Origin of the sequence: Novosphingobium sp. EMRT-2, from assembly GCF_005145025.1 — a bacterium.
In the GTDB taxonomy this organism is placed as follows: Bacteria; Pseudomonadota; Alphaproteobacteria; order Sphingomonadales; family Sphingomonadaceae; genus Novosphingobium.
On record NZ_CP039695.1, the window covers coordinates 3,457,954 to 3,515,170 of the forward strand.

General features: G+C 65.3%; 53 protein-coding genes, 2 tRNA genes, 1 pseudogene and 1 riboswitch (2 of these 57 running past the window's edge). Of the genes and pseudogenes, 25 read left to right on the top strand and 31 right to left on the bottom strand.

The features are described 5' to 3' along the window. Positions 1-2,436, top strand: the 3' portion of a protein-coding gene (topA, locus tag FA702_RS16780; RefSeq protein ID WP_136957023.1) for a type I DNA topoisomerase. Its footprint begins 156 nt before the window's first position; 2,436 of the gene's 2,592 nt are visible here — the last part of the coding sequence; the start codon falls outside the window, past its left edge; it ends in the stop codon at positions 2,434-2,436. 24 nt (positions 2,437-2,460) lie between these two features. Here topA and FA702_RS16785 read toward each other — a convergent pair whose 3' ends face one another. From FA702_RS16785 to lepB, 7 genes are all read right to left on the bottom strand, one after another. After that, on the bottom strand, positions 2,461-3,084 hold the full coding sequence (locus tag FA702_RS16785; protein ID WP_136957024.1) for a hypothetical protein: 624 nt from the start codon (positions 3,082-3,084) through the stop codon (positions 2,461-2,463). After that, positions 3,081-4,592, bottom strand: coding sequence for a mannosyltransferase (locus FA702_RS16790; protein WP_136957025.1), 1,512 nt, complete (start codon positions 4,590-4,592; stop codon positions 3,081-3,083). The genes FA702_RS16785 and FA702_RS16790 overlap by 4 nt, the downstream gene beginning before the upstream one ends. Before the next feature lie 52 nt (positions 4,593-4,644). Then, positions 4,645-6,243, bottom strand: a complete 1,599-nt coding sequence (locus FA702_RS16795) for a glycosyltransferase family 39 protein (RefSeq protein ID WP_136957026.1) — start codon at positions 6,241-6,243, stop codon at positions 4,645-4,647. Between the two features lie 204 nt (positions 6,244-6,447). Then, complete coding sequence (locus FA702_RS16800) at positions 6,448-7,332, bottom strand: SGNH/GDSL hydrolase family protein (protein WP_168196097.1); 885 nt, start codon at positions 7,330-7,332, stop codon at positions 6,448-6,450. A 5-nt stretch (positions 7,333-7,337) separates the two neighbouring features. Continuing rightward, positions 7,338-8,273, bottom strand: a complete 936-nt coding sequence (era, locus tag FA702_RS16805) for a GTPase Era (RefSeq protein ID WP_136957028.1) — start codon at positions 8,271-8,273, stop codon at positions 7,338-7,340. A gap of 125 nt (positions 8,274-8,398) precedes the next feature. Beyond that, on the bottom strand, positions 8,399-9,079 hold the full coding sequence (rnc, locus tag FA702_RS16810) for a ribonuclease III (RefSeq protein WP_255504630.1): 681 nt from the start codon (positions 9,077-9,079) through the stop codon (positions 8,399-8,401). A gap of 14 nt (positions 9,080-9,093) precedes the next feature. After that, positions 9,094-9,981, bottom strand: coding sequence for a signal peptidase I (gene lepB / locus FA702_RS16815; protein ID WP_136957029.1), 888 nt, complete (start codon positions 9,979-9,981; stop codon positions 9,094-9,096). A 171-nt stretch (positions 9,982-10,152) separates the two neighbouring features. Here lepB and pgi point away from each other — a divergent pair, with 171 nt between their 5' ends. From pgi to FA702_RS16840, 5 genes are all read left to right on the top strand, one after another. Continuing rightward, positions 10,153-11,673: a glucose-6-phosphate isomerase gene (pgi, locus tag FA702_RS16820; protein WP_136957030.1), complete on the top strand. Its 1,521-nt coding sequence runs from the start codon at positions 10,153-10,155 to the stop codon at positions 11,671-11,673. Between the two features lie 111 nt (positions 11,674-11,784). Beyond that, on the top strand, positions 11,785-13,140 hold the full coding sequence (gene gorA / locus FA702_RS16825; RefSeq protein WP_136957031.1) for a glutathione-disulfide reductase: 1,356 nt from the start codon (positions 11,785-11,787) through the stop codon (positions 13,138-13,140). 56 nt (positions 13,141-13,196) lie between these two features. After that, a complete protein-coding gene (locus FA702_RS16830; RefSeq protein WP_136957032.1) occupies positions 13,197-13,919 on the top strand; it encodes an SDR family oxidoreductase in 723 nt (240 codons plus the stop codon). Between the two features lie 25 nt (positions 13,920-13,944). Next, positions 13,945-14,961 (top strand): aldehyde reductase, encoded by a 1,017-nt coding sequence (locus FA702_RS16835; protein WP_136957033.1) that lies wholly within the window; start codon positions 13,945-13,947, stop codon positions 14,959-14,961. Positions 14,962-15,029: 68 nt separating this feature from the next. Next, positions 15,030-15,842, top strand: coding sequence for an APH(3')-I family aminoglycoside O-phosphotransferase (locus FA702_RS16840; protein ID WP_136957034.1), 813 nt, complete (start codon positions 15,030-15,032; stop codon positions 15,840-15,842). 125 nt (positions 15,843-15,967) lie between these two features. Here FA702_RS16840 and FA702_RS16845 read toward each other — a convergent pair whose 3' ends face one another. The 6 genes from FA702_RS16845 to crtY form a co-directional block, all read right to left on the bottom strand. Beyond that, positions 15,968-16,717, bottom strand: a complete 750-nt coding sequence (locus FA702_RS16845) for a molybdopterin-dependent oxidoreductase (protein WP_136957035.1) — start codon at positions 16,715-16,717, stop codon at positions 15,968-15,970. Then, positions 16,714-17,565 (bottom strand): cytochrome b/b6 domain-containing protein, encoded by an 852-nt coding sequence (locus FA702_RS16850; RefSeq protein WP_136957036.1) that lies wholly within the window; start codon positions 17,563-17,565, stop codon positions 16,714-16,716. The genes FA702_RS16845 and FA702_RS16850 overlap by 4 nt, the downstream gene beginning before the upstream one ends. 116 nt (positions 17,566-17,681) lie before the next feature. Beyond that, entirely contained in the window at positions 17,682-18,635 is a 954-nt protein-coding gene (locus FA702_RS16855; RefSeq protein WP_136957037.1) for a phytoene/squalene synthase family protein, read from the bottom strand. A gap of 38 nt (positions 18,636-18,673) precedes the next feature. Continuing rightward, positions 18,674-19,255 carry a TIGR00730 family Rossman fold protein gene (locus FA702_RS16860; RefSeq protein ID WP_136957038.1) on the bottom strand — a complete coding sequence of 194 codons (582 nt, stop codon included), beginning with the start codon at positions 19,253-19,255 and terminating at the stop codon, positions 18,674-18,676. Continuing rightward, positions 19,252-20,730, bottom strand: a complete 1,479-nt coding sequence (locus tag FA702_RS16865; protein WP_136957039.1) for a phytoene desaturase — start codon at positions 20,728-20,730, stop codon at positions 19,252-19,254. Before FA702_RS16865 ends, FA702_RS16860 begins: the two co-directional genes overlap by 4 nt. Beyond that, the gene (gene crtY / locus FA702_RS16870; protein ID WP_136957040.1) at positions 20,727-21,938 is read right to left on the bottom strand and encodes a lycopene beta-cyclase CrtY; all 1,212 of its coding nucleotides are present in this window, start codon (positions 21,936-21,938) and stop codon (positions 20,727-20,729) included. Before crtY ends, FA702_RS16865 begins: the two co-directional genes overlap by 4 nt. 91 nt (positions 21,939-22,029) lie before the next feature. Here crtY and FA702_RS16875 point away from each other — a divergent pair, with 91 nt between their 5' ends. From FA702_RS16875 to FA702_RS16910, 8 genes are all read left to right on the top strand, one after another. After that, positions 22,030-22,638 (top strand): DUF2585 domain-containing protein, encoded by a 609-nt coding sequence (locus FA702_RS16875; protein ID WP_136957041.1) that lies wholly within the window; start codon positions 22,030-22,032, stop codon positions 22,636-22,638. A gap of 384 nt (positions 22,639-23,022) precedes the next feature. Continuing rightward, on the top strand, positions 23,023-24,549 hold the full coding sequence (locus FA702_RS16880; RefSeq protein ID WP_136957042.1) for an NAD(P)/FAD-dependent oxidoreductase: 1,527 nt from the start codon (positions 23,023-23,025) through the stop codon (positions 24,547-24,549). 99 nt (positions 24,550-24,648) lie between these two features. Next, a riboswitch (TPP riboswitch) is annotated at positions 24,649-24,764 on the top strand. Positions 24,765-24,795: 31 nt separating this feature from the next. Further along, on the top strand, positions 24,796-26,658 hold the full coding sequence (thiC, locus tag FA702_RS16885) for a phosphomethylpyrimidine synthase ThiC (RefSeq protein ID WP_136957043.1): 1,863 nt from the start codon (positions 24,796-24,798) through the stop codon (positions 26,656-26,658). A 76-nt stretch (positions 26,659-26,734) separates the two neighbouring features. Beyond that, complete coding sequence (locus tag FA702_RS16890; RefSeq protein WP_136957044.1) at positions 26,735-27,688, top strand: endonuclease/exonuclease/phosphatase family protein; 954 nt, start codon at positions 26,735-26,737, stop codon at positions 27,686-27,688. 97 nt (positions 27,689-27,785) lie between these two features. Beyond that, positions 27,786-28,559, top strand: a complete 774-nt coding sequence (locus FA702_RS16895; protein ID WP_136957045.1) for a hypothetical protein — start codon at positions 27,786-27,788, stop codon at positions 28,557-28,559. Next, the gene (locus FA702_RS16900; RefSeq protein ID WP_136957046.1) at positions 28,442-29,575 is read left to right on the top strand and encodes a hypothetical protein; all 1,134 of its coding nucleotides are present in this window, start codon (positions 28,442-28,444) and stop codon (positions 29,573-29,575) included. The genes FA702_RS16895 and FA702_RS16900 overlap by 118 nt, the downstream gene beginning before the upstream one ends. Beyond that, complete coding sequence (locus tag FA702_RS16905) at positions 29,572-31,641, top strand: serine protease (protein WP_136957047.1); 2,070 nt, start codon at positions 29,572-29,574, stop codon at positions 31,639-31,641. The genes FA702_RS16900 and FA702_RS16905 overlap by 4 nt, the downstream gene beginning before the upstream one ends. Before the next feature lie 94 nt (positions 31,642-31,735). Beyond that, positions 31,736-32,305, top strand: a complete 570-nt coding sequence (locus FA702_RS16910; RefSeq protein WP_136957048.1) for a 2'-5' RNA ligase family protein — start codon at positions 31,736-31,738, stop codon at positions 32,303-32,305. Between the two features lie 102 nt (positions 32,306-32,407). On the opposite strand, the gene FA702_RS16915 is transcribed toward FA702_RS16910, so the two are convergent. Beyond that, the gene (locus FA702_RS16915; protein WP_136957049.1) at positions 32,408-32,695 is read right to left on the bottom strand and encodes a hypothetical protein; all 288 of its coding nucleotides are present in this window, start codon (positions 32,693-32,695) and stop codon (positions 32,408-32,410) included. A 268-nt stretch (positions 32,696-32,963) separates the two neighbouring features. After that, a complete protein-coding gene (locus FA702_RS16920) occupies positions 32,964-33,266 on the bottom strand; it encodes an alkylphosphonate utilization protein (RefSeq protein WP_136957050.1) in 303 nt (100 codons plus the stop codon). Positions 33,267-33,404: 138 nt separating this feature from the next. Between FA702_RS16920 and FA702_RS16925 the strand changes: the two genes are divergently transcribed. After that, positions 33,405-34,619 carry an MFS transporter gene (locus FA702_RS16925; protein WP_136957051.1) on the top strand — a complete coding sequence of 405 codons (1,215 nt, stop codon included), beginning with the start codon at positions 33,405-33,407 and terminating at the stop codon, positions 34,617-34,619. A 3-nt stretch (positions 34,620-34,622) separates the two neighbouring features. On the opposite strand, the gene FA702_RS16930 is transcribed toward FA702_RS16925, so the two are convergent. The 7 genes from FA702_RS16930 to FA702_RS16960 form a co-directional block, all read right to left on the bottom strand. Further along, a complete protein-coding gene (locus FA702_RS16930) occupies positions 34,623-35,375 on the bottom strand; it encodes a sulfite exporter TauE/SafE family protein (protein WP_136957052.1) in 753 nt (250 codons plus the stop codon). 8 nt (positions 35,376-35,383) lie between these two features. After that, positions 35,384-35,803, bottom strand: a complete 420-nt coding sequence (locus FA702_RS16935; protein ID WP_136957053.1) for a DoxX family protein — start codon at positions 35,801-35,803, stop codon at positions 35,384-35,386. After that, positions 35,800-36,240 carry a cupin domain-containing protein gene (locus FA702_RS16940; protein WP_136957054.1) on the bottom strand — a complete coding sequence of 147 codons (441 nt, stop codon included), beginning with the start codon at positions 36,238-36,240 and terminating at the stop codon, positions 35,800-35,802. Before FA702_RS16940 ends, FA702_RS16935 begins: the two co-directional genes overlap by 4 nt. A gap of 31 nt (positions 36,241-36,271) precedes the next feature. Continuing rightward, positions 36,272-36,631: a hypothetical protein gene (locus tag FA702_RS16945; protein WP_255504631.1), complete on the bottom strand. Its 360-nt coding sequence runs from the start codon at positions 36,629-36,631 to the stop codon at positions 36,272-36,274. 13 nt (positions 36,632-36,644) lie between these two features. After that, positions 36,645-37,481, bottom strand: a complete 837-nt coding sequence (dapD, locus tag FA702_RS16950; RefSeq protein WP_124809134.1) for a 2,3,4,5-tetrahydropyridine-2,6-dicarboxylate N-succinyltransferase — start codon at positions 37,479-37,481, stop codon at positions 36,645-36,647. A 77-nt stretch (positions 37,482-37,558) separates the two neighbouring features. After that, complete coding sequence (locus FA702_RS16955; protein ID WP_136957055.1) at positions 37,559-38,236, bottom strand: pyrimidine 5'-nucleotidase; 678 nt, start codon at positions 38,234-38,236, stop codon at positions 37,559-37,561. Positions 38,237-38,268: 32 nt separating this feature from the next. Continuing rightward, positions 38,269-39,432 carry a PQQ-dependent sugar dehydrogenase gene (locus FA702_RS16960; RefSeq protein ID WP_136957056.1) on the bottom strand — a complete coding sequence of 388 codons (1,164 nt, stop codon included), beginning with the start codon at positions 39,430-39,432 and terminating at the stop codon, positions 38,269-38,271. Between the two features lie 10 nt (positions 39,433-39,442). On the opposite strand from FA702_RS16960, the gene FA702_RS16965 reads away from it, so the two are divergent. From FA702_RS16965 to FA702_RS16980, 4 genes are all read left to right on the top strand, one after another. Beyond that, the gene (locus FA702_RS16965; RefSeq protein WP_136957057.1) at positions 39,443-40,063 is read left to right on the top strand and encodes a ribonuclease HII; all 621 of its coding nucleotides are present in this window, start codon (positions 39,443-39,445) and stop codon (positions 40,061-40,063) included. A gap of 220 nt (positions 40,064-40,283) precedes the next feature. After that, positions 40,284-41,405 carry a site-specific DNA-methyltransferase gene (locus FA702_RS16970; RefSeq protein WP_370385518.1) on the top strand — a complete coding sequence of 374 codons (1,122 nt, stop codon included), beginning with the start codon at positions 40,284-40,286 and terminating at the stop codon, positions 41,403-41,405. 32 nt (positions 41,406-41,437) lie between these two features. Continuing rightward, positions 41,438-42,547, top strand: a complete 1,110-nt coding sequence (gene folP / locus FA702_RS16975) for a dihydropteroate synthase (RefSeq protein ID WP_136957058.1) — start codon at positions 41,438-41,440, stop codon at positions 42,545-42,547. Positions 42,548-42,625: 78 nt separating this feature from the next. Continuing rightward, positions 42,626-43,186, top strand: a complete 561-nt coding sequence (locus FA702_RS16980) for a pseudouridine synthase (protein WP_210417658.1) — start codon at positions 42,626-42,628, stop codon at positions 43,184-43,186. A 52-nt stretch (positions 43,187-43,238) separates the two neighbouring features. Here the strand turns inward: FA702_RS16980 and FA702_RS16985 are convergent, their stop codons facing one another. From FA702_RS16985 to FA702_RS17000, 4 genes are all read right to left on the bottom strand, one after another. Then, positions 43,239-44,057 carry a GlxA family transcriptional regulator gene (locus FA702_RS16985; protein ID WP_255504632.1) on the bottom strand — a complete coding sequence of 273 codons (819 nt, stop codon included), beginning with the start codon at positions 44,055-44,057 and terminating at the stop codon, positions 43,239-43,241. Between the two features lie 120 nt (positions 44,058-44,177). Next, on the bottom strand, positions 44,178-44,957 hold the full coding sequence (gene istB, locus FA702_RS16990) for an IS21-like element ISRsp3 family helper ATPase IstB (RefSeq protein ID WP_006955904.1): 780 nt from the start codon (positions 44,955-44,957) through the stop codon (positions 44,178-44,180). Next, complete coding sequence (istA, locus tag FA702_RS16995; RefSeq protein WP_032490240.1) at positions 44,947-46,467, bottom strand: IS21-like element ISRsp3 family transposase; 1,521 nt, start codon at positions 46,465-46,467, stop codon at positions 44,947-44,949. The genes istB and istA overlap by 11 nt, the downstream gene beginning before the upstream one ends. Before the next feature lie 94 nt (positions 46,468-46,561). Then, positions 46,562-48,730 carry a two-component regulator propeller domain-containing protein gene (locus tag FA702_RS17000; RefSeq protein WP_136957060.1) on the bottom strand — a complete coding sequence of 723 codons (2,169 nt, stop codon included), beginning with the start codon at positions 48,728-48,730 and terminating at the stop codon, positions 46,562-46,564. Between the two features lie 193 nt (positions 48,731-48,923). Here FA702_RS17000 and FA702_RS17005 point away from each other — a divergent pair, with 193 nt between their 5' ends. Both FA702_RS17005 and FA702_RS23555 read left to right on the top strand, forming a co-directional pair. After that, positions 48,924-49,505, top strand: coding sequence for a helix-turn-helix domain-containing protein (locus FA702_RS17005; RefSeq protein ID WP_136957061.1), 582 nt, complete (start codon positions 48,924-48,926; stop codon positions 49,503-49,505). Between the two features lie 340 nt (positions 49,506-49,845). Then, positions 49,846-50,019, top strand: coding sequence for a hypothetical protein (locus FA702_RS23555; RefSeq protein ID WP_168196098.1), 174 nt, complete (start codon positions 49,846-49,848; stop codon positions 50,017-50,019). Positions 50,020-50,061: 42 nt separating this feature from the next. On the opposite strand, the gene FA702_RS17015 is transcribed toward FA702_RS23555, so the two are convergent. Next, complete coding sequence (locus tag FA702_RS17015) at positions 50,062-50,244, bottom strand: hypothetical protein (RefSeq protein WP_136957062.1); 183 nt, start codon at positions 50,242-50,244, stop codon at positions 50,062-50,064. Between FA702_RS17015 and FA702_RS17020 the strand changes: the two genes are divergently transcribed. Then, positions 50,234-50,893 (top strand): response regulator transcription factor, encoded by a 660-nt coding sequence (locus FA702_RS17020; protein ID WP_136957063.1) that lies wholly within the window; start codon positions 50,234-50,236, stop codon positions 50,891-50,893. The genes FA702_RS17015 and FA702_RS17020 overlap by 11 nt on opposite strands. A 159-nt stretch (positions 50,894-51,052) precedes the next feature. Here FA702_RS17020 and FA702_RS17025 read toward each other — a convergent pair whose 3' ends face one another. Then, a complete protein-coding gene (locus FA702_RS17025) occupies positions 51,053-51,592 on the bottom strand; it encodes a hypothetical protein (RefSeq protein ID WP_136957064.1) in 540 nt (179 codons plus the stop codon). A 398-nt stretch (positions 51,593-51,990) separates the two neighbouring features. Here FA702_RS17025 and fumC point away from each other — a divergent pair, with 398 nt between their 5' ends. Both fumC and FA702_RS17035 read left to right on the top strand, forming a co-directional pair. Beyond that, positions 51,991-53,391 carry a class II fumarate hydratase gene (fumC, locus tag FA702_RS17030; RefSeq protein ID WP_136957065.1) on the top strand — a complete coding sequence of 467 codons (1,401 nt, stop codon included), beginning with the start codon at positions 51,991-51,993 and terminating at the stop codon, positions 53,389-53,391. A 152-nt stretch (positions 53,392-53,543) separates the two neighbouring features. Further along, positions 53,544-54,012: pseudogene (locus tag FA702_RS17035) on the top strand (transposase); the annotation flags it as partial. 326 nt (positions 54,013-54,338) lie between these two features. Here the strand turns inward: FA702_RS17035 and FA702_RS17040 are convergent. The 3 genes from FA702_RS17040 to recJ form a co-directional block, all read right to left on the bottom strand. Then, a tRNA-Glu gene (locus tag FA702_RS17040) sits at positions 54,339-54,413 on the bottom strand. Between the two features lie 60 nt (positions 54,414-54,473). After that, positions 54,474-54,548 (bottom strand) — tRNA-Glu (locus tag FA702_RS17045). Positions 54,549-54,628: 80 nt separating this feature from the next. Continuing rightward, the gene (recJ, locus tag FA702_RS17050) at positions 54,629-56,404 is read right to left on the bottom strand and encodes a single-stranded-DNA-specific exonuclease RecJ (protein ID WP_136957067.1); all 1,776 of its coding nucleotides are present in this window, start codon (positions 56,402-56,404) and stop codon (positions 54,629-54,631) included. 180 nt (positions 56,405-56,584) lie between these two features. Between recJ and FA702_RS17055 the strand changes: the two genes are divergently transcribed. Beyond that, positions 56,585-57,217, top strand: the 5' portion of a protein-coding gene (locus tag FA702_RS17055; RefSeq protein ID WP_255504633.1) for a hypothetical protein. 627 nt of this gene lie beyond the right edge of the window; only the first 633 of its 1,260 coding nucleotides appear in the window; its start codon is at positions 56,585-56,587; its stop codon lies beyond the right edge, outside the window.

The following is a 57,217-nucleotide window of genomic DNA, read 5'->3' on the forward strand; positions in this document are numbered from 1 at the left end:
GAGCTTTACGGCGACAAGCAATCGCGCGTGAAGGCGATCACCGACGCCGCGAAGGAAGCCGACCGTCTGATTCTCGCCACCGACCCTGATCGCGAGGGCGAGGCGATTTCCTGGCACGTGCGCGAACTGCTGTCGAAGCGGCGCGCGCTGCCCAAGGAGGTGGAGCGAGTCACCTTCAACGCCATCACCAAGGCCACCGTGACCGAGGCGATGCAGCACCCGCGCGCGCTCGATCAGGACCTGATCGACGCCTATCTGGCCCGCCGCGCGCTGGATTACCTGTTCGGCTTCACGCTCTCGCCCGTGCTGTGGCGCAAACTGCCGGGCGCCAAATCCGCCGGCCGCGTGCAGTCCGTGGCGCTTCGCCTGATAGTGGAGCGCGAGCGCGAGATCGAATCGTTCCGCGCGCAGGAATACTGGTCGGTCGTCGCGCGGCTGGAGCAGGGCGGCACCGAGTTCCAGGCCCGTCTGGTGCGCTTCGACGGCGACAAGCTCGATCGGCTGAGCCTGGGTGACGAAGGCGTGGCGATGCGCGCCAAGGCGGCGGTGGAAGGCGCCACGTTCCGCGTCGAGGAGGTCGAGACCAAGCCGGCCCGCCGCAATCCCTATCCGCCGTTCACCACCTCCACGCTGCAGCAGGAAGCGGCGCGCAAGCTGGGCTTTTCGGCCAGCCACACCATGCGCGTGGCACAGACGCTCTACGAAGCCGGCGCGATCACCTATATGCGGACCGACGGCGTGCAGATGGATCCCAGCGCCATCAGCATGGCGCGCAAGGCGATCTCGGACCGCTATGACGGGCATTACCTGCCCGAAAAGCCCCGGCACTACGAAACCAAGGCCAAGAACGCGCAGGAAGCGCACGAGGCGATCCGCCCGACCGATTTCGCCAAGGACCGCCATGGTTCGGGGGACGAAGCGCGGCTCTACGACCTGATCTGGAAGCGCGCGATCGCCAGCCAGATGGCGTCGGCCAGTCTGGAACGCACCACGGTCACGCTGCGCGAGGGCACCGGGCGGCACGAATTGCGCGCCACCGGGCAGGTGGTGAAGTTCCCCGGCTTCCTGGCGGTGTACGAGGAAGGGCGCGACCAGAAGCAGGATGCGGAGGACGACGATTCCGGCTTGCTGCCTATGATGAACAAGGGGGATACCCCGGCGAAGCGCGGGGTGGACGCCACCCAGCACTTTACCCAGCCGCCACCGCGCTATTCGGAAGCCAGCCTGGTCAAGCGGCTGGAGGAACTCGGCATTGGCCGGCCTTCGACTTATGCCGCCACGTTGCAGGTGCTCAAGGACCGTAACTACGTCCGCACCGAGAAGAACCGTTTCTTCGCCGAGGAATCGGGGCGGATGCTGACGGCGTTCCTCGAACGCTTCTTCGATCGCTACGTCGCCTACGATTTCACCGCCGGCATGGAAGACGAACTGGACGACGTCTCCGGTGGCCGGGCGGCGTGGAAGCAGGTGCTGGCCGCGTTCTGGCGCGATTTCAAGCCGAAGTCCGACGAGGTGATGGAGAAGAAGCCGAGCGAGGTAACCGCCGCGCTCGACGTCTTCCTTGAGGACTATCTGTTCCCGCCCAAGGCGGACGGCAGCGATCCGCGCCTGTGCCCCAAGTGCGGGGAAGGGCGCCTCTCGCTGCGCGGCGGACGCTATGGCGCGTTCATCGCTTGCTCGAACTATCCGGAGTGCAAGTTCACCCGCAAGTTCGCCCAGCCCGGCGGGGCCGATGGCGAAGGTGGAGACGAGGACGGCGCGCTGGGCAAGGACCCGGCCACCGGTCTGGAGGTGGTGCGCCGGTCGGGCCGGTTCGGTCCCTACATCCAGCTGGGCGAAGGCAAGGAAGCCAAGCGCGCCTCGATCCCCAAGGACATTCCCGAACTCGATCTGGAATGGGCGCTGAAGCTGCTCAGCCTCCCGCGCGAGATCGGGGCGCATCCGGAAAGCGGCAAGCCGATCACGGCCAGCATCGGGCGCTATGGCCCCTATCTGGCGCATGACGGCAAGTACGCGCGGCTGCGCTCCACCGCCGAAGTGTTCGAGACCGGCATGAACGCCGCCGTGGTCAAGCTGGCCGAAGCGGCCAATGGCGCGGCCGCGCGGGGATCGCGCGCGCCGGCCGAACCGCTCAAGACCTTCGGGCCGCATCCGACCTCGGGCGGCGAGATCAAGCTGATGGCGGGCCGCTATGGGCCTTACGTTACCGACGGCACCACCAACGCCACGCTCCCGCGCGACAAGCAGCCCGAAGCGCTGACGCTGGAGGAAGCGATCGTCCTGATCGACGAGCGCGCCGCCAAGGGGCCTGCCAAGGGCAAGAAGAAGGCTCCTGCCAAGAAGGCGGCACCAAAGAAGGCCGCGCCGAAGAAGGCGGCTGGCGAGAAGAAAGCAGCGGCGAAGAAGCCTGCGGCAAAGAAGGCGGCTGCCGAGTAGGTACGGAAGATCCTTGCGCGCCGGTCAGTTGATGATCGGCGCGTGGTCCTCCTCAAGCACGGCGGCCACGTTCGCCTGGACGGTGCCGGGGCGGGCGTTCTGCGCCAGCCAGGCTCGGAAGCCGTGCAGCTTCGCGGGCTGGATGCGTCCCAGCTTGTAGGCACGGGCAATGGCCAGCGCGGCATCGCCATTTCCCTGCCGCGCGGCTTGGATGTACCAGTCGAGCAGGTTGTCGTGCAGCGGCATGTAAGGATGCCGATCGCCTTCGCTCGCGACAAGAAACTCGCCGCGTTCGGAACCGCGTTTGGCGGCTTCCCGATACCAATGCGTTTCGCGCCCGAAGGTATCGATCCGATCCCAGGCGGGGTTGGGGTGCGCGGAGGCGGCGCGGTAGAAGTCGCCCAGGAAAAGCGCCGCCTGAACGCTGCCACCGTCCGCTGCCTTGACCACACAGGCGCCCGCCGGCGTATCCTCTATCGGCTTGCCTTGCGTCAGCACGGTTTGCGAAAGGCCGGCGGTGGTGCAGGCGGCAAACGCGCGCTCGGCTTGCGCATCGAGGCCCGCCGCGGGGGCGTCACCATGCTGTGGTGCGCAGGAAGCCAGCGCGGCGCAGGCCATTGCCAATGGGGGAAGGAACCGGCCCGTCAATGCCCCAGCCTTCGCAGCACGGTGTTGTAGTCGAAGTCGCCCGGGCCGCCGGTGCAGATGCCCGGCCGCACAAACAGGCAGAACTTCTGCTTCTCAGGCGCCTTGTGCTGTTGCAGGCATTCCACCTGCCGATAGGATGGTGGCAATTCGGGCGCGGACAGGCGCGGCGCGATGATCACGTTGAAGGCCGGCTCCATGGCCTGCGCCGATGCCGCCGAGCGGCGCCCTTCCAGCAGCGCGACGGGAACGGAGCGGTTGAGGTAGGTGTAGTTGGCCATCGGCAGGTCCGGTTCCTGGAAAAGCGCCAGGCCGCAGATGCCCGGCACCCTGCCTGCCTTGGCCAGCATAGTGTTGGCCGCGCGCCCATTGCCCCAATAGGCGCTGAACGGCTTGGTCGCGCCGACAACGGCGGACAGCAGGAACCACAGCACACACAGGGTGATGGTCGGATTGAGCCGCCCCGCCGCCCTCCAGCGCCCCGCCAGCGCCTTCCACAGGTCGACAGACCCGATCGCCGCCAGAAACACGGCCAGCGCGATGGCGAGGATGACGAAGCGGTATTCCTTGTGGGGGATCAGCGAGTGGCTGGCGATGACGACCAGCGCGATGATCGCCACGAACGGAAAGCGGCGCGCCCCGGCTACGAGCGACGGCAGCAGGGCAAGCGCGGCGACGTGCCAGGTGGTGCCGATCTGCGTCACGAACCACCACGGTGGCTGGGTGCCGAACGACGCGCTGCGGTTTTCGCCCAGGTTGATCGCGAAATTACGCCACAGCCACAGCAAGGGCGGCGCGCCGGCCGCCATGTCGGCGAGCGCGCCAAGGGCGATCGCCGCAAGGCTGCCACCGGCGAGCGGCACGAGCGTGCGGCGCGGATCGCCGCTGACCGCGAGCAGACCGATCAGCGCCAGCGCGGGCGCGTACTGGAAGCGGACGATGAAGGTCAGGCCAAGGAGCAGGCCGAGTATGCCGGCCAGCCTGATCGACGGGCGCTCACGCAGCCGCATCGCCAGATAGAGCGCGGGCACGGCCAGCGACAGCGCGATCCCTTCGCCCGACGGGCGCGCGGCGAAGTAGAAGATTTCCACCCATACCGCGCCGACCCAGCCGGCGACGATCGCGTGCTGCCGGCTGATCCGTTCGCCCATGGCGAAGAAGCTGGCGACCACGCCCAGCGACAGCAGCCCCAGCAGACCCCGCGTCAGCCACAGGTGCAGCATCGTGTCCGGCGCGATCGCGTGCCCGAGCGCGAGCGAAGGGGTGAGCAGCATCGGCACCAGCCAACCGCGGATGCCTTCGTGAAACTCCCACGCCACGATCCAGTGACCGGTCAGGCGGCCCCAGGCGGGCTCCAGATACTGCCAGATTTCATCCGGCTGATGGACGATGGTCTGGCTCGCCATGGCGAGCCGGAACACCAGCGCCACGCCAAGGATGGGCACGAGCGCGCGCCAGGGCGTCTGTTCGGGGCGCCCGGTGGCTCGGACAGGATCGCGCGGGGCGGGCATGTACGGGCTGGTCGATGCTATCGGAGGAGCTAACGGCGACGATCGGCGCGCGTCAACGGTCGATGAGGGCGCGCGCGGGCACCGGAGGCAGGGCGGGCTTGAGGCGATACAGCCGGAACTGGCGGGTGCCGATGGCGACAGTGGCGTAAGTCTCGTAATCGCGATCGAGCAGCCGCATCAACAGCGCGCGCGAAGACTGGTTGGCCGGCCGCGACAAGGGCTTGACGCCCACCATCACCACACTGGGACGCCGCGCCATGATCCGCCGCATCTCGTCTTCCACGTCGATGCCCAGCGAACGGCTTTCCACCGCCCCGGCAAGGTGCGTCGGGAAAATGTAGCTCGTCGCAAGGCAGGCGTTCGTGGTCTGGTAAAGCACCGGATCGCCTTCGTTCATGTAGAAGCAGCCATCGCCCAGTTCGGCCCGGATCAGACTGGTGGCGTGCTCCACGTCACCCAGCGTGCCGTGGTGATAGAACTGGTAGGCCGGGACGACCACGCCGCCGATCGCGCCCAGCCCCAGCAGGAACCGCGCATACCACTTCTCGCTGCGGATCTGCCGCCCTAGCGCGGGCGCGGCCAGAATGCACAGGGGCGCCAGCAGAGGCCCGACGTAGTGATCGTACCAGGTGCCGAACGCCAGGAATCCGGCGAAGGCCGCCACGCCCCAGGCCCGCAGCACATGCCGCGCGCGGGGATAGGAACCGCCGGTCATCGCCAGATGGTGCGGGGCATTGAAGATCGCGAACCAGAACGGCGCGAGGACCAGCATTTCCTTGGTCAGCCGCCACCAGGCTTCGCCATCTGACTGGCGCGACATGATCGAGAAGAAATTGGCCTGCATGAATGCGCCGGCATGGCCCATCGCGCCATAGATGCCGAGCGCCAGCGCCGTCGGCGCCAAAGCGGCTCCTACCCACAGCAGCGCGGCGGCGCCGAGCTTCTTCCACGACCAGACATCGGCATAGGCGCGGCCGAGCAGCAGGGCGCCGAAAGCGACGCCTTCGAACACCACCGTGTACTTGATCTGCATGGCGATGCCGACCAGCGCCATGATGCCCGCGCCGCGCCAGAGCAGTTGCGGGTCTTCCAGGCGCTTGAGCGTATCGACCACGGCCCATGCGGCAAGCGCAACGGGCAGGTTGAAGAACACCGGCGCCTGTCCCAGCACGCAGTTGAACACCGGCATGAACAGGATGTAGGCGAACCCGGCCTGCCACGCCCCGGCCCGTGGCGCGATCTCGCGCGAGAGCCGTTCGATCACCATCGCCGTCGCCACCGTGCTGAGCACGCCCGCCAACTGATAGGTGACGACGCCATCGCCCGGGAACAGGTGAAACAGCTCGAACAGCAGGAACAGGCCGATCGGCTTGCGGTCCCAGATGTCCACATAGGGCACCGCGCCGTGCAGCATCCGGTCGCCGACGAGCAGATAGAACTGTTCGTCGATGTGGATCACCGGATTGCCGATCAGCAGCGCGCGCAGCAGCAGCGTCAGCGTAAGGTAGCTCAACGCCAGCGTCAGCCAGTCCGGCAGGTGCAGCTGTCGCCATGCGGCGGCGGCCCGGACCGGAAGCGTGGCCGAGAGCAGGGGCGGTGCATCCTGGGTTCGGACCGACGTCGTCCGGACGGCACCGACGCTTTCGACCATTCATTCGCTCCGTTGCTGCTGCACGCTAGACCTGTAACGGGCGAGCAAATCGATACCTTCGCGCTCGCGAACGCGATAATGGCCGACGCCCCTCATTTGGCGCCATAACCTGTATCGCCAGTGAACGACAATCGGAAACCGCAAGGCGGCGCGATGGCGCGAACCGCCCGTGCGCCGGGATCCTGCGGGATACCGCCGTGCCGGTTAGCGTGTTGGAGTCCGCGGGGTTACGATGAACACCGGCGGAGGCGGTGTCGTGCCTGGCTCCGGGGCCAGCCGCCGCACGATTTCGTCGGCAATGGCGGCGTGGCCCAGCGCGGTCGGGTGCCAGGCGGGGCCTGTTCCAAAACCCGGATAGCCGGAGGCCCAGGGGATGACGGAACAGGGCGTGTGCGACCGGGACATGCGGGCAGCCTCGATCAGCAGCGCTCCTTCCTGCCCGGCGACGCGCGCGATCACTTCCCGCAGCCGGTCACCCACCGCGCGCCGGTCGGCGGCTTCGGCGGGGGTCAGGGGCGTGCGATCGCACAAGACCAGACGGGGCAGGAGCGCCAGATAATCGACGAACACCAGCCGCGCGGCCGGCGCGCGTGTCCGCACTTGCGCGGCGATCAGCCGCAGGTTGGCTTCCAGCGCGGTCCACGTGGCCTGATCGGGCAGTGGAGGCGGCACGGCGCATTCGGGCTTGCTGCGAGTTTCCGTGGAAAGGCGGCACAGCCCCGCGAAGAAATCGCTGACATAGCGCACGTCGTTGGCGCCGATGGTCACGGTGACGAGCCGGGTGTCGGGCGTGACGGCATCGATCTGCGGCGGCAGTTCGTCCCACTTGCCCAGGACGTGCTCCGTCTTCGCCGAACTGCACGTCGCGTCCGCCAGCGCCAGTTTCAGGCGCTGGGCGACGAGATGGGCATAGCTGGGGGCCGTGCGCGAACAGCGCGGCGGCGTGCCGGGGTCGGGCGGGCCAAGCTGGAGGCCGGACGCAAAGGAATCGCCGATGGCGACATAGCGCGCACCGGCTGGCAGACCCTGCGCCAGCGCACCCGACGGGAGGGCGAGAGCGAGCGCAAGGGCAGGGAGAACCGCCCGCAAGGCCTTCACTTCACCCAGTCCAGCCCGATTTCCTCATAGATCTCGCGGCTGTCGGCCCAGCCTTCCTCCACCTTCACATGCAGGAACAGGTGGACTTTCACGCCCAGCAACGCCGCCAGTTCCTTGCGCGCGGCCTCGCCGATCGCCTTGATCCGGGCGCCGCCCTTGCCCAGCACGATGGATTTCTGGCTGTCGCGCGCGATCACGATCTGCTGGTGGATTTCCACCGATCCGTCGGCCTTGTGCTGGTAGCTTTCGGGGCGCACCGCGCTGTCATAGGGCAGTTCGTCATGCAACTGGCGGTAGAGCTGCTCGCGCGTGATCTCGGTCGCCAGCAGGCGTTCGCTGGCATCCGAAACCTGATCTTCGGGATAGTGCCACACGCCTTCGGGCATCAGCGTGGCCAGCCGCCGCTTGAGTTCGGGCACGCCATCGGCGGTGAGCGCGGAGACGAAGAACACCTCGTCGAACGCCCCTTGCGCGCTGAGTTCCTCCGCCATGACCAGCAGCGGTTCCTTGGGCGTGGAGTCCACCTTGTTGAGTACCAGGATCTTCCGTTCCTTGCGATCGGCCAGCGCGGCGAGGATCGGTTCGAGGTAGTCGCGCTTCTTCTTGCGCGCATCGACCACCAGCAGGATGGCATCGGCTTCGACCGCGCCTTCCCACGCGGCGCTGACCATCGCGCGGTCCAGCCGGCGGCGCGGTTCGAAGATGCCGGGTGTGTCGGCGAGGATGATCTGCACCCTGTCCACCCCGCCCGCATCGGTGGGCAGATCCTCCAGCGCGATCCCCATCAGCCGCGCGCGCGTGGTCTGCGCCTTGGACGATACGATGGCGACCTTCTGGCCCACCAGCGCGTTGACCAGCGTGGACTTGCCCGCGTTGGGCGCCCCGATCACCGCGACGAGGCCGCAGCGTTCCCTTGCGTTGGTTTCTGTCAAAATAACTCCAATCGCCCCAAGCCTGCCGGGGCTGTTTTCTGTTTAGCGTGAAGCGCCGGTTGCCGGAAGAAGGCAAGCTGCCCGGTGGGCATTCTTTCCGCAGGCAACTCTTTCCGGCGGGCCTTTCAGGCGAACCGGTTCATGAATTCGCGGGCGGCGGAGGTTTCCGCTTCCTGCTTGCTCGATCCGCGCGCTTCCATCACGCCCACGCCCTTCACTTCGACGCTGACGGTGAAGCTGGCGGCGTGATCGGGTCCATCGCGGCGGACCAGCGTATAGACCGGGGGCTTGCGGCGGTTGCCGGCCGCCCATTCCTGCAACGCAGCCTTGGGGTGCTTGCGCTGGCCCGCGCCGCCCGCCATCGGCTTGTCCCACGCGCGACGCACGAAGGCCTGCGCAACGTCGAAGCCACGGTCGACGAACAGCGCGCCGATCAGCGCCTCCATCACGTCGCCCAGGATGTTGTCGCTGTCCGCGCCGCCATCGTCGCGCGCCTGCTTGCCGAGGCGGATGTGCGCGGGCACGCCCAGCGTGCGCGCCACGTCGGCGCAGGTCTCGCGGCTGACCAGCGCGTTGAGCCGCTGCGAGAGCTTGCCTTCGGCGGCATCGCTCTTTTCGTGCAGCCAGTCGGCGATGGCGAGGCCGAGCACGCGATCGCCAAGGAATTCGAGCCGCTGGTAATCACGCGCCTCGCCCATTGACCCATGCGTCAGCGCCTCGCGCCACAGGTCGTCGCGCAAGGGCGCATGGCCGGTCAGGGCGGTCAGGAAGGCAATCGTATCATCGGCCAGCGGTGCGGCCGGCACGGGCTGGGGCTTGCTCAGAACAGCCCCCCAAGCCGGTTCCAGCGCGCGGCGGTGAACCAGGTCCAGGGCAGGAACCAGTTGGCCGAACCGTCGGTGGACCACATGACGATGGTCGCGCGGCCGATCAGGTTGTCCATCGGCACCAGCCCGATCCCTGCGCCCTCTACTGCCGGGAAGCGGCTATCCATCGAATTATCGCGGTTGTCGCCCATCAGGAACAGCCGGTTCTCGGGGATGACCACGGGCGGCGTATCGTCCTGCGGGCGATAGCCGAGGTCCAGCACGTTGTAGCTTTTGCCTTCGGGCAGCGTCTCGCGGTACTGCGGATAGTGGCAGCTCGGCGAACCGTCCTTCTCCACCGCCTCGAACTCGGGCGAGATGCAGTTGGTGTTGGCCGATACGTGGATCACGAAATCCTCGATCCTCTGCTTGGGCACCGGCTTGCCGTTGAGATGCAGCACGCCGCCCACCATCTGCACGGTATCGCCGGGAAGACCGATCACGCGCTTGATGTAGTCCACGTCGTTGCCCGGGGGCGCCTTGAAGATCACCACGTCGCCGCGCTTGGGCGTGCCGGCCAGGATGCGGTGGGGCAGCAGTGGCACGCCGAACGGCAGCGAATAGCTCGAAAAGCCATAGGGCCACTTGGCGGCGAGCAGGTAATCGCCGTTCTCCAGCCGCGGCAGCATCGATTCCGACGGGATGTTGAACGGCGAGAAGATGAAGCTGCGGAAAATCGCGACCACGAGCACCAGCTTGATGAGGAAGACGGCGAAGCTGTCCTCCTCCTTCTTCTCCTTTTTCGGCTTGCCCGCGATTGGTGGCAGGCCTCCCGAACCCGGCGTTCCGGCGGGGGAGGCGGCGCCTTCGGAGGCGGCTGGAGTCTCGGGTGTTTCGCTCATCGTCGCGGTCATGTGGAGGGGGCGCGCTTTCGTCAAGTGTGTTGTGCATGCAATACACTGTGCCGGAATACGTCTGCGCACCCGTACCGGAGATGAACGGGACGCTTGGCGGACGGCCCGCGAGCGGGCATGAGGGGTTTCGCAACTGCGAAGAAAAGGGATACCGGCGCGATGAGTGGACAGGATCTTGCGGGCTGGAACGCTCTGGAAGCGCTGGCGCGGCCTTCCCTGAAGGACCTGTTCGGCGATTCGGAGCGTATTGCGCGCTACAGTACTGAACTGGAACTGCCGGGCGGGCCGATCCGCTTCGACTGGTCGAAGACGCACCTTTCGCCGGACGTGGAACGGGTGCTGGGCGAGATCGCCGGCACGATGGACCTTGCGGGCAAGCGCGAGCAGCTTTTCGCCGGCGCACGGATCAACAACACCGAAGGGCGCGCCGCCGAACATGCCGCCCAGCGTGGCGTGGGCAGTGATGCCAGCGTCGAGGAAGCCGGCGCCCTGCACGCGCGGATGCGGGCGCTCGTCGACGCGATCCACGCGGGCGTGCTGGGTGAGGTCAAAAGCCTGATCCATATCGGCATCGGCGGCTCCGCGCTTGGACCGGCGCTGGCGATCGACGCGCTAGCGCGTGAAAGCGCGCTGGTCGACGTGCATGTCGTCTCGAACATCGATGGTTGCGCGCTGGAAGCCGCGATGGCGGCCTGCGATCCGGCGACGACGCTGATCGCGGTCGCCTCCAAGACCTTCACCACCACCGAGACCATGACCAACGCCGCCAGCGCGCTGGAATGGCTGCGCGAAGGCGGGCTGGACGATCCCTATGGCCGCGTGGTGGCGCTGACCGCCGCGCCGGAGAAGGCTGTCGAATGGGGCGTGGATGAAACCCGGGTCCTGCCGTTCGCCGAAACGGTGGGCGGGCGTTATTCGCTGTGGTCGTCGATCGGCTTTCCCGTGGCGTTGGCTCTGGGCACGCAGGCCTTCGGCGAGTTCCTGGAAGGCGCGGCGGCGATCGACCGGCATTTCATCGAAGCCCCGCTGGACCGGAACGTGGTCGTTCGCGCGGCCTTCGCCGATCTTTACTACACGCAGGCGCGCGGGTGCCAGACACGCGCCGTCTTCGCCTATGACGAACGGCTGCGCCTGCTGCCCGATTATCTCCAGCAGCTGGAGATGGAATCGAACGGCAAGCGGGTGACGGCCGACGGCCAGCCGCTCGCCCGGCCCAGCGCGCCGGTTACGTGGGGCGGGGTGGGCACCGACGCACAGCACGCGGTGTTCCAGCTGCTCCATCAGGGCACCCATCTGATCCCGGTGGATTTCCTCGCCGTGAAAGTGCCGGGCCACGATCTTGATCCCGCGCACCACCGCATCCTGCTGTCGAACTGTTTCGCGCAAGGCGCGGCGCTGATGGCGGGCAAGGCTTCCGACGACGGCGCGCGCGCCTATCCGGGCGACCGGCCTTCGGCCACGATCTTCTGCGACGATCTGAACCCGGCAACGCTGGGCGCGCTGATCGCGTTCCACGAACACCGCACCTTCGTTTCGGCGATGCTGCTGGGGATCAATCCCTTCGACCAGTTCGGCGTGGAACTGGGCAAGGCGATCGCGAAGCAGATCGAGTCCGGCGGCGGGGAGGGCTTCGATCCGTCCACCGAGGCGCTGCTGGCGGCGGCCGGTATCGGCGAATAGGGCAGGGTCGGTGCGCAAGAGTTTCGTTAGTCTGGCAAACAAAACTCTTGCGCGCCGCCATTGGCAATCCGTCACCGGCTCGCCATATGCATCGCTCGACAGGAGCAGATCATGGCTGAGCAGGAATACGACTACGATCTTTTCGTCATCGGCGCAGGCTCGGGCGGCGTGCGGGCCAGCCGGATCGCGGCATCGCACGGCGCGCGCGTGGCCGTGGCGGAGGAATACCGGGTCGGCGGCACTTGCGTGATCCGGGGCTGCGTGCCCAAGAAACTGCTCGTGTACGGTTCGCACTTCGCCGAGGAACTGCAGGACGCCGCCAATTACGGCTGGACGGTCGAGAAGATGCATTTCGACTGGCCAACCCTGCGCGACGCGGTGCTCAAGGATGTCGATCGCCTGAACACGGCCTACACGACCACGCTGGAAAACAACAAGGTCGAACGCTTCCTCGAACGCGCCACGATCACCGGGCCGCATGGCGTGCGGCTCGCTTCGGGGCGGGAAATTTCAGCGAAGTACATTCTCGTCGCCACCGGCGCCTGGCCGGTGATGCCCGAATTTGAAGGCAACGAACACTGCATCACCTCCAACGAGGTGTTCCATCTGCCCGAACTGCCGCGCCGCATCGTCATCCAGGGTGCGGGTTACATCGCGCTGGAGTTCGCCGGCATCTTCAACGCGCTGGGCAGCGCGGTGACCGTGGTGAATCGCAGCGACGCGATCCTGCGGGGTTATGACGAGACGCTGCGCGACCGCCTGCTGCAGATCACCATGGCGCGCGGCATCACCTATCGCTTCAACTGCCCGATCACCAAGGTGGAAAAGCAGGCGGACGGCTGTCTGCACGTGTGGGTGAAAGGCGCGCAGGACCCGATTCCGGCCGATGCCGTGCTGGTCGCCACCGGTCGCCGGCCGAACGTTGCCGGGCTGGGGCTGGAGACTGCCGGCGTCGAACGGGGCGAACGGGGCGAGATCCGGGTCGACGATACCGCGAAGACCACCTGCGACAGCATCTATGCCGTGGGCGACGTGACCGATCGCGTGCAGCTGACGCCCGTGGCCATTCGCGAAGGGCACGCGTTCGCCGACCGGGTGTTCGGCGGCAAGGATGTGCGGATCGATTACGCCTGCATCCCCAGCGCGGTGTTCTCGCAACCGCCGCTGGCGGGCGTCGGCCTGACCGAAGGGCAGGCGCGCAACGCCTATGGCAACGTGAAGGTCTATTCGTCCGATTTCCGGCCAATGAAGAACATCTTCGGCCAGCGTCCCGAGCGCGGGCTCTACAAGATGATCGTCGATGCCCAGACCGACCGCGTGCTGGGCATCCACATGATCGGCCCGGATTCGCCCGAGATCCTGCAGGCCGCGGCGGTCGCGGTGAAGGCGAGGCTGACCAAGGCCGATTTCGATGCCACCGTCGCGCTGCACCCGTCGATGGCGGAAGAACTCGTCCTCATGCGATAAAAGTTGCAAGTTGCAACTTATGTGATAGTTTTCCCACACCAACGGGGAGGCAGAACATGCGGTTGCAGGGCAAGGTTGCGCTGGTCACGGGTGGCACCGACGGGATAGGCGCCCGCCTGGTTCGCCAGTTGCGCGACAAGGGCGTTACCGTCATCACCACCGGGCGCACGGCGGACAGGATCGCCGCCGCCCGGGCCGATGGGTTCGAGGTGATCGAGGCCGACCTGTCCCTGCCCGAAGGCGTGGACGCGGTGCTCGCGGGTCTTGCCGGGCGTGAGATCGCCATTCTGGTCAACAACGCCGGGGCGGGGACCGACCATGATTTCCGCAATGGCGCGCCTGATCTCGCGTCCACCGACCGCACCATCTTCCTCAACCTTCATGCCCCGATCCACCTGATCGCGCGGTTGATGCCGGTGCTGCGCGCGCAACCCGAGGCGATGATCGTCAACGTCACCTCCGGCCTCGGCATCGCGCCCAACGGGGGCGGGGCGGTCTATTGCGCCACCAAGGCAGGCTTGCGCAGCTATACCATGGCGCTGCGCTACCAGTTAAAGGATACCGCGATCCACGTGCTGGAAGCGCTGCCGCCGGTGGTCGATACGCAGATGACGGCCGGACGCGCCAACCGCAAGATGCCGCCGGAAGAATGCGCGCGCCAGATCATCTCGGCGATGGAGCGCAACGCGGACGAGGCCAGCGTGGGCATGGTCAAGCTGCTGCAACTGGTGCATTCCATCTCGCCGGCGCTGGCGCGCAGGATCATGATCCGCTTCTGAAAGCGGGCAGGCGGGGAGAAGAGGAATGACGGGCAAGGTTCTGGTGACCGGCGCAAGCGGCTACATCGCCGGCTTCGTGGTGCGGCAGCTTCTCGAACAGGGCTGGACGGTCCATGCCACCGTCCGCAACCTGTCGCGCGAGGCGGAACTGCGCCCGCGTCTCGGCGGAACGCCCGAGACCCTGCGCTTCTTCGCGGCGGACCTGATGGCGGATGCGGGCTGGGCGGATGCGGTGATCGGCTGCACGCACGTGTGCCACGTTGCCTCGCCGTTCAGCACCAACGCGCCGAAGCACGAGGACGACCTGATCGTGCCCGCGCGCGAAGGCGTGCTGCGCGCCTTGCGGTTCGCGCGTGCGGCGGGCGTCACCCGCTTCGTGCAGACATCGTCCGTCGCCGCGATCGCCTATGGCCACGGCAAGGGCCAGCATCGCTTCACCGAAAGCGACTGGACCGACGTGGACGGGCCGGACGTCTATGCCTACGTCAAGTCCAAGACCATTGCCGAACGCGCCGCGCGCGATTGGGTGGCGGCCAACGGCGGCGCGATGGAGTTCGTGTCGGTCAACCCCGCCGCCGTGCTGGGGCCGGTGTGGAGCGATGATTTCTCGCCCTCGATCGAAGTCGTGCGCCAGTTGCTCGCCGGTGCCCTGCCGGGGTGCCCGGACCTTGGGTTCGGCATCGTCGACGTGCGCGATTGCGCGGACCTGCACGTCCGCGCGCTGACCGAACCGGGCCTGGCCGGCGAACGCTTCATCAGCGCGGGGCCGTTCCTGAAACTGGTGGACGTTGCCCGCGTGCTCAGGGACAACCTGGGCAATCAGGCGCGCAAGGTGCCCACGCGCCGGCTGCCGGACTGGCTGGTGCGCTTTTCCGCGCTGTTCAATCCGATGATCCGCCAGATCACCGGCGAACTCGGCAACGTGCGCGATGCGAGCGCCGCCCACGCGCTCGAACGGCTCGGCTGGCGCACGCGGCCCGTGGAGGAATCGATCCTCGATTGCGCGCGCAGCCTGATCGAGCGGGGCATCGTGAAGGCTTGAGGAGGCCCGCTTGGGGGCTGGACCCTTGGGCGCGTGAACGATCCGCTGTGGAGGGAGCCCACTAATCTATGAGTCTGGACCGAGAAGACCCTTGTGAAGCTGTGCCCGTGCCGGCGAGTTTGTCCGCATCCTTGGAAGGTTATGGATGGGCGCGCGATAATGTCGGGGGATCAGGCGGTGCCGTTTATCGGTTGCACGGTAAGACCGATGCGCCTGACCTGTTCCTCAAGCAAGGTGAAAGCTCTGTCGCTGACGACATAATCGATGAAATGGTCAGGCTGCGTTGGTTGGCGAGGTACATCCCTGTCCCGATCGTCAAAGGCTTCTTCGCGACGCAGGACGAGGCATGGCTTCTCATGACGGCGTTGCCGGGACACACCGCATATCAGCTTCTGGAAGCACAGTCCGATGATCGCGCCGGGATAGTTGATGCGCTTGCGACGTTCCTGCAGCGTCTTCATGCGATCCCGATCAGCGAATGTCCCTTCACCAGCGATCACGCCTACCGTCTCGCGAAGGCGCGCGAACGAATCGACGCGGGTCTTGTCGAGGAAGATGATTTCGACGATGAGCGCGAAGGTTGGACTGCAGAACAAGTGTGGGAAGCGATGCAGCGCCTGCTGCCTATGCCCTCCGATTCCGTCGTCACGCATGGCGACTTTTCGCTCGACAATATTCTGATGCTTGAAGGTGAGGTGGTCGGCTGCATTGATGCAGGACGAGTTGGCATCGCGGATCGCTATCAAGACCTTGCCATACTGTGGCGTTGCCTCGGCGAGTTTGACCCTGCGCTTCAAGAGAGACTTCTGACGCAATATGGCGTGACCGACTTAGACCGGCGCAAGCTGCAATTTCATCTGATGCTTGACGAGCTATTCTAGCTGCTTCGCCACAATCAGGTGTTTTCCTTCAACATCCGTCATCGCGTCGTGCCCGGTCAGGCCGCTCCCACGGGAAAACGACGGAGAGCTGCCACTCCAGCCGCGCGCGATCCCGTCCACGCGGCCTAAATCCCTGCATACCACTGGTAATCGTGGTGGTCCTCCCAGTAGCCGCCCTTGCCGCCGTAGATGTCGGCCAGGCTGCTCACGGCCTGGATGCGCATCACGTACTTGGCCTGCTTGTACCCCAGTTGCCGTTCCACACGCAGCCGCAGGGGCGCGCCGTGGCCGATCGAGAGCGATTGCCCGTTCAGGCTGTGCGCCAGGATAGTCTGCGGGTGGAAGGCATCGACCAGATCGATGCTCTCGTAATAGGGCGCGCCGTCATAAAGATCGGCGCAGTGGAACACGATGTACTTCGCGTTGCCGGATAGCCCGGCGCGGCGCAGCAGCAGACCCAAGGGTAGCCCGGTCCACTGGCCGATCGCGCTCCACCCCTCCACGCAATCGTGCCGCGTGATCTGCGTGCGCTGGGGCGCGGCGAGGATTTGCGGCAGGCCGATCGCCAGCGGCTGGGCGACCATGCCGTCCACCACCAGGCGCCAATTGGCGAAGCGTTCGGCCACGTGCGCCGCATAGTCCGGCGATCCGGGATTGCGCGTGCCGTTTTCGCGGAACACGGGCGAAAGATCGGCGCGGGTGAACTCGCGGGCGAGCGCGTTGCGATCGGTGACGAGCCGTTGCGCGGTGCGCGTGGCCTTTTCGCCCAGCGTCAGCACTTCGCGCACCGAGGGTGAAGCGGCGATGCGGTCGCAGCCCGAAAGCAGCAATCCGGCGCCGCCGATCAGCGCGTTGCGGCGGGTGATGATGGTCATGCCGCGTCCTCCGTCATCGTGGTTGCCGGCGCCTTTGGCTGCGGCAGGCGGTACCAGCCCGTAATCATCGAGCGCAGTTCGTTGACCGGCCCAGCCAGCAGCACCATCGCCAGATGGACCGCGATGAAGGCCGCGAACCCCAGCGCGCAGAGAAAGTGAATCGAGCGCGCCGATTGCCGCCCGCCGAACAGATCGAGCAGCCACGGCCATGCCGCGTTCATTGTGGGCGACATGGTGAGGCCCGACAGGATCACGGTGGGGATCAGGATCAGGATCACCGCCAGATAGGCGATTTTCTGCAAGGGATTGTAGCGCCGCGCGGCTTCTCCGGTGGGAAAGCGCAGGCGGGCGTGCTCCTTGATGTCATGCCACAAGTGCGAAGGGCGCATTTCCGCGCGGGTGAGGGCAAGATCGCGCTGCAAGTGGCGGGAAACCAGCGCGTAGAGCAGGAACAGCGTGGCCGAGATCGCCAGCACCCACGCGAAGAAGAAGTGCCATTCGCGGCCGCCGGCCAGATCGTAATGCGAAGGGATCGTCAGCAGCGGCGGAAACGCCCGCGCCCCTTCGGACGAGACGCCCAGCAGGCCGCCGGCGGGCAGTTCCACGCCCAGCAGGTTCACGAAACCGCTATCCCCGTGGTTGCCGATCACCAGCCACGGCTGGTCGAAGTTCGCGCCGTACTGGCCCCAGTAGAGGCGGGGGTGGGCGTTGAAGATCGACATGCCGCTCATCAGCATCACGAAGATGCTGAAGGCGTTGATCCAGTGCCAGATGCGTACCGGCAGTTTCGTGCGGTAGATCAGCGGTGCTTCCGGTTGCGTCCGGTTGTCCGCGTCCGCGTGTTCCATCCCGCTCTCCCCTGTCAGCCCGAAGGCAGCATGACACAGCTTTGCGTGCGCGCAACGAGCTATCTGCACCACGACGATGACATTCGCATGAGCCGTGCGGACGGTTACGGGAAATGTTAAAGGGGCCGCGTCATCGCGATCAGGTCGCGGCGGGTGAAGCGCCGCGCCTCCGCGTCGGCATGGCAGTGGCGGGGCACGGGCAGCAGCGCCTGCGCGGCCGCCTTGCCGATCCACGCGATCTTGCGCCCCTTGCCAACCACCGTGCGGCTGTCCCACGCCTTCGCGCCGCGTCTCGCGACCTCCACGGCGATCTCGCCATAGATGCCCGCCGCCGCCAGGATTGCCCAGCGCTGGCGGGGGGCGAGCCTTGCCGCGCCGATCCGCGCCGAACAGCGGTGGGCCTGCGCCCGTTCGCACAGCCGCGCGGCCAGCCGGGCCATCGTCGCGCGGTAGGGTGGCTTCATCTGCTCACCCGGCGGAATATCGTGCTCCGCCAGCCATTCGGCGGGCAGGTAGCAGCGCGCCGCCGCGTCATCCTCGGCCAGATCGCGCGCGATGTTGGCAAGCTGGAAGGCCAGCCCCAGATCGCAGGCGCGATCGAGCGTATCCTCGTCGTCCGGCGCCACGCCCATGACCACCGCCATCATCACGCCCACCGCCCCGGCGACATGCCAGCAATAGCGCATGAGGTCTGCTTCGCTGCGGGGGTGCCAGTCGGCGGCATCGAGCGCGAAGCCGGCGATCACGTCTTCGGCCATCGCCGGTGTAAGGCCTGTTTCGCGCGCGACCACGCCCAGCGCGTCGAACGCCGGATCGCCGGTTGCCTCGCCCGCGAAAGCGCGCGCGGTCAGGGTGCGGATCTTGGCGAAGCTTTCCTCGCCGCCGTCTTGCGCGCCCAGCGTACCGCCATGGTCCTGCGCGTCGGCTATGTCATCGCACCGCCGGCACCAGGCGTAGAGCAGCCAGACCCGTTCGCGCGTGGCCGGATCGAACAGGCGGCTGGCGGCGGCAAAGCTTTTCGATCCGCGCACGATCGATTGCCGGGCGTGGGCGACGAGGGCGTCTCTCACGCCGCGGTCGTGAAAAGTTCCGGCCTCGCGACCTTCCGTCACAAATCGGCGGCTTTCATCGCGAAGATCGGGGTGTGCGGCACGTGCGCCGCCATCCGCGCCAGCAGCAGATCGAGATCGGGCTCCGCGATGATGATGTCACGATGGGCTTCGCGGATGAAGCCCACGTCGATCATATGGCGGTTGAAGGCGATCAGATGGTCGTAGAACCCGAAGGCGTTGAGCAGCCCCACGGGCTTGGTGTGGTAGCCAAGCTGCGCCCAGCTTACCGCTTCCCACAGTTCATCCATCGTGCCCACCCCGCCGGGGATGGTCAGAAAGCCGTCCGAAAGGTCGGTGAACGCCTGCTTCCGCTGGTGCATGTTGGCGACGACGTGCAGTTCGGTGCAGTCGGTATTGGAAACCTCGGCGCTGACCAGCGCTTCGGGGATCACGCCGATCACTTCGCCGCCGGCCTCCAGCGCACCGCTTGCCACCGCGCCCATCAGGCCCAGCCTGCCGCCGCCATAGACCAGCCCGATGCCGCGCCGGGCCAGCGTGGTGCCGACGTCGCGGGCAAGTTCGACGTACCGGGAATCGGCGGGCGAGGCGGAGCCGCAATAGACGGCAAGGCGTTTCACTTCATATCCTCCAGCATGAGACGGGCGGTCGCCTTCGCGCTGCCGACAACGCCGGGAATGCCGGCGCCCGGATGCGTGCCCGCGCCGACCAGATAGAAATTGGGAATCGCGTCATCGCGGTTGTGCGCGCGGAACCACGCGCTTTGCGTCAGCAGCGGCTCCAGGCTGAACGCGCTGCCCTGATAGGCGGAAAGATCGGTGGCGAAGTCGGTCGGGGCGTAGTGGAACTTGGTCCGGATGCGATCGTGGATGTCCGGGATCAGGCGGCGTCCGACTTCGTCGAGTATCCGCTTTTCCAGCACCGGCCCGATCTCGTTCCAGTCGACCGGCAGCTTGCCCATGTTGGCCACGGGCACCAGCGCGTAGAACGTGCTCATGCCTTCGGGCGCCATCGACGGATCGGTCACGGTCGGGTGGTGCAGGTAGATCGAGAAATCCTGCGGCAGCACGCCGTGCTGGTAGATGTCGTCGAGCAATCCTTTGTAGCGCGGACCGAACAGGATCATGTGGTGCGGAATGCCGGGCCAGGTGCCCTCCACCCCGAAATGCACCACGAACAGGCTGGGCGAGAACCGCTTGCGCGCCAGCGACCGGGCCTGCTGTTTCCCACGCGGATTGTCGGACAGAAGATCGCGGTAGGTGTGCATCAGATCGGCGTTGGAAGCGACCGCATCGAACGGGGCATGCCAGCCGCTGCGGGTCAGGACACCGGTGACCCTGCTGCCCAGCGTTTCCACGCGCGCTACGGGATCGCCCAGCCGCACTTCGCCGCCCAGCCGTTCGAAGTGGCGGACCATGCCGGCGATCAGGCGGTTGGTGCCACCCCTGGCCCACCACACGCCCCCATCCTTTTCCAGCTTGTGGATCAGGGCATAGATCGCGCTGGTGTTCATCGGGTTGCCACCGACGAGCAGGGTGTGGAAGCTGAATGCCTCGCGCAGCTTTTCACTTTCGACGAAGCTCGATACCATCGAATAGACCGACCGCCACGCCTGATAGCGTGCCAGCGCGGGGGCGGCCTTGATCATGCTGGAAAAGTCGAGGAACGGCACCGCGCCCAGCTTGACGTAGCCTTCCTCGAAGACGCCCGCCGAATAGCGCAGGAAATCCTCGTACCCCACGACGTCACCGGGTGAGATGCGCGCGATTTCGGCGCGCAGGTGGGCTTCGTCGTTCGAATAGTCGAATATCGTGCCATCCGGCCAGTTCAGCCGGTAGAACGGGGATACCGGCATCAGGTCCACGTCGTCGGCCAGGCGATGTCCGCTGAGGTTCCACAGCTCCTCAAGGCACGGCGGATCGGTGATGACCGTCGGTCCGGCATCGAACGTGAAGCCATTGCGTTCCCAGTACCAGGCGCGCCCGCCCGGCTTGTCGCGTGCTTCGATGACGGTGGTCTGGATGCCGGCCGACTGCAGGCGGATGGCCAGCGCCAGTCCGCCAAAGCCGGCGCCGATGACACAGGCTCGTTTCACTTGCGCACTCCCGATGGCGATTGGCTGGAATGATGCAGCGGCTGGGGCCTGGCGCCCAGTCCGGTCAGCACGCCGATGGCCTTGCTGATCGCGACCGGAGGACGCCCCGCGAGAATGCGCATCTTGTCGAGCGGGGTCGACCGTCCGGCGTAGAACCGTTCGATCAGGCGCTGGTCCAGACCGTAGAAGCGTTGCAGCACGCGATAGCGGTCCCGTGGCTCCGCAGCGGCGAACAGCATGGAGGAGAGCGCCCGGTCGAACCGTCCGCGCTGCCAATGGCGTCTGGCCCATTCCTCGCTGAACACGGCAAGCGCCTGGCCCGAGAGATCGTCCTGCCGCGCCAGCGCCAGCGCGAAGCGCACGGCATCGGGGACCGAGTAGCTGGTGACCGCGTGGAACAGGCCGGCGCGGCTGCCGGCGCGGGCGATCTGCCCACCGGTCGCGCGCCAGAACCCGTCGAAATCGCCGCCGGCGACAACCGGCAGCACGCCGGTTTCCTCGTCGAGCACGGCTTCCACGCGCCAGCCGCGCGCCAGCGCATAGGCTTCGATCCGGGCGTGGATGGCGGAGATGTCGAGATGGGGGCCGTCCGCATAGTAGGTGTCCTCGATGAACACCTCGTCGGGCGCGAAGGGCAGGCAATAGAGGAAACGGTAGCCATCGATCTGCTCGACCGTGGCGTCCATGATGACGGGCCGCTCCAGCCCGTGCGGGGCTTTCAGTTTCAGCCGCTGGCCCACGAACTTCTGCCAGCCGCCGGTGAGGTGCCCGGCCAGCCGCACCCCGCGTGCGTCTATCACCGCACGAGCCTCAAGCCGGGTGCCGTCGGACAGCGTGACCGCCGTTTCGCTGCACGCCAGCGCGCGCCGGTTGCACAGGATTGCGTCTGCCGGCAGCGCGGCGCGCAGCGCGGCGTCCAGACGGGCCGATGTCATCGCGTAGTAGCTCGTATCGAGCTGGCGATCGTATTGCGGAAAGCGGACCGTGTATCCCGGCCACGCCGCTTCGACGAGCGGCGCCAGCAGCTCGCGCCCGGCCTTGCCCACGTCGCTGCCGAAGAATGACCAAAGATGGTGGCCGCCCAGCGTTTCGCCCTGTTCGACCAGGCACAAAGACAGGTCCGGCCGAGCGCGCGCGAAGGCAAGCGCCGCCAGACCGCCCGCAAGGCCGCCGCCAAGAATAACGATGTCGCAAGTTCGCGAACTCATCCCGATTCACCTAGGCGTTCGACCGGAACGGCGCAACTGCACCATGGGGCCTATCAAGGGTTTGGCAATTCCGTGAGGCTAAGGGGTAGCGATGAAGGCCGATTTTGCATCCCCTCTGCCGCTGACGCCCGACCGGGCAAGGACCGTCGTGGCGCTGCTTATCGCGGCGCTGATCGTCGGCATCCTGCTGGGGGAAGGGCGGCCGCCGATCTGCCCGTGCGGCGTGGTGCGCCTGTGGCAGGGCGTGGTGGAATCGCCCGAAAACAGCCAGCAGGTTTCGGACTGGTACAGCTTCAGCCATCTTATCCACGGAATGCTGCTCTATGGCGCGGCGCGGCTGCTGTGGCGCGTGCCCGCGCTGGCACGGCGGGTTTCGTCGCGCTGGGCCTTGCCATTCGCCGTGCTGATCGAGGGATCGTGGGAACTGCTTGAAAACTCGCCGATCATCATCGATCGCTACCGGTCGGTTACGGTATCGTGGGGCTATTCCGGCGACAGCGTGCTCAATTCGGCAAGCGACATCGGTTTCATGACCCTCGGCTTTCTTGTCGCCTCGCGTCTGCCGGCACGGGCCACCATCGCGCTGGCGATCGCGTTCGAACTGTTCACGCTGGCAATGATCCGCGACAACCTGACGCTCAACGTGCTGATGCTGGCGTGGCCGATCGAGGCGATTCGCCACTGGCAGGCCGCTGCCTGACCGCATTCCGGCCGGTTTTGGAATTTTTCCGGGTGACCGGAAAGATTTCCGGGGGCGGGATGAAGGGTGGTCTGCCCGCCCCCGGAGCGGGAGCGGGTCCGGGGGGGCCGCTCCCAAGGCTGGAAATTCGAGAGATCAAATTCCGCTACGGCATCGGACCGTCCTTGCGTCGGTTCGGTCTACCGTTGCGAGCGGTTCTTGCACGGCTGCACATGACGCAGGATGATCCGGCGCATGAACGTTCGTTAATTCTTGGGCCGATCGTGCGCGGCGCGTGACGCGATGTTCTTGATCCCAGTCAATGCGCAAGGCACTCTTCTGCCGAAGCAAGGCAGGTGAACCGGCAAAAGCCGGCATCCATAAGCCGGCTCATGGAGAGGTATGATGGCTCAGGAAGCGAAGACGGATCACGTTGACGTGCTGATTGTCGGCGCCGGCATTTCCGGCATCGGATCGGCCTATCACTTGCAGGACCAGTGCCCCGGCAAGAGCTATGTCGTGATCGAGGCGAAGGATACGTTCGGCGGGACGTGGGAAACCCACAAGTACCCCGGCGTCCGTTCGGACTCCGATCTCTACACCTTCGGGTACCGCTTCAAGCCCTGGATCGGCGCGCCGATCGCCAGCGCCGATGAAATCCTCAAGTACATGGGCGAGGTGATCGACGAGAACGGCATCGGCGAACACATCCGCTATGGCCACCGCATCACCGGCTGCCACTGGTCCAGCGCGGACAACCTGTGGACGGTGGAAGCCACGCGCAAGGCGGACGGGGCGAAGGTGACCTTCACCGCCAATTTCCTGTGGATGTGCCAGGGCTATTACGATCACGAGAAGCCCTATGTGCCCGACTGGACCGGCCTTTCGGACTACAAGGGCACGTTCATCCACGCCCAGTTGTGGGACCCGGCGATCGACGTCAAGGGCAAGCGGGTGCTGGTGATCGGCTCGGGCGCGACCGCCGCCACGGTCGTTCCGGCGTTTTGCGATGCCGGCGCGCAGGTGACGATGCTCCAGCGTTCGCCGACCTATTTCTTCTGCCACCCCAACCAGAACGAACTGGCCGATCGTCTGCGCCAGATCGGCATCGACGAACCGACCATCCACCGTGTCGTGCGCGCGCAGGTCATGCACGATCAGGACGTGCTGACGAAGCGCTGCCAGACCGAACCGGACGTGGTGTTCGAGGAGCTGAAGGCGCTGGTGCGCGCCTATGCAGGTGAAGACTTCACGTTCGAGCCGCATTTCACCCCCAAGTATCGCGTGTGGCAGCAGCGCCTAGCCTTCTGTCCCGATGGCGACCTGTTCCAGCATGCTGCGGCCGGTCATGTGCGGGTGGTGACCGACACGATCGACCGCTTCACCGAAAAGGGCGTGCGGACGGCCTCGGGCGAGGAACTGGAGGCCGATATTGTGGTCGCCTGCACCGGCTTCCGCCTGTCCGTGATGGGCGACATTCCCTTCGCCGTCGATGGCAAGGCGGTCAACTGGCACGATACAGTCAACTATCGCGGCATGATGTTCACCGGCGTTCCCAACCTCGTCTGGGTCATGGGCTATTTCAGGGCGAGCTGGACGCTGCGTGTCGACATGCTGGGCGATTTCGTGTGCAAGCTGCTCAACCACATGGATGCGCGCGGTGCGAAGCGGATCGACGTGGCGCTACGGCCCGAGGACGAGGGGATGGAGCTTGGGCCGTGGATCGAGCGCGACAACTTCAATCCCGGCTATCTCATGCGCGGACTGGATGAGTTGCCGCGCGGAGGCGACAAGCCGGAATGGCGGCACAATCAGGACTATTGGGCCGAACGCGTGGAAATCCCGGCGATCGATCTGGAAGGCACGGAATTCGTCTATGATGGCGTGAAACGGACGGCCTCGGCGAAAGCGGAGGAACCGGTCGCGGCCTGATCGCGCGGCTTCCCGTCGTATTTGACCGTCCGCTTGCCGTTGCGGCGGCGCATCCGGCGTTCCTTGGCTGGACGCGCCGCCGCAATGCGCCTAATGCTGGCTCACACCCCGGGGAGCCTGCGTTTCCAAAAGGCTGAGAGGTGGGTTTCGCAGCCCACGACCCGTCGAACCTGAACCCGTTAGCACGGGCGGAGGGAAGGGCGGCCGCGCTGGCGCTCTTCGTCCGTCCCAGGAAGGAAGCGTGCCATGGCCGACATCAACTCCCCCCTCGAAATTGGCGTGACGACCGGCCCCATTCGCGGCAGCCGCAAGATTTACGTTGAATCGCCGAACTTTCCGGGGGTGAAGGTCGCCATGCGCGAAATCGCGCTGGAGCCGTCGTCGGGCGAAGCGCCGCTGCGGGTCTATGACACTTCGGGCGCCTATACCGATCCTGCCGCCACGATCGACATTGCCGCCGGCCTTGCCCCGCTGCGCCACGACTGGATCGTGGCCCGGGGCGATGTGGAGACCTATTCCGCGCGCGAGGTGAAGCCCGAGGACAATGGTCAGCTCGGCCCCGACCGTTCGGGTGGCGTCCCGCCGTTCCCCAACGTGAACACGGCGCCGCTGCGGGCCAAGGCGGGGCAGAACGTCACGCAGATGCACTATGCCCGCCGGGGTATCATCACTCCCGAGATGGAATATGTCGCCATCCGCGAGAACCTGGGGCGCAAGCAACTCAAGGAAGCGCTGGCGCGCGATGGGCAGGATTGGGGCGCGAGCATTCCGGACTACGTGACGCCCGAATTCGTGCGCGAGGAAGTGGCGCGTGGCCGGGCGATCATTCCCAGCAACATCAACCACCCGGAAAGCGAGCCGATGGCGATCGGCCGCAACTTCCTGGTGAAGATCAACGCCAACATCGGCAATTCTGCGGTGGCCTCGGACGTCGCCAGCGAAGTCGACAAGATGGTCTGGTCAATCCGCTGGGGTGCGGACACGGTGATGGACCTGTCCACCGGCCGAAACATCCACGACACGCGCGAATGGATCCTCCGCAACAGCCCGGTGCCGATCGGCACCGTGCCGATCTACCAGGCGCTGGAAAAGGTCGGCGGCATCGCCGAGGATCTCACCTGGGAAGTGTTCCGTGATACGCTGATCGAACAGGCGGAGCAGGGCGTCGATTACTTCACGATCCACGCCGGCGTGCGCCTGCCCTATATTCCGATGACCGCCAAGCGCGTGACCGGCATTGTCAGCCGTGGCGGCTCGATCATGGCCAAGTGGTGCCTGGCGCACCACCGCGAGAGCTTCCTCTACGAGAAGTTCGACGAAATCACCGAGATCATGAAGGCCTATGACATCGCCTATTCGCTGGGCGATGGCCTGCGCCCCGGTTCGGTGGCCGACGCTAACGACGAGGCACAGTTCGCCGAGCTCTACATGCTGGGCGAACTGACCAAGCGCGCCTGGGCGCAGGACGTGCAGGTGATGATCGAGGGGCCGGGCCATGTGCCGATGCACAAGGTCAAGGAGAACATGGACAAGCAGCTTGCCGCCTGCGGTGAAGCGCCGTTCTACACGCTCGGGCCACTCGTTACCGACATCGCGCCGGGCTACGACCACATCACCAGCGGCATCGGTGCGGCGATGATCGGCTGGTTCGGCACGGCGATGCTGTGCTACGTCACGCCCAAGGAGCACCTTGGCCTGCCCGATCGCGACGACGTGAAGGTGGGCGTTGTCACCTACAAGCTCGCCGCCCACGCCGCCGATCTCGCCAAGGGGCACCCGGCCGCCAAGCTGCGCGACGATGCGCTGAGCCGCGCGCGCTTCGAGTTCCGCTGGCGCGACCAGTTCAACCTCAGCCTCGACCCAGATACGGCCGAGCAGTACCACGACCAGACGCTGCCCGCCGAAGGTGCCAAGACCGCGCACTTCTGTTCGATGTGCGGCCCGAAGTTCTGCTCGATGAAGATCACGCAGGAAGTGCGCGATTTCGCGGCGAAGCAGAACCAGCCCAGCACCGGCTTCATCGCGGCGGACGAGGCGGAGAAGGGCATGGCCGAGATGAGCGAGAAGTACCGCGAAGCGGGCGATCTCTATATCCCGGCGGCGGAATAGGCGGCGGTTCCGTACAATCGGCCGCGCCCATTTCCTGTTAGGCTTCCTGTCCTGATGGATGGGGAGCCTGACAGCCATGTTTCACGGGAATGTAAGCCTTGAAATCGCGCAAGGGCTGCAACTGCTCAAGAAGCGGATCGACGCCGCGCGCATACCGCCCTCGAAGCTTGACGAGACGCTGAACATCGCCACCTGGAACGTCCGCGAATTCGGGAAGAAGCGGCGTAGCGAGGCGGCGATCCATTATATCGCGGAAATCATAGGCCAGTTCGATCTGGTCGGGCTGGTCGAACTGCGTGACGACCTGACCGATCTCCATCGGGTGCTTTGCATCCTCGGGCCTTATTGGGATGCGGTCTATTCCGATGCGGTTCTCGATGCGGGCGGCAATCGCGAACGGATCTGCTATCTGTTCGACAGCCGGACGGTACGTTTCAACGGCATGGCGTGCGAGGCCAGCCCCCCGCGCAAGAAGCGCGGGACCGAATACATTGCCGAGGATTCCTGGTGGCGATCGCCCTATGTGGCCGCGTTCAAGGCCGGAAACTTCGATTTCCTGGCCTTCACCACGCATGTCCGCTGGGGTGATAGCGACGCAGCGCGGCTGAAGGAAATCCAGGGCCTTGCCGATTGGGTGAAAGCCAAGGCTGCCGAAAAGCACGCCGAGGACAAGGACATCATCGTGATGGGGGATTTCAACATTCCCAGCCGCCAGGACCCGATGTTCGCGGCGATCACGTCGGGCGGGCTGAAACTGCCCACGGCCCTGCTCGATGACAGCTTCGGCACCAATCTCGCGCGTGACAAGCGCTATGACCAGATCCTGCACATGCCGCGCTTCGAGGACAATTTCACCAACGCGGGCGGCGTGGTTGATTTCTACGCCAGCGATCACAAGCCGCTGTTTCCCGATATCGACAAGCAGGCCTTCACCTACCAGATGTCCGATCACCTGCCGCTGTGGATACAGATCAATACCGATATCGACGGCATGTTACTGGAGCAGATCATTCAGCGGAAATCGCGTTGACGGCGCTTCGGCCGCTTGTCCGAAGCGCCCGAAAGCGATTGCCATCCACGGCGCTTTGACTACTCTTCCAGGCTCGGGGATTTGTCATGGGGGCAAGGTGATCTTTCTTCGACGTTTGCAATGGCGCGGTGTCGCAGCGTTCGTTTGTGCGCCCGCGCTGGCGCTCATTTTGCCATCGCCGGCGGCGCACGCGTGCCCGCGATCGGATGCCTTGGCGCCCAAGAATGCAAAAACGCAGTACCGGCAGCGGGAAGATCGCTGCGAAGGGATCTACGCCACGCCGGTATCGACCACGTCGCGTCCCCGCATTGTCGGCTTTCACCGGAAAGCGTTTCCCGGCGTCGCGTTCTCGACCATACCGTCCACCTCGCTCAGCCTTCTCGTTGGATCGCAATCGCGTCCGGTGAGCATCAGGGCCATATCGCTGCGGCCGCGGACCTATTACGCAATGGATACGGACCTTGCGGCGGGGCGGTCCGGCTATTCCTGGAAAACGTCCATACTGTCGTCGCCGGAACTGGCGTTGCGCGCCAATGAACTGGGCGTGCTGGCCTGCGACAACATGTGCCTTCCGCAGGCCACGACTTCGTATTTCCCCGTCGAGCTTGCGATCCCCGCCTCGCCCGCGCAGGCGGTGGGATATGTGCTGATCTTCCAGTCGGATGTCAGCATAGAACGCGCGGCGGTCACGCTACAGGATGCGAGCGGCGCCACCGTGCTGCAGCGCCAGCTTAACGGCCGTTACGTGGGGTCATGGCCGATAACGGCCGCGATCGGGCAGCCGCGTGCGGGTACCTATCGGGTCAGGCTGACGGCCGAGGCAAGCGACGGCACCCGCCTCAACGCCGCTTATTCGATCGTGATTCCCTGAGGATGACCGCCGGGACGCCAACACCGGCGCCTGCCCGGCGCTGGTTCGGGCGATGGCATGCCCTGGCCATCGCGGGGCTGTCGCGCGTGACGGTCGCGATCTGGCTGTTCGTCTTGCTCGTGCTCGCGGCAATCGTGCTCAACTTTGTCGCCAAGCCGACGGTGGAATTTTCGCTATACGCGCAAGTGGAGGGATTCAGCTTCGTCACCCGCGGCAGGATGTCCACCAATACGATCAAATTGCGCAGCGCCGAAATCCTGTCGGCCGGGCAGGTGACAGTCGATGACCGGCCGGTTCCGATCGCCGGGGCCAGCCGGGTGAAGATCGTAGGCGTCGACGGCGATCTCACGCTTTCCGACGTCAGCGTCGGCAAGGGCTGGACCGTTTCCGTGCAGGGGCAGGAAAGCCGCCATCTGCTGATCAACGCAAACCCGGCGCAAGCGGCGGAACCGGGGGCGCAGGCGGAGGCGAGCTTCGTGGCCGGCACAGGGGCGGAACTGCGCTACGTGGCGCAGGATGGCAGCGAGAAAGCGCTGCCGCTGCAGGAAAACGCCGAAGTGGCGATCCGCACTGGCACGCTGTCGATCGATCTGGACACCGATGCCGCCAAGATACTGCAATCGGCTGAAGTGAGCGCGCTTTCTTTGACCCGCGACACGGCGACCGTGGATGAATCGGGGCGCGGGAGTATCGTCGTCGAGGGAACCGTCGCGTCGGGAAAATTGTGGCGCGAATACGCCGCCGGGGAAACCGAACTCGGCCCCCTCGATCAACTGACCGCAACGGCGATCGAAGGCGGCGTGTTGCGCAATGTCGTGTGGCGGGACGGCGCGATCGGGCTGGCGGCGCACGGCGATGCGGGCAGATTGAGCAATAGGATCGGCGAAACCGCGCGCGACCTTCGCCCCAGCATCCTGACGGTGTTGCGGGAACTGGGCCTTTTCCAGGTCATCCTCGCGATCTTCACGTTCGTAAGCGGCCTCGAACTGACCGCATTCATCGGCCGGCGAAAATGAAGCGGTGGCTGCTCCGTCGCTTCCTTGCGATCGGCGTGTGGGGCGCGCTGGCGGCGGCTGGCCCGGTGGCGGCCCAATCGCCAGGCGGCACGCAAAACGATCTCGTCGCAATGCTGCACTCGGTCGATGCCACGGGCCAGTTCGATGGAAGCTTGTGCGGCTCCGCCCTGGTTCTCTCCCAGTCGGACGGCAGGACACTGCTGTTGACGGCGAAGCATGTGCTGGCGCAACTCGACGAGGAAAACGACAGCCGGAAACTTTCCGGTGATCCGCCGGTGCGGCTGGGGGCGCAGTTTTTCGGTGCGGTGGGCACGTTCCACGAAGTCCGGCCGTTGCCGGGCGTGTTCAGCGAATCGCTCGATTATGCAGTCGTCGAGGTCATTCCGCGTCCCGGTACGACGATTGCCCCGCCCGGCTCTTGGAACAGGCTGGGAGCACTCGATGGTGACGATGCGCAAGGCGACAAGCCGGGGTATCAGGATGTGAGAGCCGTCGGCTACAGCCGTTGTCGGCCGTGGGCCGCCTCGGCGTCGCCGGAAAAGGTCATCGCTGTCGGCGGCACCGACATAACCTTTGAAACGCGGTTTGTGGACCACGGCAGTTCGGGCGGCGCGCTATTCGCCGTGGATGGCAGGCTGGTGGGAATGGTCGTCAAGACCGACGGGGATGAGGGCACCGCGCGATCGATCGATGTCATTCTGTCCGACCTCGCGCTCAAGAACGTCAGGACAGACCTGACCTACGGCGTATCCGCGGCAATGGATGCGGCGATTCGCGGACAGGCGGTCCCGACTTATGCCAGTCAGGTAAAGGCTACGAGCGTTTCGGCGCGCATCGAACGAACCGGTGGGAAGGGGGTGCGATTTCGCGCCGACCTGGATGACCTCGGCGCCCCTGCGCACGAGCTAAAGCTCGTCGGCGGTCCGGACGATCGCGACGTGAAGTATGGTATCGATCTCGATATTGCCGATGCGTTGACCCGCAGCTACCAGGTTCGGATCGGGTTCTCCGACGGCAGTTCCGTGACCTTGCCGATCGACTTCAAGGCGCCGTTGACCGCACGGATCAAGGCCCTTGCCGATAGCGACGTTGCCTGGCTGTACCATCGCCCGGGTGGTGCGGTCGTTATTGGTTCGCCCAGTTATGACGTGGTCGGCCTTGTCAGGTATATTGATGTCGGGTGGTCGCCCGATCTTATGGCCCATCGTGCGGTGTTCCGCTATTCGGGTTTCGAACCGCCCAAACTCACCGGGACGGCAGCGCTGAATGCCGTCCCGGAGAATCGCGTGATTGTCGGCCCGGCTGGTGCCGATCGCGCGTGGTATAGGCTGACCTTCGCCGATGGATCGGTAACGCCGCCGCGTGCGCTGGCTTTCACCCCCGAGGACATCAACCTCGATCGGGGCCAATACGGATTCGCGCGATTGTTGACGACGCCCGAAGGCGTGGTTTTTTCCTATCGATACAAGCAGGACGACGTTGGCGCATTCCAGACCGGGGGAAGCATGGCCCTGTCGCGCCCCTACGGGCTTAGCGGCGATTACACGATGCAATACGATCTCGACGGCAAGGGCTTTCTTGAGGCCGGGCAAGACAGGCTTCCGTGGATGAACGCGCCGTTCAAGGTGCGGTTCGTGGAGAAGGCGACCGGTATCGCGACCCAGGTGTTTTCCTTGCCGGCACCCGATAGCGAGGCAGTTGGGGACGATGCCCCTTCGACTTTCCCCGAGGTCACCTGCCGTCGGTCAACCGCGCGGGAAGGGGCGGCGTGCTGGTTTCGCGATTTCCGAGCGATCGGTCATGTCAAGACGTGGCGCATGTCCTTCGTGTCGGAAGCGCGATTGCAGAACGCTGCGCTTGCCGATCTGCGGCCGGTATGGCGATCAGCCGAAGGTCGTGCGCGGATTCGTGAGTGCCGCAACAGCTATAGTCCAGCTTGCCTTGAGTGGCGGCGCAATCTTGGCGGATGGTGGGACGCACCGGCTGGCGCGACGGACTTTTACTATTCCGTCACGATGAAGGACGGGCGCACTCTCCCCGCGCAGCGGGTAAGCCTTGCGCAATAAATCTGCATATGCGCGAGCGGGCCGCGTGGCTGGACCTGGCAAGATATAGAACACATAGTGAACAAATGAGTCGCCGTCACGGTCGGAGCCTGTCATGCGTCCCTTTATCGACCGGTTCTTCTTCGCGCTGTTGCCGCCACCCGATCTCGCGGGCGATATCGTCGCCTTCGGTCGAGGCCTGGGCCTGCGACGAAGCGCGGTACAGGCTGAGCGGCTTCACCTGACGCTTGCCATCACCGACGATTTCCCGTTCGGCGCCGACGGCGATGTGACGCAGCGGCTGCTGGAGGCGGGCGCGCGCGTGGCCGTCGCGCCGTTTGTGGTGCGGCTGGACCGCATCGTTCAGGGACCGCGCTCGGTCATGCTGTTGCCGGGCAAGGGGCGGCGCGATGGCAAGGGCGTGTTTGCCGCACTCGCACCTGCCATGGCCGGCCTGAACGTGCCGCTGCGTGCGGGCTGGGGCTACAGCCCGCACATGACGCTGTCCTACGATCTGGACCACCGGTTCGGCAGCAAGCCGGCGGGAGGCCCTGCTCCTGCGTTCGAATGGATCGCTACCGAGCTGGCGTTGGTGCGCAGCCTTGTGGGGCTTCACCGGCATCAGGTGCTGGCGCGCTGGCCCCTTGTGGCGGCACCGGCGGCGCAGATGTGCCTGCCGTTGTAACGCGCGGCGCATCGCCGCAAACGAAAGCGGCCCCTTTCCGCTGGGAAAGGGGCCGGCTTCAGATAGCCTCTACGGCGGAGAACCGCCGTGCGCGCCGGGAGATCAACGCTCGCCGAGGAGGCCGAGCTTCTGCACGTCGCGCAGTTCGAAGTGAACGGGGCGGTTGTTGAACGTGCCGTCGACGCTCTTGTTCTTCACGCGCAGTTCGAACGGGACCTTGCCGGCATAGGCGGTGCCGCGAACGATCTTCGTGTCGCCCTTCATTTCGGTCGTGTAGCTGTAGTCCACGCCCTTGTGGGTGAAGTTTTCCGCGTTGGCGATTTCGTCGGCCTGCGCCACGGCGGGAACGAACGCGAGCGCGGCGGCGAGAGCGAAAGTGGTCTTGATCATGGCAATATCCCCTGTCTCAGGAAGGAAAGATTGCCTCGGGCACCCGTTATCTTGTTGTTAGTGGAGATAATGATTGTGCGTGTGCGAGCAAGTGTATTTGCGGAACGCCCGATTGCAAATTGCGCAATTCACGCCGCATTTATAACGAAAACATGGGGATGTCGGCGGCGCGGGTTGCCCATATTGCATCATGGAATCGGGTGGCGGATTCCATGATGCGCATGTGAGCAGGCCCAATGGCTCCCTATGCTGCGACGCGGTATCGCGCTCAGCGCTTGCGAACGAACTCCGCACGCAGCACGAGTCCCTTGATGCCATCGAACTTGCAGTCGATTTCCTGCGGATCGCCGGTCAGCCGGATCGATTTGATCAGGGTTCCGCGCTTCAGCGTCTGCCCCGCGCCCTTGACGTCCAGATCCTTGATCAGCGTGACCTGATCGCCATCGGCCAGAAGGTTCCCCACCGCATCGCGTACTTCGATGGAGCTTTCCGCCGCGCGCTTCGCCGCAAGATCAGCCGCGGTCATCCATTCGCCTCTGTCTTCGTCATAGACGTATTCGTCGTCGCTCATGTCCGGCTTCCTGTTGCAAGGGGATCGCCGGTGCCCATGGCAGCCCGTTGGCGCTCTGGCCAGTGTTTCCGGTTTGCTGCCGTCATCATGGCGCATGCATTTCTTTTGTTCCCGCCCGGAATCAGGCAAGCAGGCCCGATGTCTTCGCCGAACCGCCACACCGTCACCTTCATCGCCATCACCATCTTCATCGATGCCATGGGCTTCGGCCTTGTGATGCCGGTCTTGCCGCGCCTGCTGATGGGCGTGGGCGGGCTCGATCTGGCGGATGCGATCGGCGTTGGCACCTGGATGGGGCTGGCCATGGCGGTGGCGAGCTTCATTGCCGCCCCGGTGTTGGGCAATCTCAGCGATGCGGTGGGGCGGCGGCCGGTCCTGCTGGTGGCGCTTGGCGGGCTGGCGGTCGATTATGCGCTGCTCGCGCTGGCGCACACGCTGCCGCTGATCTTCCTGGGGCGCGTGCTTTCCGGCCTGTTCGGCGGCAGCTACGCCCCGGCGCAGGCGGCCATCGCCGATGTCACCGCGCCCCAGGATCGCGCGCGCAACTTCGCCATGGTCAGCGCCGGCTTCGGCGTGGGCTTCGTGGTGGGGCCGGCCCTGGGCGGGCTGCTGACGGGATGGGGCGATCGCGCGCCCTTCGTCGCGGCAGGCGTACTCGCGGGCCTGAACTTCCTTTACGGGCTGACGGTGTTCCCCGAGACGCTCGCGCGCGTGAACCGCCGTTCGTTCACGCCCTCGCGCGCCAACCCGCTCGGGTCATGGCGCGTGCTCCGCGCGCAGCCGGGGATGCTGAACGTCGCGCTGGTGCTGCTGTTCTGGCAGCTTGCCGGTCTTGTCTATCCGCTGACCTGGAGCTTCTACGGCATTGCCCAGTTCGGCTGGTCGGACCGGATGATCGGCCTCAGCCTCGCCGCGGTGGGCGTCACCATTGCCCTGGCCCAGATTTTCCTGACCGGCCGCGCGGTGCGCCGCCTCGGCGAACGCGATGCGGCGACGGTGGGGATCATCGGCGCGGCGATCGGCTTCGTGACGTATGCCTTCACCACCTCCACGCTCGTCGCGTTCGCGGTCCTTGCCGCCGTGGCGGTGCAATCGCTGGTGCAGCCGAGCGTGATGGCCATGCTCTCGTCCCGCGCCACCCCGGAAACGCAGGGGGAAGTGCAAGGCATCGCCTCCATGACGACCGGGATCGCTGGTGTGATCGCGCCGATGGTGCTGACCTGGCCGATGGCGTGGTTCACCGGACCCGCCGCGCCGGTCCATTTTCCCGGCGTGCCGTTCCTGATCTCGACCGGGTTCGCGCTGATCGCGCTAGTGCTGCTGCGTCGCCTGCCCGCCGGCGTGCGCGCCTGATCTTCAGAACAGGCCCGACCAGACCAGCTTCGCGCCCAGGAACACCATCAGCCAGTAGGTGATGTGGTAGAACCGGTCGGGCTTGAGCCGGCGCAGCATCCGGATCGAGACCAGCGTGCTGGCGGCGGCCAGCGGCAGCAGCATCAGCGCGGCCACCAGCACTTCGTGCGTCATCACCCCCAGAGCGATGTAGCTTGGCAGCTTCAGCCAGTTGATCGCGGCGAACAGGATCGAATTGGTGCCGACGTACGTCACGTGCGGCAGCTTGCGCGGCGCCACCCAAATCTGGAACGGCGGGCCGCCGGCGTGCGCGATCTGGCTGGTAAGGCCGGTCGCCGCGCCGAACAGCAGGCCGACCCAGCCCGGCGAGGTCGAGGCGGCGACCACGCGATGGCCGCGCTCCAGCCACAGCCGGTAAAGCCCGAAGCCCAGCGTGATGAGGCCCAGCGCCGCCATCAGCACGCTCTCGTCCACCCAGGCGGCGAAGGCCCAGCCGATGCCGATCCCCACCACCGCGCCCGGCAGCATCCAGGCCACGATCCAGCGGTCCCAGCTATGCCGGAACGACCACACGCTGATCACGTCCTGCGCGATCAGGATCGGCAGGATGATCGCGGCGGCTTCGGACGGGGGTAGCGCCAGCGCGACCAGCGGCGTCGCCAGCACGCCAAGCCCGGCGAAACCGCCCTTGGCCATGCCCACGAGCACGACGGCCAGCGCGCAGACGAACAGGGTGAAGGGATCGGCCAGCAGCATCGCGGGATTCAGCCCTTGCGCCGCGCGAACGGCCAGTCGATCACGTCGGCAACCCACAGCGCCAGCCAGACCAGCACCGGCTGCGCAACCATGCGGGGAATATGATAGGCGAGGCCGAAGCCGTGATCCGCTTTCGCCATGTCCAGCGCGAAATGGTGGATGTTTGCCGGGAACACGCAGACCGCGTAGAGCGCCAGCCCGATCCCGGCGGCGCGGCGCAGGCCGCGCGAGACGGGCTGGACGAGGCCGATGGCGCCCAGCAGTTCGGCCCATCCGGTCAGCATCACGACCAGTTCGGGCGCGGGAACCCACGCCGGCATGATCGACAGGAACGGCGCGGGGTGCGCGATATGGAGTACGCCGGCCAGCGCATAGAACGCCGCCAGCACGAAGCGGGAGGCGATGCGGTTGACGCTGTCGTTCTTCACGCGCCCGGCTCCCAGCCCGGCGGGGCAAGCGTGAAGCCGGAGAACTCGAAGGCGGGGGCGACCACGCAGGACACCAGCGTATAGCCGTGCGGCCCGTCGGGCACGGGGGAGGCCGCCTGCCAGTGCTGTTCGGGCACCACCGCCTGCACGCTTTGCCCCGCCGCGACATCGGAGCCGAGCCGGAACGTTTCCGGGGTGGCCCGGTCATCGGCCGCCATGCGCAGGTCCAGCGCGTCGCCGCCGTGCCACAACCAGATTTCCGCCGCGTCCACCCGGTGCCAGTACGACGATTGCCCCGCTTCCAGCAGGAACAGGATCGCGGTAGCCGCACCGCGCGTGCCCGGCTCTGCCGGCGCGCGCCAGGTCTCGCGATACCAGCCACCTTCCGGGTGCGGGGACAGCCCCAGCGTGGCGATGAGAGAGGGGGCGGAAGCCATGGCGCTGCCTTGCCGGGGCGGCTGCCCGCCGTCAACGCTCTACCAGAGCGCGGGGACCAGCCCGAGCGGAAAGGGTTCGACGGACGACCAGCCGAGCGTGGCGATGGCTGCGTTGCTTTCCCGTGGCGCGCCCATCGGCCAACGACCAGGTGACGTGCCAGACCAGCCCGTCCGGCCGCGCGGTCGAACCGTCTATCCGCACGACCAGCGCTTCCACGCCGGCATCATCGTCGCACCGGCCGATGACCTGCGCTGCGCCAACTGGGGGCGGCGGCACGCGATCCTGCAGGTTGAGCGTGACATGGTCGGCGATCACGCGCGGATAACGCGGCGGGAAGCGGAGAAGCAGCGCCGCGCGGCAGCGTTCCTCCAGCTTCCAGCCGACGGGCATGATCCGTGCGAACTCAGTCGCGCAGCAGTTCGTTGATCCCGGTCTTGCTGCGCGTCTGCGCGTCCACCGTCTTGACGATCACGGCGCAGTAAAGCGAAGGGCCGGGCGTGCCATCGGGCAGGGGCTTGCCGGGCAGCGAACCGGGGACGACCACCGCATAGGGCGGCACGCGGCCGATGTGGACCTCGCCCGTCGCGCGGTCGACGATCTTGGTCGATGCGCCCAGGAACACGCCCATGGACAGCACCGCGCCCTGGCCCACGATCACGCCTTCGGCCACTTCCGAACGCGCGCCGATGAACGCGCCGTCCTCGATGATGACCGGGCCGGCCTGCAGCGGTTCCAGCACGCCGCCGATGCCGGCACCGCCCGAAATGTGCACGTTCTTGCCGATCTGCGCGCAGGAACCGACGGTGGCCCAGGTATCGACCATCGTGCCTTCATCGACGTAAGCGCCGATGTTGACGAAGCTGGGCATCAGCACCACGCCCTTGGCGATGTGCGCGCCACGGCGGGCGACGGCGCCGGGCACCACGCGGAAGCCCGCGTCGCGGAAGCGGTTCTCGCCCCAGCCTTCGAACTTCGACGGCACCTTGTCGAACGCGGGCGCGCCCGCCGCGCCGCCGTCGATCACGGCGTTGTCGTTGAGGCGGAACGAGAGCAGCACCGCCTTCTTGAGCCATTGGTTGACGCGCCATTCGCCGTCGATCTTTTCCGCCACGCGGGCCTTGCCGGAATCGAGCAGTTCCAGCGCCTGTTCCACCACGGCGCGCACGTCGCTGCTGGCGGGCGTCACGCCGTCACGCGCTTCCCATGCGCTTTCGATGGCAGCTTCGAGCTGGGCGGTCATCTTGGTCTCCCCACTGTTGGATTGCCCGCAAGTGCGGGCGGCGCCTGCGGAACAGGCCTGAAATGCAGGAGCGCCGCCTAGCCCAGCACACCGTCGCGGGCAAGCGCGTCGAGCCATTCGGAAAAGTCATCGATGACCAGGTCGATCGCGGCGGGGTCCATTGCGCGGTCGCCCCATTCGGTCGCGAGATCGAGCCACACCGTCTGCATGCCCAGCGCCTTGGCCGGGGCGAGATTGCGGGCCGAATCCTCGACGAAGACCGCGCGCTCGGGAACGATGCCGAATGCCTCGATCACGCCGTGGTAGGCGGACGGTTCCGGCTTGGGCCGGTAGTTCATGGCGTGGATGTCCCACATGCCGTCGAAGCAATCCGACAGGTCGAGCGCGGCCAGCACCTTTTCGGCATAGGGCGCATCGCCATTGGTGAACACGATCTTGCGGCCGGGCAGGCGCGTGATTCGGTCCGCCAGCCGGGGCGCGGAGGCCAGAGGAGTCATGTCGATGTCGTGGACGAACTCGAGGAATTCGTAAGGCGAAACCTCGTGATAGTGCATCAGGCCCGAAAGCGTGGTGCCGTGATCGTGGAAGTAGAGCTTCTGCACGCGCCGCGCCTCGTCGTCGTCGCAGCCCAGCAGGTTGGCGATATACGCGCCCATGCGATGATCGATCTGGTCGAACATGCGGGTGGTGGCCGGGTAAAGCGTGTTGTCGAGATCGAACAACCAGCAATCGACGATGGAGGGATCGAAAACCATGGCGCCGCTCTAACAGCGAAGCACGTTGGCCCCTAGGGTTTTGGTGAGAGCTTGCGCAGTTTCGCGTCCTTGCCGTCCTCCAGCAGCCAGATCGTGCCGTCCGGCGCTTCCCTTATCTCGCGCAGGCGGTGGTCCAGCGGATAGCGCTCCACTTCGCGGGCGCTTTCGCCATCGATGGCCACGCGGACCAGCGCTTCCGACCCCAGCGCCGCGATCAGTGCCTGGCCCTTCCACGCCGGGAAGGCCTTGCCCGAATAGAAGATGAAATCGCCCGGCGCGATCACCGGGTTCCAGCTGACCGCCGGGGCGGCGAACTCGGGGCGCGTGGCATGGCGCGGGATCGGGCGGCCGTCATAGTGATCGCCGTTGGACACGATCGGCCAGCCATAGTTCTGCCCCGGCTTGATGAGGTTCAGTTCGTCGCCGCCGGCCGGGCCGTGTTCGAGATCCCACAGCCGGCCCTGCGCATCGAACTGCAGGCCCAGCACGTTGCGGTGGCCGTAGGACCATATCTGCGCGGAAACGCCACCACGGTCGGCGAACGGGTTGCCGGGGGCGGGCGAGCCATCGGGCAGCAGGCGGATGATCTTGCCCAGATTGACGCCCAGGTCCTGCGCCGGATCGAACTTCTGCCGTTCACCCGAGGAGAGGAACAGGTACTGGCCATCGGGCGAGAAGGCGATGCGGTGCGAATAGTGCCCCCGGCCGGTCACCTTGGGCGCCTGCCGCCAGATCACCTGCAATCCTTCCAGCCGGGGCTTGCCGCCTTCGGTCACCAGCTTCGCCCGCCCGACCGCCGCGCCGCGCGTGTCGTTGGTGCCGGCTTCGGCCCAGCTCAGGTAGATCATGCCGGTGGTGGAGAAATCGGGCGCCAGCACCACATCGCCCAGGCCGCCCTGTCCGCCGTAATCGACCGCGGGAACGCCGGCGACGTCCAGCACCGACCCGCTCGCCTGCCACAGCTTAAGCTTGCCCGCGCGTTCCGTAACGAGCGCCGAAGCCGCGCCGGGCAGGAAGGCCATGGCCCAGGGTTCGTCGAACGTGGCAACGTCTGTCACCGTGAACGGCTCCGACCCGGCGGGAACCTCGTGCGGCGCGGGATCGTGCGTCGCATCTTTCTGGGCCGAAATCGGCGAACCGCAGCTTGCGAGGACGAGGGCGAGGGGCGATAGGGCGGAGAGGATCGTTCTGCTCATGCCGTCATCAATGCACATCTCTTCCGTCAGTGCCACATCCTTGCACGGTTTTGTCATCGGCGTGGACGAAGCCGGGCGCGGACCGCTGGCGGGGCCGGTGGTGGCCGCCGCTGTCGTGCTGGGCGACGCGCCGCCGCAAGGGCTTGCCGATTCCAAGAAGCTCAGCGCCGCCCGGCGCGCGGTGCTGGAGGAAAAGATCAAGCGCCATTGCCGCTGGGCCGTGGGCGTGGTCGAGGTCGAGGATATCGACCGCCTCAATATCTTCGGCGCCACCATGCTGGCGATGACGCTGGCGGTGAGCGCGCTGCACGCGCAGCTGGAAGGGCCGGTTGGCGAGGTACGGGTCGATGGCAACATGACCCCGCACGGACGGCGGCCGGAATGGTGCTGGCCGGCGCGCGCAATCGTGGGCGGGGATGGAATCGAGCCGTGCATCTCGGCCGCCTCGATCATCGCCAAGGAACATCGCGACCGGATCATGCGTGAAGCCGCGCGCCTCCATCCGGAATACGGCTGGGAGCGCAACGCCGGATACGGCACGCCCGAACATCTCGCCGCTCTGCGCCGGCACGGGCCGACGCCACTCCATCGGCGCAGCTTCGCGCCGGTCGCACAGCTCTGCCTGTTGTAGCGCCGCAAATTTTTTCGGCCGCCGTCCGCCACAAGATGTTGAGTCGTTCCTTGCGGTGGGGACTCAACATATCGATCCGGACTCGTTCCGTTCCGCTTTCGGAGAGCCTGCGACTCGCCTGATTTCGGCGAGTCGTGGCTTGACGCGGGAGTCCCGATGCAACACCCTATGGGATGTCAGCAGGGGGATTTTGATCGTGACGACGGCAACAGTGGCGAAAGTGCGGGCGCGGCCCTTGCGCGCAGCTCCGGCACAGGCGCTCCGGAGCGAAGCGCTGCCCGTCAACCGCATCCTGCGCGGCGATTGCATCGCGGAAATGCGCAAGCTGCCCGATGCCTGCATCGACATGATCTTCGCCGACCCGCCCTACAATCTGCAACTGGGCGGCGATCTCGCGCGGCCCGATGGCAGCCACGTCGATGCCGTGACCGACGATTGGGACAAGTTCGACAGCTTCGCCGCCTATGACCGCTTCACGCGCGACTGGCTGGCGGAAGCGCGCCGCATCCTGAAGCCCGATGGCTCGCTGTGGGTGATCGGCAGCTACCACAACATCTTCCGCGTCGGCGCGATCCTGCAGGACCTGGGCTTTTGGATCCTCAACGACATCATCTGGCGCAAGGCCAACCCGATGCCCAATTTCAAGGGCACGCGCTTCACCAACGCGCACGAAACGCTGATCTGGGCCGCGAAGAGCGAGAAGGCGAAGTACACCTTCAACTATCGCGCGATGAAGACGCTCAACGATGAATTGCAGATGCGCTCGGACTGGGTTCTCCCGATCTGCAGCGGGCAGGAGCGTTTGCGGCGCAACGGCGCCAAGGCGCATCCCACGCAGAAGCCCGAAGCGCTGCTCTATCGCGTGATGCTGGCGACCACGAACAAGGGCGATCTCGTGCTCGATCCCTTCTTCGGCACCGGAACCACCGGCGCGGTGGCCAAGCGCCTTGGCCGGGACTGGCTGGGGTGCGAGCGCGAGCCGAGCTATATCGAAGTGGCCGAGGAGCGGATCGAGATGGCGCTGCCGCTCGACGAATCCGCGCTGACCACGATGCAGAGCAAGCGGTCCGCGCCCAAGGTGGCGTTCGGGCAGCTCGTGGAAAGCGGCTGGATCGCGCCCGGCGCGCAGCTGTTCGACAAGAAGCGCCGCTTCGTGGCCAGCGTCCGCGCGGACGGGTCGCTGGCGCTGGGCACTGATACGGGGTCGATCCACGGCGTTGGCGCCAAGGCGCAAGGCGCGCCCTCGTGCAACGGCTGGACCTTCTGGCACATCGAGCATGAGGGCGAGATCAAGCCGATCGACGCGCTGCGCCAGCTCTATCTGCTCGCCGTCGAGGATTGAGGCGCGGATCGGGCTGTCCTAGGGCGTAAGCCATGGTCCAGAAGCTCTATATCCGTCCGATCGCGTTCGCTGAGAGTCCGCAGAGCGAGGAGGGCGAGGCTGTCCGGCTGGCCGGCGGGCTGGTCTATGCCAGCCGTTTCGCGCTGCTGGTGCGCGAGGGAGCGCGGCTGGTATCGCGGCGGCGGCTGTCCGTGCCGGAAATGGCGGACGCGCTGACGGCGCTGCCCGATGCACTGGCGCGCGAAGGCGAAGCGCAATGGGCGGCCTTGCGGCAGGCCCACGCGCCGCTCCAGTGCGGGGTGCGCACGATCCGGCTCGATCAGCCGCAGGTCATGGGCATTCTCAACGTCACCCCCGACAGCTTTTCGGACGGCGGCAAGTTCCTCGACAAGCCCGATGCGGCGATCGAACACGCATCGGCCATGCTCGAAGCGGGTGCGGCGATCATCGACGTCGGCGGGGAATCCACCCGCCCCGGCGCGGCGGCGGTGTGGGAAGGGGACGAGGCCAAGCGCGTGGTCCCGGTGATCGAGCGGCTGGCCGGATCGGGCGCGGCGGTCTCCATCGACAGCCGCCGTTCCACCGTGATCGAGGCGGCGCTGGCCGCTGGCGCGCATATCGTGAACGACGTGTCGGCGCTGCGTCACGATCCCCGCTCGATCGAGATCGTCGCGCGCAGCGGCGTGCCCGTGGTGCTGATGCACGCGCCGGGCGGGGCCGACGATCTTCACGCCGATGGCGCTTATGCGGATGTCGTGCTCGACGTGTTCGACGATCTGCGCGAACGGCGCGATGCGGCGCTGGCGGCGGGCATCGCGCGCGAGAAAATTCTGCTCGATCCGGGCATCGGCTTTGGCAAGACGCTGGCGGAGAACCTTGCGCTGATCAACGCGCTGCCGCTGTTCCATGCCCTGGGCCAGCCGATCCTGTTCGGCGCCAGCCGCAAGCGCATGATCGGCGCCCTGTCGAACGAGGCACCGGCGCACCAGCGCATGGGCGGTTCGCTGGCGGTTGCGTTGAAGGCCATCGATGCCGGCGCGCAACTCGTGCGGGTGCATGACGTGGCGGAAACGGCGCAGGCCTTCCGCATCTGGCGCGGGCTGCGCGATGCCGCGCTGACCGATTTTTCGCAGATGATCTGAACCGGCGGGCAGGGGCGGGGCGTCCGGGCTGGCGATGCGCCCTTGCGCTTGCCGCACACGGCGGTCCAAGGGAGGATGATGGCCCTGATCCTGTTCAACAAGCCCTATGGCGTCCTGTGCCAGTTCACCGATGAAAGCACCGGCCCCGAACGGCCGACGCTGGCCGTCTATATCGACCGGCCGGGCTTCTACCCGGCGGGCCGGCTCGACCGCGACAGCGAGGGGCTGTTGCTGCTCACCGACGATGGGCGACTGCAGGCGCGGATCGCCGATCCGCGTTTCAAGATGCCCAAGACCTATCTCGTCCAGGTGGAAGGCGAACCCGACGCGGCGGCGCTGCAGGCGTTGCGCCGTGGCGTGCGGCTGAAGGACGGCCCGACCTTGCCGGCCGAGGTCGAACGCATCGATGACCCTGCCCTGTGGCCGCGCGATCCTCCGGTTCGCTTCCGCAAGAGCGTGCCCGATTGCTGGCTACGCCTGACGATCCGCGAAGGGCGCAACCGCCAGGTGCGCCGCATGACGGCCGCGGTCGGACATCCAACGCTGCGTCTGGTGCGCTGGCGGATCGGCGATTGGACGCTCGACGGTCTGGCGCCGGGGCACTGGCGCGATGCCGCCATGCCTGAAAAGGGAAGGTGACCTTCGCGATCCCGAACGCGCCTGAACCGGACGGCAGGCGCGAATTTGAACGTCAGGCTGCTCTTGCCAGCCTGCGCAGGGTCTGCGGGGGTTGGCCATATTGGCGCATGAACGCTTCGCGCATGCGGCGAATGTCGACGAAGCCGGCCTCCCGCGCGATCTGGTCCATGGGGTGCCGCGTCTCCTCGATCATCAGCCGCGCCGACTCCAGACGCATCTGTTCGACCGCCTTGGCCGGAGTCTGGCCGGTTTCGGCACGGAAGGCGCGCGCGAACTGGCGGGGCGAGAGGGCTGCGACCTCGGCCAGCTCCTCCACTGTCAGCGGATTGGCGAGATTGGCCTTGGCGAAGATCACCGCCTTCTGGATGCGGTCGCTGCTGGGGGCGAGCTCGAGCAGTTCGGAGTGCTGTGACTGCCCCCCGGCGCGGCGGTGGTGCATGACGAGCCGGCGGGCGATGGCGCCTGCCACGTCACGCCCCAGATCCTTCTCGATCAGCGCCACCGCAAGATCGAGCCCGGCGGTGAGGCCGGCTGATGTCCAGACTGCGCCCTCGTTGATGAAGATGCGATCGTCCTCGACGCGGACGTTCGGGAAGTCCTCGCGCATCTGGCGGGCATAGGACCAGTGCGTGGTGGCGCGGTGGCCATCGAGCAGGCCCATCTGCCCGAGCAGGAACGCGCCGGTGCAGAGCCCTGCCACGCGGCGTGATTCGCGGGCCATCGTGCGCAGCGTTTCGAGCGTCGCTTCGTCCTGCCGTGGCGGGGGCGTAAGCCCGGCGAGCAGCAGCAGCGTATCGACCTGTCCGACTTCGGCAAGCGGCACCGTGGGCACGGCAAAGCCGCTGGACGAGGTGACCGGGCCGCCACGCACCGAGGCTATCGAGAGCGTGTAGTAGTCCTCTTGTTGAGTTGCACTGAGAAGTGACCCGGGATTTTCATTGAGAAGTGACCCGGGTGGGCGTGGATGATGTGCTGCCTGCGACGAGCAGGGTCAAGCGGGTGATTTGTCCTTTCTGGATTTTGGGGCGGCGGAACTGGCTCTGAAGCGGAAGCTGTCATTGCCGGTTTCAAGGATATGGCAATGATGCGTGAGGCGATCCAGCAGGGCGGTGGTCATTTTGGCATCGCCAAAGATACTGGACCACTCGCTGAAGCTCAGGTTGGTGGTGATAACAACGCTGGTCCGCTCATAGAGTTTGCTGAGCAGATGGAACAGCATGGCCCCGCCTGAAGGGCTGAAGGGTAGATATCCCAGCTCATCAAGGATGACGAGGTCGAGGCGCAACAGACGCTCGGCCAACTGGCCCGCTCTGTTTGCGGCCTTTTCCTGCTCCAACGCATTGACCAGATCGACGGTGGAGAAGAAGCGGATCTTTTTGCGGTGATGCTCAACCGCCTGGACGCCCAAAGCCGTCGCGATGTGGCTTTTGCCGGTGCCTGGTCCGCCGATCAGTACGACGTTGTCGGCGCTATCCATAAAGTCACCACGGTGAAGTTGACGCACGAGCGCCTCGTTGACCTCACTGACGGCAAAGTCGAAGCCTGCCAGATCCTTGTAGGCCGGGAACCGGGCTGCCTTGATCTGGTAAGCAATGGACCTGACCTCCCGCTCGGACATCTCCGCCTTGAGAAGCTGTGAGAGGATCGGAACGGCAGCATCAAAGGCTGGCGCGCCCTGCTCGATCAGATCACCAGCGGCTTGCGCCATGCCATACATTTTGAGGCCACGTAGCATGACAACCACAGCGGCGCTGGCCGGATCATGACGCATGGCGTAACGCCCTCAGCGTGTCGTAGCGTTCGACATCGGCAACAGGCTCCTGGGCGAGGCGCAGGGCCTGCGGGGCATCGATTGGGGATGCCGGTGGAGCCTTGCCATCGATCAGGCGGTGCAGAACATTGAGGATGTGGGTTTTGGTCGGCACCCCAGCTTCGAGGGCCAGTTCGACGGCGCTGAGCACAGCCTGTTCGTTATGCTGTAGAACAAGGGCGAGGATTTCGACCATCTCCCTGTCACCACCGAGCCGCTTGAGCAGATGCCCCTGCAGTTGCCGGAAGGCTTCGGGCATTTCGAGGAATGGCGCCCCATTGCGCAAAGCGCCAGGCTTGCGCTGAACAACTGCCAGATAGTGCCGCCAGTCATAGATCGTCTGCCCCGGCTTCTGGTGAGAACGGTCGATAATCCGGTTGTGCTCGCACAAGATTTGCCCCTCGGCCGCGATGACCAACCGATCAGGATAGACCCGCAGGCTCACTGGCCGGTTCGCAAAGGATGCAGGAACGCTATAGCGATTGCGCTCGAACGCGATCAGGCAGGTCGGCGACACGCGCTTGGTATGTTCGACAAAGCCATCGAAGGCCCGCCCCATCGGCATCAGGCTGATAATCTCAACGGCGTGCACATCGGCAACTGTGCCGGGGAGGACGCCATGCTGGATTTCTCCCCATTGTGCGATGCACCGCTCTTCCAACCAGGCATTGAGGGCATCAAGATCTGGGAAGTTGGGCATTGGCTGCCATAACCGTCGACGCGCATCCTGAACGTTTTTCTCGACCTGACCTTTCTCCCAGCCTGAGGCCGGATTGCAAAAATCCGTTTCGAACAGGTAGTGGCTGGCCATGGCAGCGAACCGCGCATTGACCTGTCGGACTTTGCCCTGGCCGATCCGGTCTACAGCCGTCTTCATATTGTCGAATATTCCACGCTGAGGCACGCCGCCCAGCACCCGGAAGGCCTGCGTCAGTGCGTCGAACAACATCTCGTGCGTTTGCAGCAGATAGGCTCGCGTGATGAACGCCCGACTGTGGGAGAGCTTGGTATGGGCCACCTGCAGCTTGGTAGGCCGGCCATTCAGAAGGGCGTAATCTTCACTCCAATCGAACTGAAAGGCCTCACCGGGCTGGAAGATCAGCGGTACGAATGTGCCGCGCCCACTGGTTTGCTTTTCATATTGGCGTTCGGTCTTCCACGAGCGGGCGAAGGCGGCAACACGGCTGTATGATCCCTCGTAGCCCAGCTTAACCAGATCTGCATGTAGCTGCTTGGCTGTTCGCTTCTGTTTGCGCGACTTGCCAGATTCCACCCGCAGCCACGTCGTCAGTTTTTCTGCAAACTGATCAAGCTTGCTCGGCCGTTTGGGAACCTTGAACGTCGGCTCCACCGCGTCATCGCGCAGATATTTGCGGATCGTGTTGCGCGATAATCCAGTCCGCCGCCGGATCTCGCGAATGGGGATGCCTTGCCGAAAATGCCAGCGGCGGATCACACTGAGTAGGTCCATGTCGATCACTCCGATGCCTCCTGACTGTCAGCCAGGGGCGAGGAAAACATGGGTCAATTCTCAGTGAAAACTTATAACCCTCCCGGGTCACTTCTCAGTGCAACTCAACAGCTTGGCGATCCCGGCCAGCATCGACCCAATCATTGTCACCCGGAGAGAGCCGGTAGCGATATCGATTGGCGTTGGTGTCGGTCAGGCTGAGCGCGCTGTAGTCGATTTCAATTCGCGTTGTGCCAACCGGTAGCCGAATTGCACCGCCGCGCGGATCGTATCGTACCCCGCTCGAAGCGAGGGAGCGGATCACTATCGGCGGTGGCAGGCGGTTATGGCGCAGACGCTCGGGGTCGATCCAAGCCAGGCCGTGATTGGTCGCGAACCACAACCGTCCGCTCGCATCCTGCACGATGTCGTTCGTGTCGAGCGTGTTCGATCGCGCGGCAAGTCCAACCTCATAACCGAACCTATCAAAGTCGAGAGGTATTCCCGGTTTGCGAAAGGCTTCGTCGAGATTGGCGTCGGCAAAGCGGGCTATCCCTTGCGTGCCGATCACCCAGGTGAAACCGTCGCCCGCACGGCGAATGCCGGTCAGCCCGGCGAAGATCGGATACGTTTGCTCGGTAAGTGCCGAGAGCCGACCGCCTTGATATCGACCAAGCCCCTTTTGGGCCGCTTGAAAGAGGATGTCTCCCTGCGGGATCAATCCGTTGATGACGCCGATGCGGCCCTTGGACGTTGGCCAGAGCATGGCTTCTTTGCCGTCCTGAAGGTGGATCACCCCATAAAAGGTGCGAGCAGCGAAAAGTCCCCCCTTTGGATCAGCGGCCAGATGGACAAAGCGTCCGACCTCCTTGGCGCCCGCACCGGTTGCCGACACCAGGTGCGAGCCATCGACACGGTATAGGTGGTCCATACCGCTCCAGAACGTTCCGTCCTTCTCACGCGCGCACGTGATCGTAAGCGGCCCCGAAACCGGCTGGACACGCGCCACTCTGCCGGCGCTTGTGAGCGTCAGATGGAAGGCGCCAGCCATCGTCACGACGAAGAGTTGCTGTTCATCTCCGCAGATCACGCCGATCGAGGGTTTGCGGAAGATGAGCTCTGGTTCGGCAAGATCCCGGCCTGCGCGGTAGACCCCTGAGAGACCGGCGAAAAATACGTGGTGGGTCAGTGGGCCACCTGCAAAACCGGTAACCATCGGTTCCCTTGATTTCGGCTGCACGACATTGCTCGGCGCAAGACGCTCAAGGCCAAACTCGGTGCCAATCCAGATGTTGCCCTCTCGGTCCTCGAATATGCAGAGCGCAATTGGGGCTGGAACGCCTCCTGGGCCATGCGCGCGTTCGGCGGGAGCGAACCCCCCGTCTGACAGCTGCCTAAAGCGTGCGACGCCCTGATCCTCGCCGGCCAGCCAGAACGATCCGTCCCTGTCGCGCAGCATGGCCCGATGGATATGTGGCGTGTTTACGCCGCCAACTTTGATCGCCGCCTTGTTGCGTGAGCGATCAAGGGGTCTCAAGCCATGATCGTCGCCCAGCCAGAGCGTCCCATTTCTACTCAAGGCGATCACCGAGAATTCAGTCGCCGGCAGATTCGTCGGCTCGAACTGCTTTGCCCCGGGCGCCAGTCGAAGGATTTGCGGCGTAGTGGCGAGATATATGCTCCCGTCCGACGCGGGGAAAAGGACGCCCGATTCCACGGTCCTGATTCTCTCATTTGCCCCCAGTTTAGACCAGCGGCCGTTGGCGTAGCGGGACACAATCGCGAAGCCATTGCTGTCGACGGAAACCCAGATTGCTCCGTCGCGTCCCTCGACGATGTTGACTACGCCGCCAACCGGTTTCGAGGGATTGGCGTTGCGCAATCGCCCTCCACGCACCACGCCAACGCCACCATAATCGTATCCGACCCATATTTCGCCGTTTCGCGCTGCCAGAAGAGCGGTCACCTGAAGCGAGCGCAGGGGATCGACGTCTGCGGGCTTGATCCGCTCGAACCGTACGCCATCGAAGCGATAAAGGCCGGTCGAGGTTCCGAGCCACAGAAACCCGTCGGGACCTTGCGCAATGGCACGGATGTTCCCTGGCGCGCCGTCGCCCAAGCCCCAGGTGGTGTGCCGATATTGATCGATGGCCCGGGCAGGATCGAGTGCGCAGGCAGGCGTGGGCATCAACAGGAGAAGTAATGGAAGCAGCAGCGCCAGGCCCAGTCCGCAACACCGGCGCATCCAGTTCGTGATTGCTTTTACTCCGACCGGTTTACCCAAACGAGCACCAACGTGCCCTTCGCAACCCCCAAACCCGTTGATTCAACAGCGAAGCGCGAACTGCGTCAAGCCCTACTCGTTCGAGTGAAACTCACCCCACTTTTGGGGGGGCGATAATCTTCCGATCCGGGCTACCGTCGGCACGCTAACGGCTCCATCCTCACCGCGACCAAACTCGCCCTGGGACGTAAAAATGTACCAGAATGTGCGGATCATACCGATACAGCGACAGGTTTCGCTGGAGACCATGTCTTCCATCGTGCGTGAAATTCGCCAGACTCTCGAAGGGAATCCAGCACTGGCGCGACTTCATTTGGACAGGCTCAGCGCTGCGCTGAAACTCAACCTGTCCCGCGATCCGATCGAGGATGCGTTGCTTGCCGCGCGGCCGCCATTACCCGCTGGCCCGGCGAGACGGGGGTTGGCGGATTGGCAACTTCGGCGCGTAACCGAACATATCGAGCAACACCTCGACACACCAATAACGAGCGACGCTCTTGCCGGATCGATCAACGTAAGCACGGGGCATTTCTTCCGCGCCTTCAAAGCAGCGGTCGGTGAGACTCCTCACCATTATGTCATCCGCCAGCGGCTTCGTCGCGCGCAGATCCTTATGCTGGAGACGGATGACCCTTTGTCGAATATCGCTTCGGCCTGTGGGCTCACCGACCAAGCGCACCTGACCCGCCTGTTTCGGCGCTTCATCGGAACCACACCGCTGGCCTGGCGCCGCAAATGGCACTGTCTCGGTGATGATCGTCGGCTGAATAATTGATAGCCTGATCCAATTTCAGTCACACCTCGACATGATAGGCCGCGCGTCCACTGCAATATCCGACCACACGATCCGGCGAAGGGTGGACCCGAAGGTACGGCACGAGAGAGTAGAGAACGTGTCGTCATACGAGCAGGCTCCATCGTAACGTAAACTTCCCCATGGTGAACGTCGATGCCACGTGCGCGAGCCTCGATCTGCTTGTCGTGGGCATCTTTGAGGACATGCCCACGAACCGCGCTTGCGGCGGCGCGCACAAGGTTGATGAGCTGCCGGGAGGAACGCTGGCACTCTGCGCGCCGGCGGCGTCTTCAATGGCAAAGTCGGTGAGACGCTGACTTTGACGAAGACGCCGCTTCTCTTGCATGCGCGCGCCATTCTTCTGACGAGTCTGGGTTCCGGACCAGAGGTCTGTCGAGACCATAGCGAGGCCCTGGGTGAGGCGGCTGTCCGTCACGCGATGCGGCTCGAAGCGAGTTCGGTTGCATCCTTGTTGGGCCGATTTGAGCGATAGCCCGCAACGCACACGATTGCGGATCCGGTGCAGGGAATGGTGCTAGTCGCCCTTCAAGCCGTGGATCAGGCTGAAAAGCGAGGAGTTGCGCTGGATTGGTACTTCGATGCTCGCCCAGCTGATGTCAGGCAAATGGCGGCCAACCTGCGTAGAGATTCGAACGCGTCGGCGTAACGAATTGAGGCTTTGCGATTCGTCCGCTAGAAGCGCAACCATGATGGCCATGGCGGTTTCCGAGGCGCGCGGCGAACGAAAAGAGTGGATCTCCATTCTGCTGGTCGATGACCATGTCCTTCTCCGAGAAGGCGTGCGCGCAGTTGTTGAAACGCAAGACGACATCAAGATCGTCGGCGAGGCAGGGAGTGGCGAGGAGGCCCTGGCCGAATATCGACGCCTGCAGCCCGACATCGTCCTGATGGACCTGCAAATGGGGCAGATGTCCGGGCTCGAGGCGATCAAGGCAATCCGCGCAGAGGCGCCTGATGCCAAGATCCTCGTGCTGACCACCTATTCCGGCGACGGCAGGGCGATGAAGGCTTTGCAACTCGGTGCCGCCGGCTATCTCCTGAAAGCGAGCCTGCGCAAGGAACTGCTCGATGCGATCCGATCCGTACGCCTTGGGGGAAAGCATCTCGACGCATCGATCGCGTCGGCAATCGCCATGCATGTGCTCGATGAGCCGCTCACCGAGCGGGAGGTTTCAGTCCTGTCGCTTGCGGCGTGGGGCAACAGCAACAAGCAGATAGCCTCCCGGCTCGGCATCGGGGAGGAGACAGTCAAAGGTCATATGAGGCAGATCTTCGCGAAACTGGGTGCATCTGACAGGACGCACGCCGTCACGATCGCGGCAAAGCGCGGCTTGATCGATCTGTAGAGGACGGCGGCGTTCGCGCCCCGGCCGGTCGGCTCGAAAATCGGCGTTCCGGTGCGGTCGCCTGCTCCGTCGATGAATCCGCCGAAGCCCGAGGGTGGGGCGAACGCAGTCGGGGCAGGGGGCTCTCGCCACCCTGCCCAGAGCTAACGAGGCCGAAATTCAGGCCTTTGCCAGTGCCTTGCGCGCGATGCTTGCGGCAAAGAACGGCGTTTCGCGGCGATTATGGTCGCCACCGGCCGACTGACGTGCCGCAGCTGCGTCTTCATAGGCGATGCCGTGCTCCTTGATGAAGTCCATGAAGGCATCGGTCGGGTGCGCCGTCACGCTGTTCGAATAGCGCGTGCGGCCATCCTCGATTCCCTCGGCGCGAAGCTCCCAGATCACATTGACCTGCGTGCGGCCGGCCGCGGTGAACACGTCAGAGATCGAGTTCATTCGGCAATAGGTGGGGGTCATTTCCTCGGCGACATAATGCTGCACGACGAGGCCGGTGCCGATCATCTCGACGTTGATCATCATCTGCTGTCCGTCGTCCGACTTGGTGAGACCGCACGAGACGTGGTCCGGAACGCAGCAGCGTTGATACTCGGCCTCCGATACGGTGAGCAGCCAGTCGGCAATATCGATCTTCCCGATCGGGGCATCGACTTCGGCTGAATAGGTCGATTCCGATAGAATGGTGTCCTTGAGAACCTTCATCGCCTTTTCCTTCATACGGGAAGAAATTGCTTCGGTTGCTTCCGAAAAACGAGGGTATGACCGATCCGATGACAGGCTCCGGCAAAAGCCGGCTCGATCAAATGGGTCGCTGGTTCTGAGCCTCGAAATCGCCGTCAGTCTAGGCGGTGGGCGGAGGCCGGAAATCACACCTAGGTTTGCGCGGACCCGTATCAAATGAGCCGCCGGGATGCTTTCCCGGCTAGACCACTGTGAGATATCGGGGGCGGGGCCGGGCGATCATACTTTGTTATGCCTGTCTCAGGACCTGAGGGCTCCGTACCCCTTCACCATCTCAAATCGGTTCATCGCCTCGACCATGTCTGGCGTCCCCTCATGGGCAAATCGCCGGTCGAGACTATCGTCAAGGAGATCGTGTTATGGCCAATCGCGTGGAATCGGACAGCCTGGGAAAGGTGGAAGTCCCCGCTGATCGTCTTTGGGGTGCGCAGACGCAGCGCTCTTTGGAGCATTTCTCCATCGGTCAAGACCTGATGCCGCGAGAGATGATCCACGCCTATGCGGTGCTCAAACGTTGCGTTGCTGTGGTCAATTATGGCGGCGGTCGGCTCGGGCAGAAGCAGCACGACCTCATCGCCGCGGTCTGCGACGAGATCCTTGGTGGCAAACATCAGGACATGTTCCAGCTTCACGTCTGGATGACAGGCAGTGGGACGCAGTTCAACATGAACGTGAACGAGGTGATCTCGAACCGCTGCTGTCAGCTCGCGGGAACCGAACTGGGCTCGAAAAGCCCGGTTCATCCCAATGACCATGTGAACATGTCGCAATCGTCGAACGACAGCTTCCCGTCCGCGATGTATATCGCGGCTGCCGTTGGCGTGACCGACCGCCTCATCCCCGCCGTGACGGCGCTTCGGGACGCGATTGACGCCAAGTCCAAGGAGTGGAGCGGCATCGTCAAAATCGGCCGCACCCACATGCAGGATGCGACCCCGCTCACTCTCGGTCAGGAATGGTCCGGGTACGTCGGACTACTGAGCGATAACCTTGAGCGCGTCCAGGATGCGCTGAAGGGCGTCTATCACCTCGCGCTGGGTGGCACGGCGGTCGGGACAGGCATCAATGCTGCACCCGGATTTGCCGAGGCTGCTGCCGCAGAGATCGCGCGCTTCACGTCCATCCCGTTTGTCAGCGCGCCGAACAAGTTCACGGTCCAGGGCTCGCATGACGCGCTGGTCCATCTTTCGGGCGCGCTCCGTACGGTCGCGACATCGCTCTACAAGATCGCCAATGATATCCGCATCCTGTCCTGTGGACCTCGCGCCGGCTTCCATGAACTGCTCATCCCGGAAAACGAGCCCGGCTCGTCGATCATGCCCGGCAAGGTCAATCCGACCCAGGCGGAGGCTCTCGCGATGCTGGCCGTGCAGGTGATGGCGAATGACGTCGCCGTGGGGTTCGGTGGCGCCAGCGGCTATCTGGAAATGAATGTCTACAAGCCCTTAATCATTCAGAACATCGCACAGTCCATCACATTGATCACCGATGGGTGCACCAATTTCCGAAAATTCCTCGTTGAGGGCACGAAGCCTAACCTGAAGAAAATTGGCGAATATGTCGAACAGTCGCTGATGCTTGTGACGGCGCTGGCACCGGTCATCGGCTACGACAAGGCCTCCCAGATCGCCCATCACGCGATGGACCATGACCAGACGCTGAAGCAAGCGGCGCTCGAGCTGGGCTTCGTATCGGAGGAGGAATTCGAGCGCGTTGTCGATCCCGCGAAGATGACCAAGCCCTATGTGGCCGCTGGCTAAGGCCCGCTGTCAAATTCGCTCGAAGCGAGCATAGCGACACGGGCCTGGGCTCAATGCCGCATCCGGTGTCGCCGATGCATCATCGCCAGTGACGCGCGCCCCGGAACTGTGACCGAAATTTGGTTGAGTTCGACGCAAGGATTCGGACGGACATGAAGCGCAGCAGGTCCAACGTAGAGCAGATCATCGGGATATTGAAGGAGCAGGAAGCGGGATGGCGACGACGGAGGTATGCCGCCGCCATGGCATCAGCACTGCCACGCTCTACACATGGAAGCCGAAGTATGGCGGCTTGGAGGTTTCCGAGGCTCGACGCCTGCGAACGCTTGAGGAAGAGAATGCCCGGCTGAAAAACACGTTGGCCAAGGCGATCCTCGACAACGCGGTGCTGAAGGATCTGCCGCAAAGAATGGTGACGTCCAGCGCGAGGCGGGAAGGCGCCGCCCGTGCCTGTGAGCATCATGTGCTAAGCGAGCGTCGGGCATGCCAACTGGTTGGCGTGAGCCGCAGAGTCGTTCGGGATCGTTCCAAGACGCCGGCTCGGCCCGTCTGGGCTACCTGCTGACGCGCAAGGGGATGTCGCCCCGCCACGGGAAACTGCTGCGCATGTATCGAGAGGAAGCGAGATAGCGGCTCTTGGACGAAGCAGACAAGCTGCAGAGGCGATTGGACATGATCTGCCTCGACGGGATCGAGGGAAGGATCACCGCGGAACGATATGACCGCATCATCGCTCCCTGGCGCGAAGAGCGGGCACAGGGGTTTTTCCGCCACTCTTCCGAAACACAAGCGCCGTGCCCTCGGCTTGGCTCTATCGAACTGCACGTGGGTTAAAAGATCACTGATTGCCGAATTCCGCCAACCATTTGAGATGTTGAGGAGTTTTGCACGTCGGGCGCCCAGCCATGAAATCTCGAATTTGGCCGATTCTGCCGAATTCCGAGATTTGGTGACCCCTACGGGAATCGAACCCGTGTTTCAGCCGTGAGAGGGCCGCGTCCTGACCGCTAGACGAAGGGGCCGATGTTGGTCGGGCGGGCGATGAAAAAGCACCATGCCGCGCCTGATCGGGCGGAAGCTAGTGGTGACCCCTACGGGAATCGAACCCGTGTTTCAGCCGTGAAAGGGCCGCGTCCTGACCGCTAGACGAAGGGGCCACTGGGCTAGCGCCGCTGGGCAGGACCGCGCCTCTACGGGGGTGAGGCCGGTCCGTCAAGCGCCGATTTCATCATTTTCCTCAGTCGGCGAATGCCGCATCCTCGACGTGCAATTCGGCGGCGGGGCGGCTACCCCAGTCATCGGTCCGCGCGCGCCCGGCAAGCCAGAGCTGGCGGCCCCTGACGCCATGCAGCAGCGTCTGCCCCAGCTCGCTGGCGGCGGCGCGGAAGGCGATGGCCTTGAACGACCGGCCATCGGCCCCGCTTGCCACCATGCGGACGTGATCGGTGCCGACGAGGTCGCACTTGACCAGCCGCACCGGCCCCACGGCGATGCGCGGCCCCGGCCAGCCCACACCGTAAGGCCCGCCGGCTTCGAGCGTGGTGACGAGATCGGGCGTCAGTCCGCCGGGGTTGAGCGACAGGTCCAGCAGCAGTGATTGCGAGGCGCGCGCCGAAGCGACATCGCGCGCCAGCCGTTCGTCCAGCCAGTCGGCCAGCCGGGGCAGGGCCGCCGGGTCGATAGTGAGGCCGCAGGCCATGGCATGCCCGCCGCCCGCGACCAGCAGCCCGTTCTCGCGCGCGGCGATGATCGCAGCGCCCAGGTCCACACCCGCAATCGAACGGCCCGATCCCTTGCCGTTGCCGGCGTCGTCGGCGTCGAGCGCGATGACCAGCGTGGGCTTGCCGGTCTTTTCCTTGATGCGGCCGGCCACGATTCCGATCACGCCGGGGTGCCAGCCTTCGCCGGCAAGGACATTGACCGCGCGGTTGTGCTGGCCATCGACCTGCATCTCGGCCGCTTCCTGCACCGCCTGTTCGATGGCCCGCCGTTCGTCGTTGAGCATCGACAACCGCGTCGCGATGTCGCGCGCCTCGTCGGCATCGTTGGTGGTGAGGAGCCGCACGCCGAGCGAGGAATCGCCGATGCGCCCCGCCGCGTTGATGCGTGGGCCGAGCGCGAAGCCGAGATCGCTGCAGGTGGGCGCGCGATTGAGACGGCTGGCGTCGATCAGCGCGGCCAGGCCCGTGTTCTCGCGCCTGGCCATGACCTTGAGACCCTGCGCCACCAGCGCGCGGTTGAGCCCCTTCAGCTGCGCCACGTCGGCCACGGTGCCCAGCGCGACCAGATCGAGCAGGCGCATCAGGTCCGGCGCCGGGCGGCTCTCGAAATAGCCGCGCGCGCGCAGCGTGCGGACCGTGGCGACCGCCAGCAGGAACGCGACGCCGACGGCGGCAAGATGGCCGTGCAGGGCGGCCTCGTCGCTCTCGTCCAGCCGGTTCGGATTGACCAGCGCGGCGGTGATTGGAAGCTCGGGCGGACATTTGTGGTGATCGACCACGATCACGTCCACGCCTTCGGCATGGGCGGCGGCCAGCGCTTCGTGCGCCATCGCCCCGCAATCGACCGTCACGATCAGCGAGGACCCTTCGCGCGCCAACCGGACCAGCGCCTCGCCCGATGGGCCATAGCCTTCGAGCAGGCGATCCGGGATATAGGCGCGCGCCTCCACGCCAAGGTCGCGCAGCAGGCGGATCAGCAGCGCGGCGCTGGTGGCGCCATCGACGTCGTAATCGCCATAGACGGTGATCGCCTCGCGCGCGGTGACGGCGGAGGCCAGCCTTTCCGCCGCCGCGTCCATGTCGCGGAACAGCGAGGGGTCGGGCATGAAATCGCGCAGGGTGGGGCGGCGGTGGCGCTCCAGATCCTCGCGCGCGACGCCGCGCGACAGGAGAAGCTGGTTGACGAGATCGTCGGCCAGGCTGCCGTGCCAGCCGCCAAGGTCCATGTTGCCGCCGCGCCAGCGCCAAGCGAGGCCGGAGAAGGAATGGGTGACAGCGGAAATCGGGATCATGATCCGGATGCGCTAGCCTATTGCCAAACGACCGCAAAGCGGTTGACTGTAATCAATGGCGGACAATGCCTTGAGTCACATAATCCGGCGCAAAAGAACGCCATGATGGTCGCACTGGATCACACGCGGGTTGCCGGCTTTTCCCGGTTCTCGCCCTGCCACCATAGATGACCACGACGGATGACCACGGGGGATGACATGGGCAATCTGATGACGACGAAGCGGATGCTGGCCTGCTGCGGCCTGTTGCTGATCGCCGGTGGCGGCGTGCTGACCGCGCAGAACGCGGCCGCCCCGGTCGCGCGCTACGAGATGCGCGCCGGCACTATATCCGGCATGGCGGGGATGCGCGGCGGTGGCATGGGCGCCGCGCTGGGCATGGCCTTTGGCGGCGGCGGTGGCGCGCAGCACGAACTGTGGCTGGAACTCGGCTCCAGCCGCACCGCGCCCGATGGCAAGCCCAAGGCGGACCATTTCATGCCGGCCGGCGCGCGGCTGGGCAAGTCGGTGGCGCTGAAGACGCCGGAGCGCACGCCAACCGCGCCGGGCGAGACGCATTTCGAGCGGCCCACCGGACGGATGCTGATCTTCTGGGGCTGCGGGGAACACGCGCCCAAGGGGCAGCCGGTCATTATCGATTTCGCCAAGGTCGCGGCGGGGCAGATGCCGCCGGGCCTGTGGTCCAGCGCGGTGCCGCTCGATCGCTATGTCACGCCGGCCAACAGCCGCACCTATGGCCAGTGGCCGTCGGATGATGGCAAGTCGGCCCGGCCCGACAGCTCGCTGATCGGCGCGCATCGTATCGCTGGCAAT

Coding starts and splice junctions, on each gene's coding strand:
- FA702_RS16980 (WP_210417658.1), top strand. CDS start 42,626: ATGGCCCTGATCCTGTTCAACAAGCCCTATGGCGTCCTGTGCCAGTTC.
- FA702_RS16890 (WP_136957044.1), top strand. CDS start 26,735: ATGTTTCACGGGAATGTAAGCCTTGAAATCGCGCAAGGGCTGCAACTG.
- FA702_RS16910 (WP_136957048.1), top strand. CDS start 31,736: ATGCGTCCCTTTATCGACCGGTTCTTCTTCGCGCTGTTGCCGCCACCC.
- FA702_RS17015 (WP_136957062.1), bottom strand. CDS start 50,244: ATGGCCATCATGGTTGCGCTTCTAGCGGACGAATCGCAAAGCCTCAAT.
- FA702_RS16905 (WP_136957047.1), top strand. CDS start 29,572: ATGAAGCGGTGGCTGCTCCGTCGCTTCCTTGCGATCGGCGTGTGGGGC.
- FA702_RS16940 (WP_136957054.1), bottom strand. CDS start 36,240: ATGGCTTCCGCCCCCTCTCTCATCGCCACGCTGGGGCTGTCCCCGCAC.
- FA702_RS17020 (WP_136957063.1), top strand. CDS start 50,234: ATGATGGCCATGGCGGTTTCCGAGGCGCGCGGCGAACGAAAAGAGTGG.
- FA702_RS16830 (WP_136957032.1), top strand. CDS start 13,197: ATGCGGTTGCAGGGCAAGGTTGCGCTGGTCACGGGTGGCACCGACGGG.
- istB (WP_006955904.1), bottom strand. CDS start 44,957: ATGCGTCATGATCCGGCCAGCGCCGCTGTGGTTGTCATGCTACGTGGC.
- FA702_RS16795 (WP_136957026.1), bottom strand. CDS start 6,243: ATGGTCGAAAGCGTCGGTGCCGTCCGGACGACGTCGGTCCGAACCCAG.
- FA702_RS16925 (WP_136957051.1), top strand. CDS start 33,405: ATGTCTTCGCCGAACCGCCACACCGTCACCTTCATCGCCATCACCATC.
- FA702_RS16945 (WP_255504631.1), bottom strand. CDS start 36,631: ATGCCCGTCGGCTGGAAGCTGGAGGAACGCTGCCGCGCGGCGCTGCTT.
- FA702_RS16790 (WP_136957025.1), bottom strand. CDS start 4,592: ATGCCCGCCCCGCGCGATCCTGTCCGAGCCACCGGGCGCCCCGAACAG.
- FA702_RS17005 (WP_136957061.1), top strand. CDS start 48,924: ATGTACCAGAATGTGCGGATCATACCGATACAGCGACAGGTTTCGCTG.
- istA (WP_032490240.1), bottom strand. CDS start 46,467: ATGGACCTACTCAGTGTGATCCGCCGCTGGCATTTTCGGCAAGGCATC.
- dapD (WP_124809134.1), bottom strand. CDS start 37,481: ATGACCGCCCAGCTCGAAGCTGCCATCGAAAGCGCATGGGAAGCGCGT.
- FA702_RS16920 (WP_136957050.1), bottom strand. CDS start 33,266: ATGAGCGACGACGAATACGTCTATGACGAAGACAGAGGCGAATGGATG.
- FA702_RS16875 (WP_136957041.1), top strand. CDS start 22,030: ATGAAGGCCGATTTTGCATCCCCTCTGCCGCTGACGCCCGACCGGGCA.
- gorA (WP_136957031.1), top strand. CDS start 11,785: ATGGCTGAGCAGGAATACGACTACGATCTTTTCGTCATCGGCGCAGGC.
- FA702_RS16960 (WP_136957056.1), bottom strand. CDS start 39,432: ATGAGCAGAACGATCCTCTCCGCCCTATCGCCCCTCGCCCTCGTCCTC.
- lepB (WP_136957029.1), bottom strand. CDS start 9,981: ATGAGCGAAACACCCGAGACTCCAGCCGCCTCCGAAGGCGCCGCCTCC.
- FA702_RS16835 (WP_136957033.1), top strand. CDS start 13,945: ATGACGGGCAAGGTTCTGGTGACCGGCGCAAGCGGCTACATCGCCGGC.
- FA702_RS17025 (WP_136957064.1), bottom strand. CDS start 51,592: ATGAAGGTTCTCAAGGACACCATTCTATCGGAATCGACCTATTCAGCC.
- FA702_RS16955 (WP_136957055.1), bottom strand. CDS start 38,236: ATGGTTTTCGATCCCTCCATCGTCGATTGCTGGTTGTTCGATCTCGAC.
- recJ (WP_136957067.1), bottom strand. CDS start 56,404: ATGATCCCGATTTCCGCTGTCACCCATTCCTTCTCCGGCCTCGCTTGG.
- folP (WP_136957058.1), top strand. CDS start 41,438: ATGGTCCAGAAGCTCTATATCCGTCCGATCGCGTTCGCTGAGAGTCCG.
- FA702_RS16845 (WP_136957035.1), bottom strand. CDS start 16,717: ATGACCATCATCACCCGCCGCAACGCGCTGATCGGCGGCGCCGGATTG.
- FA702_RS16900 (WP_136957046.1), top strand. CDS start 28,442: ATGGCCGATAACGGCCGCGATCGGGCAGCCGCGTGCGGGTACCTATCG.
- FA702_RS16850 (WP_136957036.1), bottom strand. CDS start 17,565: ATGGAACACGCGGACGCGGACAACCGGACGCAACCGGAAGCACCGCTG.
- pgi (WP_136957030.1), top strand. CDS start 10,153: ATGAGTGGACAGGATCTTGCGGGCTGGAACGCTCTGGAAGCGCTGGCG.
- FA702_RS16840 (WP_136957034.1), top strand. CDS start 15,030: ATGAGTCTGGACCGAGAAGACCCTTGTGAAGCTGTGCCCGTGCCGGCG.
- FA702_RS16880 (WP_136957042.1), top strand. CDS start 23,023: ATGGCTCAGGAAGCGAAGACGGATCACGTTGACGTGCTGATTGTCGGC.
- FA702_RS16915 (WP_136957049.1), bottom strand. CDS start 32,695: ATGATCAAGACCACTTTCGCTCTCGCCGCCGCGCTCGCGTTCGTTCCC.
- crtY (WP_136957040.1), bottom strand. CDS start 21,938: ATGAGTTCGCGAACTTGCGACATCGTTATTCTTGGCGGCGGCCTTGCG.
- FA702_RS16930 (WP_136957052.1), bottom strand. CDS start 35,375: ATGCTGCTGGCCGATCCCTTCACCCTGTTCGTCTGCGCGCTGGCCGTC.
- fumC (WP_136957065.1), top strand. CDS start 51,991: ATGGCCAATCGCGTGGAATCGGACAGCCTGGGAAAGGTGGAAGTCCCC.
- FA702_RS16965 (WP_136957057.1), top strand. CDS start 39,443: ATGCACATCTCTTCCGTCAGTGCCACATCCTTGCACGGTTTTGTCATC.
- thiC (WP_136957043.1), top strand. CDS start 24,796: ATGGCCGACATCAACTCCCCCCTCGAAATTGGCGTGACGACCGGCCCC.